Origin of the sequence: Acinetobacter sp. 226, assembly GCF_048147925.1 — a bacterium.
Taxonomy (GTDB): Bacteria; Pseudomonadota; Gammaproteobacteria; order Pseudomonadales; family Moraxellaceae; genus Acinetobacter; species Acinetobacter pecorum.
This window is the reverse complement of the sequence record NZ_JAYWYX010000002.1, coordinates 1-57,671: the sequence shown is the minus strand read 5'-3', so window position 1 is coordinate 57,671 and position 57,671 is coordinate 1. Positions and strand designations below refer to the sequence as shown.

The window sequence follows — 57,671 nt, the reverse complement described above, 5'->3', positions numbered from 1 at the left end:
CAGAAAATTCAAAGCATCAATTATTTAAGATAGGCCACAGCTTCACTGGCTTTTTTCCAGCGTTTATATTCAAACATATTCTGATCCGCCTGTGCGAGTGCTGCAAATAGACCCTGACTTGGATGACGCATTGCCAGACCAATTGCTGCGCCAATATTTGCTTCTGCAAAAGCAGCAATTAAACGGTCGAGCAACGTTTCAGCACCCGTTTTATCATTTTCCACACTGAGAATCACAAATTCATCTCCACCCAAACGGGCGACAATGTCATTGATGCGAACATTATCTCGTAATACTTGAGCTGCATTCTGAATCAGCCTGTCACCTTCTTCATGACCCAAACTATCATTCACTTTTTTCAGATCATTCAGGTCAATAAACAATACAGCGGCGGGATGACCATACTGCTTGCAGCGCTCTTCCTCTGCTCGCAGAAATTTGTCCCAGGCACGGCGATTATACAATCCAGTCAATTCATCTTTACTGGCTTCTTCCTGGAGTAATTCACGTTGTCGCACCTGCTCAATCTGGCGTAACTCTGCCTGCAAAATCGAACTGAGCAATTGCCCTAACAACTCGACCAGTTGCATATCTTGAACAATAGCTTCTGATTTGATTTCAGGATCAATCGCACAGAGTGTTCCGAACAGACTGCCATCTTCTTTAACGAGTGGCTGGCCAATATAAGATTTTATACAGACCTGCTGATTAATCGGCGCTGTGGCATATAAAGGAATTTCTTCTGAACGGGGTGCAATTCTAGGCGCTTTACCTGCCACCATATGAAAGCAGAAGGAGTCTGCCCACTGAAAAACTTGCCTAGGTTGTACGCCATAGCCATGGTCTTCCGTTTGCAGGACGATCCAGTCCAGACCTTCTACCCGGGTGATCATCCATAAATCAAAGCCAAAATGCTTATGCAGAAACTGCAATACCGCCTGTCCCGCATCCTGAAAACTTTTAAAATTGATATTTTCCATCCGAAGCAATCTCTGCTGCAAACTTATAAAAGCTGTATGATTTAAACCGAAGCTATTAAATGATTTTCAAGTTTCAATAGAATATTTGAGTTTTAAATAAAGCTATAAATAAATACAGATATTCAAAGCATCTCGTTTCTATTAAGTTCTCATTTAAAAAGTCACATTAAAAGGAAAGAGGCCCAAACCTCTTCCTTTTTTTAGCTGAAATCTATGCCTCTGTCGGATTAGTCAATTCCGTCATCGGCCAACGTGGTGTCGTGGTCACGGCCAAACCATCTTGCTGACCTGCTTTTAAACGCTGATAGCCCGCAAAAGCAATCATGGCACCATTGTCTGTACAGAGTGCAGGTTCAGCATAATAAACAGATGCACGGATCTTGGCTAAATCTGCTTCTAAACGCTCACGTAAACGCTTATTGGCACTGACACCACCGGCAATCACCAGACGTTTAAGCCCCGTTTGCTTCAGTGCTTTCAACGACTTTTTTACCAAAGTATCAACAATTGCTTCCTGGAAACTGGCTGCAATGTCAGCATCGCGGTTTTCATCACCCAGTTTCTTCATTTGTACAGAAACAGCCGTTTTTAAACCGCTAAATGAAAATTCCAGACCTTGATGCAGCATTGGTCGCGGGAATGCAAATGCATTCGGATCGCCCTGCTCCGCCAGTTTGGAAATATTCGGACCGCCCGGATATGGCACCCCCATCATCTTCGCAACTTTATCAAAGGCTTCACCGGCAGCATCATCAATCGATTCACCCAGCAATTCATACTGCCCAATACCATACGCTGCCATAAGCTGTGAGTGACCGCCAGAAATCAGAAGTGCCACAAATGGAAATTCCGGCGGAGTTTCTGACAACAAAGGTGCCAGCATATGACCTTCCATATGATGCACACCAATCGCCGGTTTATTCAGTGCAAAGGCCAAAGTACGACCAAACAGTGCACCTGTCATTAGTGCACCCATCAGACCTGGACCACGCGTATAAGCCACCGCATCAATTTCTGATTTTTTCACGCCACTTTGTTCGAGCAGCTCATTAATCAGGGGGATTAATTTACGTACATGATCACGTGATGCCAGTTCCGGAACCACACCGCCATATTCTGCATGCAGTTTAATTTGACTATAAAGCACCTGTCCGCGTAACCCCAACTCGCTGTCATAAAGTGCAAGCCCTGTTTCATCACACGACGTTTCCAAGCCTAAAACGATCATTAAACTGCCTATAACCTGTATCAAATCTATTGCAGCAACTATTATAGGCTTGTGGTATGAGATGTAAATGAGTAAAATACTGACCTTCACTTGTGATCTGGGGCAATTCGGCCCTGATCTTATCCATAACTTAATGAGGATTCTTCATGCCACAAGTTAAATTGAAAGAAGGCGAACCAGTAGACGTAGCTATCCGTCGTTTCAAACGTTCATGCGAAAAAGCGGGCGTTCTAGCTGACGTACGTAAGCGCGAATTCTACGAAAAACCAACTCAAGAACGTAAGCGCAAAAAAGCTGCTGCTGTTAAACGCTACCAAAAGAAATTGGCGCGTGAATCAGTACGTACTACTCGCCTTTACTAAGATTAATTTGTGATTGACTGCTTGGAATAAATAATGACTACTTTAAAAAACCAGATTACTGACGTATTGAAAGCCACCATGCGTGCCAAGGATATGCCGAAGTTGACGGTCATTCGTAGTCTACAGGCAGCAATTAAGCAAATCGAAGTCGATGAGCGCAAAGAACTTGACGACGCTCAGGTTCTTGCGGTCATTGAAAAGCAAATTAAACAACGTAAAGAATCGATCAAAGCCTTTGAAGGTGCTGGTCGAGAAGATTTAGCTAGTAAGGAACAAGCCGAAGTTGAGGTTCTCTCTCAATTTCTACCAGAAGCTATGACTGAGGAAGAACTTGATTCCCTGATTGCGCAAACAATTGAAGCGCAACAAGCTACTAGCATGAAAGATATGGGTAAGGTGATGAATTCTCTGCGTCCGCTCATAGCCGGGCGCGCCGATCCTGCACAAATTTCTGCCAAAATTAAAGCAAAACTTGCTTAATTTCCCATTTTAAATTTAAATCTATTTTTGCGTTGAACTGCCCTTTTCCTGGACAGTTCTTAGCATGTTCTTATTTTTTATTGCAAATCACAATCTACATGATAACGCTTAAGTAGTTGCATCTCTTTAGATAACTTCACTTCTCTAATAACATCCTGCTTAGTCATATTTTGAAACTGACGATCCAGATAAGCTCGATTCTGGTCAGCGGCCTGATATAAACGATCAACATAGCGCCCTACAATCCCACAAAATTTTGCATTTTGCTCAGGGCTAAATCCTTGCTGCTGCGGATTCAAACTGCTTAAAAATTGCCGTGATTCTTTTTTATAATCGGCATTAATTTGTTCTACTGCTGCTACATATTCAACTGCACTTGCAGCAAAAACCCCATAATTCCAGCCCAGTAGACATACGCCTAATAATATTCTTTTCATATAATGCTTCAAACTGATACATACTATCTTCAAAAAAGATTGTAGCTTGATTCAAGAGACCCTTGCTATATCATTCCGATACAAAAATTTAAAATCCAGCTCATGGTTAAATTTTATATTGATGCTCCTGTTGCATCTGTTTCAGACGCTGACGAATGGTTGAGGACAAGGACTGATTATTCTTCACGCTACGCTGGGCATGCAATAATGATTTGATCGCGGTTTCTTCATATCCTGACCAGTACTCTACTTCTGCACGATAGCGGAGTACATTGGCAGCCTTGATCGCTGAATCTGGCTCTGCATTGGCAGCCACTTGCATCAGTCGCCAGCCATTGACATCGCGTGGATTGGCATTTAGAAATCGCTGCACTAAAGCTTTTGCCTGATCGGGTTGCCGGGCACGAATCAGAACTTCTGCATATTTATAATTAAGTGCGCGATTCTCCGGCATGATTCGTGCTGCTGAAGCCACACTTCTCAAAGCTTGATCAAGCTGATTCTGGGCTAAATAAATATCAGCCTGCAACAAAACCTGCAAAGGATGCATCTGGTTATGCTTTTTTGCCCGATCCAGCGAAATCTGTGCGGCTTGAAAATCACCCTGCTGTATTTGATAAGCTGTCAAGGCAAGCTGACCCGCAAAATTATTTCGCTGGTCCATCAACACCAGCTGCTCTGCATTCGTCTGACGGGACAATACCCTGCTATACCACTTGACAACCTCAAAGTCTTGATCATTGAGATTGCGTTTCACTGCGGGAAGCTGGTTGGCACGTAAACGTGCCTCGCTCATCCGTTCAGTGGTGAGTGGATGCGTGAACCAGAAATCTGGCAGAAAGCTTAACCGACTGCTAGAGCGATGCATAACCTCAAAGAAGTCTGCCATGCTATGTGGGTTATAGCCGGAACGGTACATATACTGCATCCCGATCCGGTCTGCTTCACGCTCCTGATTACGACTATAGGTGAGCTGTTTATCCAGAAGGGCTGCCTGCGACCCCATCATAACCGCCGCCCCCACATCACCATCTGCTTGAGAAGCCACCAAAGCACCCACCAAAATTCCCGCTAGCGCCAATAAACCTTGTCCCTTAAAGGCATCTTGGGAGCGACTGTAATGACGTTGTGTGACATGTGCAATTTCATGCGCCATCACCCCTGCCACTTCATCCATATTTCGGGCGGAATTTATCAGACCTGCATTCAGTGCAAAGAGCCCGCCCGGCACAGCAAAGGCATTAATTTGCGGATCATTGATTACCAGCAAACCGATAGGCTGTTGTAACTGGGTCTGACTCAGAATATGTGAGAATACTGATAAAAGTTGATCTTCCAGCCATGGATTTTGCAAGACAGGCATTTTCTTATGCACTTCACGATAAACTTTCTCACCGATCATTTTTTCTTTTTGCTGATCGAGCAAGCCCACGCCTGTGCCAATATCGGGTACAGAAAATTGTACATTTGCTTGATTAAAATCATGGGTAGAGCCATGCCCTGTCACCATACACAGACTTAAGCTACATGCCAGCATCAATCGTTTCAATGAAAAATCTCTAATCCTGCCAACCTAATTTGTTTTGAATATAGCATCGAACTATGCGCAGAGACGCAAGAAAATGTTATTTTTTAATATCGTTTAAACTACATTTAATGGCATTTTAAAATTCCGGATTGACTACATAACGAGGTACTCGCCCCTCCAAGGCATCAACCAAGTTCTGATAAGCCAGTTCTGCCATTTTTTTACGGGTGGCGGCGGTAGCCGAACCCACATGCGGTAAGGTAACGACATTATCCAAATGGAATAATTCTGATTCTTTTAGCGGTTCTTTCTGATAGACATCCAGACCTGCAGCAAAAATCTGCTTGGCTTTTAAAGCTTCAATTAATGCCTGTTCATCAACAACCGGGCCACGTGAAATATTAACCAATACTGTATGCGGTTGCATTTTTGCAAATTCCGCTGCTGCAATCAGCGCCTTGGAATCAGCATTCAAATCTACTGCAACGACCACAAAGTCAGCACGCTGTAACAGCTCATCGAGCTGGCAATATTGTGCATTGAAGCCTTGCGCAATTTCCGGTTTTTCCCTGCGATTATAGTAGAGCACATTCATATTAAAACCGTAAAAACCACGGCGTGCGATCGCAGCCCCAATATGGCCCAGACCAATAATTCCCAGGGTTTTTCCAAAAATATCCACACCAAATTGTGCTTCACCCACAGTACGCTGCCATTGCCCCTGCTTGGTCCATTGATCCAGATAAGCCACTTTGCGTGCCGCTGACATCAGTAAAGTAAAAGCAAGATCAGCTGTAGTTTCGGTCAGCACATGCGGTGTATGACTCAGATAGATTTTTCTTTCATTTAAATAATCCAGATCATAGTTGTCATAACCAACACTGACACTGGAGATAATTTTCAATCGGGTAGCACTGGCCAGATTATCGCAATTCAGCAAACGCCCTGCACCAATCATGCCATCGGTATCCCGAACCTGCTGCAAAAGCTGTTGATTCACATCACCCAGCTTCGGTTGTATATAGCTCACCTGATAATTTTGTTCGAGCTTAGTTTGAATATCAGCATCAATTTGACTAAATACAACCACTTTTTGTTTCATCTATTTTTATTCCACAGCAGAATTATTCCAGACTGGCAGACCTATTTTGCATAAACTGCCATAAACGTTTTTTTAAAATCGGCTGATCCAGCATCTCTTGCAGGGACGCTAACTGGATTGCTTTGATATTTGAAATATGCGCTACCGGTCCGAGGAAAATAATATGTTTCTCTGTCCTCATCCCATCCAGAAATCCTTGAATATAGGATTCCACACCACGTCCATCCTGGACATTAGCCCAAGGAAATGGCCAGTTCAGCTCATAAAAATCACCCGAAACTGCGCGCTGGATATTTGCCCATAAATTTAGGGTAGCTTCAGTCATTTCAGTTGCATCAATCACAACACTGCAATGTGCCAAACTTAAAGCCTGTAAACTGAATGGCGGAATTTGTACACTTTCACGAGGTTCCTGAACAGTTAAAACTTCAGGTAATGTAGGCGAGGTATCAATCTTAAACGTGTCGAGCGACTCTGGTTCAGGAATCGGTAACTCCACCAGCGCCTCGACCGGATGAGGCTGAGACAAGACAATCTCGGTGTGAAATTCAGGTTCAGCCTGATCACGCCAGATCGAGACCTGATGCGGCTGACATGCGCTGTCCCTAGGAATCCAGAGATCGATTCCTAATGTTGCCAGTATGTCACGCTGATGCCCAATCATCTTTTCATCATCACCAATTTCAGGCTGAACATTTTAGCCGTATTGTCCCCACTTTGCCGAACTTTTTCAGTTTTTCTTTTTATCCTGATAAATTCTCGTACAAAGTTTATCAGTACACTCAATATTGAATTTTCAATATACAATTAAACCATCACTGTAATAACAAATTCAGATTCGAACCGTGTGCTCATCTTGTTTTTTACATAATGGTTAAACTGTTTTTCTTTAACATTTGCTGAATAACTTCCCCACCTTCGAAACCTAGGCGCCAGTACAACAGTTCCATCACATCCAGCTCATCCTGAGTTACGATACGGTCGCTCCATAAGCAGGCTTCTGCAATGCCTAAAATACTGAGACGATCGCGTAATAAAAGCCCCGCAATATCATTCAGGATTTCAGCAAGATCAATCGGCTCATCTGAAATTTCATTGTATAAATCCAGTTCACGAGTGGTCAAGATCCGGTTTAGAATCCGTTCCCGCACCTCAAGTTGATTACCGCTATTAATCTGCTGCACATGTAGCAAGGCATCGATCAAACGAACGATTTGCGGCTTGACCTCATCGAGAGCAGTAGGAATATGTGCAGGGAGCAAATTTAACTCATATTTCACACATTCCAACAACAAGGCATCCAGCAGACCAATTTCACCATCTTCCTGAATAATCCGTGCCAGCTTCATCAGAAACTGGCGTGCAACAGTCGTCGGCATGCCACCAATATTCTTACAGGCTTGCTGGAAAATCGAAATATGTACCCGCCCATCCAGGTTAAGCAACGAATCTACAATGGCACGACTGACCTCAGCCTCAGTGGGAATAAATTCACGATATTGACGAATCATTAAAATTGCGACCATCACTTCCCGGGAACCTGTCGCCGTTTGTAATGCACGTTCAATGAGCTCCGGACGTGGCATCTTGAGCCGAAGTTCCGGATTCAATGGCTTGATTGCATCTTTAATCGCAAAACTGATCGGAGACAGCCGCAGCAATGGCAAAGGTTGGGGTGAACTCCAGCTCACTGTAGTTTCAGGTACCACCTCTTCCAGAGAGCGAAACAAACTGAATAAAGGCTGATTCTTCAGTTTTTTCAGGTTTTCAAGCTGTAAATCCTGAATCAGGGCAGGATTTAATTCATAAATGCGCTGATTGATATTGGGATGAATGTTGAGCCAGTTTTGCGGACTCAAAGAGTTGGCAAAACACATATGCGAAATCGATTCGGCATATTCACTATAAATCTGCGAACCGGAATGATGCACATGAATTCTGAGCAAAGTCTGGATATTGGCATCATTTTGTAGCAAGCGCCGGGTCTTCTGGTCATTCTTATAAGTCCGGCCACCAAGAGAAATATATTTAATAAAACGGGAAATCAACACACCCAGACTACCAATCAGCCAGATCACCGCCCCAACTGCCACATACAGGGTTTCAAACTTGCTTTCCCGTAGCGTACCGGTTCGATTAAAACCGGATTTAGCAATTTTACTGCCCCACTGACTAAAAGTGGTTAAACTGCTATACAGAATTTTCAGGCGGGTATTTTCCGCAGTTTCACCAGACAGGATTTTATTGAATTCGTGACTAAGCAACCCATACAGCTCAACTTTATCCAGTGTTTGTATTGCCCCCCAGGTCAGAATAATAGCCGTATCACGTGGACTAAAACCTGCTGTTAACGCATTGACACCCACTTCATCAGGTAATACATATACTGCGGGAATTTCAATCCGAAAAGTCTCTGCCAGTTGCTGGTTAATGTGTAGTGCAGCACTTTCTTCGGGAATACTGTCCATCGGACTCAACCGACGTGCACCCATCTGCTTCGCCAATGAATAACCGCCATTGCGAAAAATATAAAATTCATAGATGACCGAGGTCATCATGACACATAACAGTACAGCAATCAGATAAGGACTCAGCGTATGCCAGAAAATCGACTGGTTAGGATCAGCATAAAAAACAAATAGGCCAACAACGGTATTAATAATAAAAATAGTCAACAGAATTGCAATCAGGCAAAAACTTACAGGTAGTACTATATTTTTGTTTTTTATAAAATCGTATCCTACGTTTCGCAATGCAGAACCCTAAAATGATGATTTTCAATGGGTTCATCATAAAACAAAAAAGCGGGAAATTCCCGCTTTTTCATGATGATTTTAAATGTTTAAACTTCGCGTACGCCAGTCAAATCCACTGAGGCTGCATCAATATTGACATCAATATAATTGCTTTCTTTCATGGCACTGTCACTACGTTTTTGCTGCAGATCATCCAGATATTGCGCATCAATACCACCCGACACATAGATCCCGTCAAAGACTGAACAGTCAAAATCCTTAACATCCGGCACTTTGTTGGTTCTTACTGCATCTTTCAAATCTTCCAGATCCTGGAAAATCAGACGGTCAGCACCAATAATTTCTCGGATTTCTTCCACGCTACGTTCTGAGGCAATCAATTCTGATTTCGCCGGCATATCAATACCGTAAACGTTCGGATATTTAACCATTGGGGCTGCAGAAGCAAAGAATACTTTCTTCGCACCAGAATCACGAGCCATCTGGATAATTTCATTACAGGTTGTACCACGTACAATAGAATCATCTACCAACAGTACATTCTTACCTTTAAACTCAAGCTCAACCGGGTTTAGTTTCTGACGTACCGATTTTTTACGCAGCTGCTGCCCAGGCATAATGAAGGTACGACCGATGTAACGGTTTTTCATGAAACCTTCACGGAATTTCACCCCTAGCATATTGGCAAGTTCTAGCGCTGAAGTACGTGAAGTATCCGGAATCGGAATCACCACATCGATATCATGCTCGTCACCCCACTCACGCAGAATTTTTTGCGCCAGTTTTTCGCCCATTTTTAAACGTGCTTTATACACCGAGATACCATCAATAATGGCATCCGGGCGGGCAAAATAAACATATTCAAAGATACAAGGACGATATTCAGCATTTACGGCACATTGCTTGGTAAAGAAGTTACCTTCTAAATCAATAAATACCGCCTCACCCGGCAGAATATCACGCTCAACTTTAAAGCCCAGCGCAGTAATCGCAACAGATTCAGAAGCAATGATATATTCCATACCCTGTTCAGTTTCACGTGAACCGTAGATCAGTGGACGAATACCATTTGGATCACGAAAGCCCACCAGACCCTGACCGGTAATCATCGCCACCACGCCATAAGCGCCTTTACAACGCTCATGCACACGTGTCACCGCATGGAAAATATCTTCCGACGTCGGTACCAGTTTGCCGTGTTTCTGCAATTCATGCGCAAACACGTTTAACAGCACTTCTGAATCAGAATCCGTATTCATATGACGCAGGTCTGTTTTGAACAGGTCATCATGAATTTCTTCGGCATTGGTCAGGTTACCGTTATGTGCCAAGGTAATCCCGTACGGCGAGTTCACATAAAACGGCTGTGCTTCAGCACTGCTCGATGAACCGGCTGTTGGATAACGCACATGACCAATACCGTAATTTCCTTTCAAGGCACGCATATGACGGGTATGGAATACATCACGCACCATGCCATTGTCCTTGCGCAGGAATAAACGTCCTTCATCACATGTCACGATCCCAGCTGCATCTTGTCCACGATGTTGTAACATCGTTAATGCATCAAACAACATTTGGTTAACGGGTGATTTACCAGCTATACCAACTACTCCACACATAGCAACCTCGCAGACAAGCTAGGATTAATAAAAAGGATTATTTGTAGACTCATCTGCAGCTCCAGACTTGGACGATGTTTCAGATGATGAAGCTGAAGGTTTCGATGCCCCTTCAGACTTGATATGTTGTAGTGCGCCATTCGCGGCTTCTTTCGACATTTGAGTCGCCCAAGGCGCATAAGGCAATAAGGCTTGAATAAACTTGGACTGTTTCCAGTGCGGTGAGCTTTCTACCCAAGGGCCGATACCCTGCATGGTAATCAGGACAATCAGCAGACCTTTCAGGCTACCAAAGACACCACCTGCAAGACGGTTGAGGGGACCCAGCTTGAGACTCTTTAAAATACGGTTCAACAGTGCAGTAACGATCCAGGTCAGAACTACAATCAGCAGGACGATAAAAGCAAAGGCCGCAATCTTTTGTACGACTGGATCTGTACTCAGAGCAACCATAGACGGCGCAAGTAGTGTTGAATATTTTGCCGCAATAATCAGGGCAAAGATCCATCCCACTAAGTTCGCAAAGGCTTTAATAAATCCTTGACGCAAACCGTTGAGCCCTCCAATGAGCAAGATAATCAGTAGAAAGATATCAATGGCATTCATAGGATTTAAAGTGCGTCTACACAATCTTTTACAAGTTTAGGGCCAGTATAGATGAGGCCACTATAAATTTGTACAAGGCTGGCACCTGCGTGTTTCTTGGCAGCAGCATCTGCACCCGAAAGAATACCACCCACACCAATCAATGGGATTTGTCCTTTTAATACCGCAGCAAATGCAGCCAGACATGCGGTACTTTTCTCAAATACTGGCGCGCCAGACAAACCGCCCGCTTCCTCTGCATGCTCCAAACCCTCTACGCCTTCACGTGACAGCGTGGTATTGGTCACGATCAGGCCATCAATCTTGAACCGCAATAACTGCTTGGCAATAAAGGCAATATCGCTGTTATCCAGATCAGGCGCCACTTTGAGTACCAAAGGTACATAATGCTGGTATTCCTGAGCCAATTCAAGCTGACGGTTCTTCAATGTTTCCAGCAGTTCGGTGAGTGCGTCACCGCTTTGCAGGCTGCGCAGATTTTTGGTATTGGGAGAAGAAATGTTGACGGTAATATAAGAAGCATAATTATAGACTTTTTCTAAACAGATAAGGTAATCATCTACTGCTTTTTCTACCGGAGTGTCAGCATTTTTACCGATATTAATACCGAGAATGCCTTTAAATTTGGCCACTTTGACATTTTCGACCAGCTGATCTACACCATCATTGTTAAAGCCCATACGGTTAATAATGGCTTTGGCCTGTGGTAAACGAAACAGACGTGGATGAGGATTACCGGCTTGCGGTCGCGGGGTAATGGTACCAATTTCAATAAAACCAAAACCTTGGCTGGCAAGGGCATCAATATAGGCACCATTTTTGTCTAAACCTGCTGCAAGACCCACCGGATTGGGAAATTCGATTCCCATACAGGTCACAGGTTTCGCAGCAACATTTTGACGCATCAAGCCCATCTTATGGGATGATTTCAATAGTGATAATGTCAGCTCATGTGCACGCTCTGGTGCTAAAGAAAACAACAAAGGGCGGGCTAGAGAATACAACATATCCAGAAAAGTCTACTGCTTTTTAAGTCGGCATATTATAGGCATAGGCAGACAAAAAAACCATGCTTTGCAAATCTTTATTTTTACCGTTTACTGTATGGTCGCTGTTAATTTAATCTGTCCTGCTTCATTATTTAGTTCCATTTTCTCGATACTTAGCCCCATTTGTGCCAGTTGGGTCAGGAAGTTTGCCAGTACTGCATAATTTTCATGCATGACCGCCAATTGAATTTTTTCTTCTATTTGCTGGGAAGCCACAGACAGCCCTTGTTGCTGTGCGACCCGTTGCACTTTCTCCGCAGCCTCCAGTTGAATGTCTCCAGCCGGTTTCATGGTCACTGCATTACTTTGCATCCAGACAATAGTATCCTTCAGCTGATTCAAACGCTTCTGCTGGTTGTTAGCCGCCTGATGCATGTACCAGAGTGCAGAACTGACCGCAGCTACTATTACGAAAATAGTGGTAAATATCACCAAGATCCGTTCACGTGCCGACAGGCTGTCCAGATAATCACTCAGTCTTTCAAAAGACTGATCCATACGATGTTGTAGTGTTTCAATCGCTTTCATTATTGGATCCTCACCACTCCGATCGCGTCAGCTCCACCGGCCTGAATATTCCCCAGCTCCACCTTTAAGCCTTGCTGGCCCAATTGCTCGGTCAATGCATTCAACCTTTCTGATGAACTGGCCTTAAGCTCCATACTCAGCACAGAAGTATCATAATTTACCCGTTGTGCCACAATCTGATTTTGCATCAAGACCGGCCCTACCCGACTAATAAGCTGCAATGCATGCGTGTCTGCAATCTGACTTTGACGCAACTGCGCTTCAAACTGACTTTTGATATTCTGCTCAGTAACCGGATAATTTTGCCCAAACCAGTATTTAAACTGATCAATAGCCTGTGCAGCCGTCTGATTTGCCACTTTTTTATATTGATACCAGCGTACCGCATCATAACTAAACTGCAATACCAAAATACCCAGAAAAACCGCAGCGCAGGCTTTCCAGTAACCAGAAATAGTGCCATCGGATTTTGCTTTAGGTAACACATTAAAAGGATGCTGTTTCGGTTTCTTCAACACTGGAATGCTATATTGAAAAGACTCCAGTTGCTCCTGCGTAACCAGGGCTTCAAGACTGCGCAACTGCTCCTGATTCAGGTTGCTGACCTTATAGCGGATATCCTTAGGCTGATAATCCAGATAAAGGCTCAGATCATCCAGCGACTGACCCATATATTCTGATTCGCGCACCAGCAGACGCCCACCGATTTGCGCAATTACACGCTGATTGGTTTCAGGAGCCGGCAGCACTAAAAAATCCGGCAATAGCGCTGCCAGCTTGACTGGAATCAGGCTGAGAGAGTGCTGCAGAGTCTCCAGAGTAGAATTTGCAATGCCCATAATAGTAATTTGATCCGGCTGCTGAAAATGATGCAGCACTTTCATGGCATCTACCGGCAGCACCACATATTCTTCAAGCAAATATTTAATGCCATCATTGCCCATTTTCTTATATTGGCTCTTGGGCAAGGTCTGCTGCAAAATTTGTACATGACGGCTCGGAAAAAACACCACCGCGTCCTCACCATGATGAGCCTGTATATCCTGAATCAGCTGCTCAAGTGTGGCAGCAGCATTCCAGAATTCCCCAGTTGACCATTGCCAAACTCCATTGGCTTCTGGCATCCATAAATACAACATTGATTTTGTTCTGCCGTTCTAATTAATTTTTATAGGGTAGGAATAAAGCTTTTTATCTGTGTGGATAAACCAGGTGCAATCACTGCCTGATCATACATACGCGCCTCTGCCAAGGCATAGGGATGAAAAGATTCAGCCAGCAGGATGGACGACATATGGGCCACAACGTTCATATGGCATACCACTACAATCGACTCATACGGAAGTTGCGACAGCCATTCTACTGCAACTTTGGCATCATCATCGGGTTTAATTGTATTGCAGATCACTACCGGCACATCTTTAAAATACTGCTGCAAATGTGCCAGAGTTTCCTGGGCACGCAATAAAGGACTGACCACAAATACATCGGGCCTAATCTGCTCTTTTAAGAATTGTGCAGTTTGCTCAGCCTGCTGATGACCACGCTCCGTCAGCGGACGTTTAGTGTCATTACCATTTACTGGTGGGGCTGCCTCGCCATGTCTAACTAAAGTCAGTTGCATTTCATTTCCTTATATTCGTATGCCTGCATGATATACAGCGGATATGACATTTCGCAGACAGTCCTTGTGTTATAGATCAGACTTGATGGTGTGGCAAGACAAATTCGACATCACTGCGATGACCGTTTTTCATCAGAGACAAGGCAATATTGAGCGGCGGTGCACCTTCGAAAATCACATCATACAAGGCAGAAGTAATAGGCATGTACACACCCAGATCTTCAGAACGCGCCTTGACTTGTACAATGGTATTGATTCCTTCGGCAGTTTGGCCTAATTCAGTTGTTGCCTGCTCCAGAGTCTTGCCTTTGCCAAGTGCATAACCCACCTGATAATTACGGCTAAGCGGGCTGTTACACGTTGCAAATAAATCACCCACACCGGAAAGTCCAAGGAATGTCAGCGGATTGGCACCGAGCCTTACCGCAAAACGGCTCATTTCAGCCAAAGCACGGGTCAGGATCATACTCTTAGTATTTTCACCCACGTTGTACGCTGCTGCCATACCCATCGCTACTGCATAGATATTTTTTAATGCGCCGCCAAGTTCCACCCCATGCACATCATCACTGGCAAACACACGGAACAATGCACTATGCAGGGCTTGCTGTACTGCATAACGTACCAGTTCAGAATGACTGGCAATCACGGTTCCTGCCGGCTGACCTGCTACGATTTCTTTTGCCAGATTAGGTCCCGATAACACCCCATAAGGCACCTCCGGCAATTCCTCACGAATAATATCACTCATAAAGCTGAAGGTCAGTGCTTCAATCCCTTTGGTCAGGGAGATTACTGCCTGCGAGGTAATAAAAGGTTTAATTTGCTGCAGGACTTCCCGGAAAGAATGACTTGGAATCGCCACTAAAATAATATCGCGATTGCGTACTGCCTGTTCCAGATCTGAAACCGCCAGCAGATCTTTTTCCAACTGAAAATCTGGCAAATAGCGTTTATTGATATGGGTCGCATTAATATCCGCCGCGGCTGCTTCATCACGAATCCAGATCATGGTATTACAGCCGTTACGCACTGCAGTATTGGCCATTGCCGTACCAAAACTCCCCCCGCCCAATACCGTTACTCTTAAAGCTGTCTTATGATCAACTGCAACCGGTTCTACCAGTTCTGAAAAATTTAATTCTGACATCTTATGTTTTAATATCCTGTTATGCCGTACAAACTAGTTGTTCTGATTCCAGTAACTTACAAAATCACCGGTTTGAATCTCTGCACGCGGGGGAATGGCTTTTGCTGCAGTACCAATATAAATAATACCCGATACCAGATCATCTTTTGAAATTCCCAATGCCTGCTTAAACAGACCAGACTCGACTACAGCGCCGCTACGCCACATGGTTGAGAAACCCTGAACCTGAAGTGATAGCAGAAAATTCTGAATGGCTGCGCCCGAACTGAGAATTTGTTCAAAATAGGGAACTTTAGGATGATCCTGCAATCGGGTTAAAGCAAGTACTAACAAAGGAGCGCGAAACGGGTGATTCTTGACCCGCTCAATCTGCGCTGTTTCAGTTTCACCCAAATCGATGAGCGCCTGCGACAGCAATTCTCCAAAGGCTTCACGTTGATCATCAGGAATCACGACAAATGTGGTAGGCTTGAGTCGATGATGATCGGGTGCAGTTAATGCTGCCTGAAAGGCTTTTTCCAGCTGTTCTGCATTGGGTGCCGGTGCCAGCAGATGACCAATCGATTGCCGTTGGTGAATATTTTGATGAACGATATCAATCGCAGATTCTGTCATTACCCTGTAGATCTATACTTAAAAAACCATACTCAAGATTAGCATATTCAAAGAAAAATACGCTAGAAACTTCAAAGCAATTACACAAGCTTGAAACGTCTTCAAAAATGCAGCCACATTATTTCTCAATCGTTTACTGCTCAATATTTCACCTAAACCACATAGATATATACTAAAAATTGCCAAACCTATACAACAGCTACAAAATCTGAGCTGGTTGCTATGTTGAAATGATTAGCATCCTATTTACTCGAGATCTCATGATGAAAAAAACAATCACTTTCAGCGGATTGGCTATTTCCGCATTACTGCTTACTGCCTGTGCATCAAATCCGACTGCCTTGGCCGTTCAAAAGGAAAATAACCAGTATGAGGTGACTGGATTAGGTAAAAATCAACTGACCTCAAAAAACAATGCGATTACTGCGGCCAATAAAGCCTGTGGCTCCAGATCAACTCCAATTATTATAGATGAACAGACAGCTTATAATGGCGCCTTAAAAGGTGTGGTCGATGAGCAAACAGGACAAATGATTCAGGCAGCAGCCACCGTACTCGGGAATATCGCAGGCACCAACACCGGTTTAAACCAGAATGATGACTATCAAACCGTTCTCACATTCCGCTGTCAGGCCAAATAGACTTTCCTGTGAAGCATGTAATAAAAAACCGCTCTGAGAGCGGTTTTTTTATGGCTTGGATTAACAGTAACCTTCCAGACGGGTCAAAGGCAATTTTTGCCCAATGGCTTTTTCAATTTCCGGAAGATAGAACGCATCATCTTCAGACAAGAAACTGATACTTACACCTTGCGCACCGGCACGGCCTGTACGACCAATACGATGTACATAATCATCTGACTGTTCTGGCAAGGTAAAGTTCACCACATGAGATACATTATCTACATGAATACCACGTCCTGCCACATCCGTCGCAATCATAATATTATGCTGACCATTTTTAAATTGATCTAACATTTTCGTGCGTTTATCTTGCGCGATTTCACCAGACAACATCACCACCTTATAACCATCCCGTTTTAAATGATCATAAAGTTTACGTACCTGATCCCGACGGTTGGCGAAAATCATGACTTTCTCAATCGGTTCATCACGCAGAATTTCTTGCAATAGTTTATATTTATCTGATTTTGCCACCATATAAACCCGTTGCTCGACATCAGCATTGGTTTTCTTTTCTGGCTCAATTTCAACCGTGACCGGCTCAAACAGCCATTGCTGCGCAAGATTTAACACATCATAGCTAAATGTTGCAGAGAACATTAAAGTCTGACGCTGCTCTTTACGTGGCGAGAAACGTACAATCCGTTTAACCGATGGAATGAAACCCATATCCAGTAGACGGTCTGCTTCATCAATGACTAAAAATTCAATTTGATCAAGCCAGACTTCTTTTTGCTCAATAAAGTCGATCAAACGACCTGGAGTTGCGACCAAGATATCAACAGGCGCTTTATTCAGTTGATTTTTTTGCTTGTCAAAATCCACACCACCCAGCAAGGTCACTACATGTAAACCCGCATATTTCGCCAGGTGCTGTGCATCGCTTTCGATCTGCAATGCCAGTTCACGGGTCGGTGCCAGAATCAGGGCACGCGGCTCACCACGATAACGTTGTTCCTGAATCGGATTATTTAACAGATCGTTCATGATACTAATTAAAAAGGCCGCAGTTTTACCTGTACCTGTCTGTGCACGGCCAATTGCATCATGTCCTGCCAGCGTGAATTTTAAAACCTTCTGCTGGATAGGCGTCATGTGGGTAAAGCCTAAAGCATCAATCGCTTTTTTTAAATCGGGATGTAAATTTAAGGTTTCAAAACCAGATGACATAAAGCGGTGCTCTAATTGGGTAATCACTAAGATAGAAGTAGTATAAACAAAAAACGCCCCAAATTATATTGGAGCGTTTTCTTTTTAGCTTAATCCGAAGATTAGTCTAATGGTTGAACTTCTTCAGCTTGAAAGCCTTTTTGACCTTTAACAACACTGAATTCAACACGTTGGCCGTCACGAAGTGAACGGTGGCCGTCACCTTGGATAGCACGGAAATGAACAAATACGTCATCACCGCCGTTACGTTGAATAAAGCCGAAGCCTTTAGTATCGTTAAACCACTTAACTACACCTTGTTCGCGAGCAGCTGTCATAAGTTAATCCTCATTGAAACTAAAAAAAGGACCACCCGGTGTTGCAAACAGCAGAGCAAACAAGTTTGAAAATATTATTTTTAAGCTTGTAATCATTCTGTAAAACTATCAACAAAATCCCGGTTACATCCATTTATGTAATAGGGTGAAAAACAATCACTTTGTTTATTCAAAGTCCCAAATACGCAACGAGCTTAACATGGGTTTATCACAATTAATAGATTTTTTTTAGCATGTTCTGTTTGATTTAGTTATTTTTTTAATAAAAATTGTCAAAAGACTTTATAAATTCATTTACCTATTCATTGTATTTTAATTAGTTTGGTTCTGGCATCAAATTTGCTACTATTTATAGCCTTTTCTGTTGACGAAATAAAACCCTAATGTTTGAAGATTCAGCGCATTTCAACCTTATAGATGCCATGGGAAAACCGTGCCCGATGCCATTATTAATGTTAAAGCGGGCATTAAAGGCTGGAAAGCATACAATATTCCTGCTCAAATCATCTGATCCGCATAGTCTGATTGATATCAGCCGTTATTGCCAGTTGCATCAGCTCAAGCTTGAATTTAAAAAAATTTCCGATACAGAGTTTCACTACTTGATTGAATCTTAAAAATTTTCAATTAAACTGTTGGTCTCTGCTTCCGTATACTTATTTACATTTCTCTACCCAAATATCCATTATTTGAGGAGAGATTGGATTAAGATAAAACCTAGTTTAGGGTTATCCCCGCACTTCAAGGAGAACACATGAGTGACAGCCGCAATCAGTTGATGCCCCTGTCATTATCGGCGCCAGGTGTCAACCTCGGTGCTTATATCAGCACTGTCAATCAGATTCCGATTTTAACAGCCGAACAAGAAAAAGAGTTGGCTGAACGCTATTACTATGACCAAGATTTAGACGCAGCGAAAATGCTGGTCATGTCGCACTTGCGTTTTGTGGTGCATATCGCACGTAGTTACGCAGGTTACGGTTTGCCACAAGGCGACCTGATCCAGGAAGGTAACCTGGGTCTAATGAAAGCTGTGAAACGTTTTGACCCGAATATGGGCGTACGTCTAGTATCATTTGCCGTGCACTGGATCAAGGCAGAAATTCATGAATACGTGATCCGTAACTGGCGTATTGTAAAAATCGCCACTACTAAAGCACAGCGCAAACTGTTTTTTAATCTGCGTAGCCTGAAAAAATCATCGAAAAAGTTGACGCTCGAAGAAGCCCAGTCAATTGCGAATGACTTAAATGTTACTCCAGAACAAGTACTGGAAATGGAAGGCCGTCTGACAGCATATGATGCTGCTTTTGATGCATCAAGTGATGACGACGATGAAGGTTCTACCCATGTAGCACCAGCGTTGTATCTTGAAGACAACCGCTATGATCCGGCTCGTCTGATTGAAAATGAAGACTATGAAGAACAAAGTACTTCTGCCCTGCACGAAGCCATGGACCAGCTGGATGACCGTTCACGGAATATTCTGCAACGCCGTTGGTTAGACGACGAGAAATCGACCCTGCATGAGCTTGCAGCCGAATATAATGTTTCTGCGGAACGTATTCGTCAGCTGGAAAAAAATGCCATGGAAAAAATTAAAGTAGCAATGTCATCCAATTAACACCAAATTCTGTTACTGATTTATTTTTAAAAAGCCTTCCTTCAGGAAGGCTTTTTTATGTCCGCATTTTGAATTTATGCTAAGGTTAAGTGCAAACTTTATCAGGAAGATCAATTCAAATGTGGATTGCGATTTCAGCACTCAATCTGGCCCTGGCAGTCATGCTCGGTGCTTTTGGTGCACATGGTTTAAAAGCACGTGCAACTGAGGTACAGCTCGGCTGGTGGCAAACGGCAACAGATTATTTTTTCTATCATGCCTTAGGACTACTGATTCTTTCTCTGCTCGCGAAAGTCATTCCTGCACTACCGATTCAGTGGAGCTTCGGACTGATTCAGGTTGGTATTTTACTGTTTTCTGGCTCACTGTATATCATGGCCTTAGGATTACCCCGCGGTTTAGGGGTGATTACACCTATTGGCGGTGCTTTAATGATTGCCGGATGGTTAATTCTGGCCTGGAATGCTTTAAAATACGCCAGATAAATCTGAACAACACTTAATCATGGAGGGTTGCTAGAATGGTGATTTACATCAATGGCGAACAACAGGAAACTCACTGCAAGAATCTGCTGGAACTGATTCAGAGTATGGCGCTTGAGGGTAAGCGTTTTGCAGTTGAAATCAACGAAATGATTATTCCTAAAAGCAGATTGGGCGATACGCCGATTTGCGATACAGACAAAATCGAAATTATTCACGCAGTCGGTGGCGGCTAATACTCGGGACAATTATGCAAGATTTATTACAGATTGGTTCACGCCAATTCCAGTCACGCCTTTTGGTAGGCACAGGCAAATACAAAGATTTAAATGAAACCCAGCAGGCCATTGAAACCAGTGGTGCCGAGATTGTCACTGTTGCTATTCGCCGGGTCAATATTGGCCAAGATCCTGACCAGCCGAATCTGCTATCAGTGATTCCTCCGGAAAAATATACCATTTTGCCGAATACTGCAGGTTGCTTCGATGCCAATAGTGCCGTCCGCACCTGCATGCTGGCGCGTGAGCTGCTCGATGGTCACAATCTGGTCAAACTGGAAGTATTGGGTGACGAAAAAACGCTTTACCCAAACGTGACCGAAACACTAAAAGCTGCTCGTACCTTGATTGATGATGGCTTTGAGATCATGGTCTATACCTCGGATGATCCGATCGTGGCGCAAGAACTGGAAAGCATGGGCTGTGTCGCGATTATGCCATTGGGTAGCCTGATCGGTTCAGGTCTTGGTATTTTAAATCCACACACCCTGTCAATCATCAAGGAAAATGCCAAAGTGCCGGTTCTGGTCGATGCCGGTGTCGGTACAGCAAGTGATGCCGCGATTGCGATGGAACTGGGTTGTGATGGTGTACTCATGAATACAGCGATTGCAGCTGCACAAAATCCGGTATTGATGGCATCTGCGATGAAAAAAGCCGTTGAAGCAGGCCGAGAAGCTTTTCTTGCAGGCCGTATGCCGCGTAAGCGTATGGCCAATGCCAGCTCGCCAGAAACCGGTTATTTCTTTAAATAAATTTTCATAAACAAAAATAAAGGACTCGATTGAGTCCTTTATTTTTTTCCAGTAATTAAGGAATCAGACCTTCATCACGCATGGCAATCTGTACAGACTGGCGTTCAGCCACTTTATTACGGATATGAATAATATTTTTATATGGACTCAGATCATGCTCAATCTGGTTCGACCAGTTGGTCAAGACAAACAGATAAGCATCCGCAGGACCAAAGTTATCATCGACCAGATAATCGTTGTCTGATTCACCAATGGTTTTATCGATATAACTCAATAGACGGTCAATTTCTGCATAGGCTTTTTTCTTTTCATCCTCAGATAACTTGTCACCAAAGAACACCGCATAGGCATCATGCAATTCCGAATTCAGATAACCTAACCATTCCAGCACTTTGGCACGTCCCATGCCCGATGGTGGAATCAGATCTTGTTTTGGATCGTGTTGAGCAAGAAACGGTAGAATTGCAACATTTTCTGTCAGGATCAGACCAGGGTTAATTTCTAACGCTGGTACATAACCTTTAGGATTAACTTCGTAATAATCCGTACCTTTTTCTGTTTTATGTGTTTTTAAATCAACACGTTCCAAATCAAAATCGACATTAATTTCATTTAAAATAATATGAGCTGCCAGTGAGCATGCCCCTGGCGAATAGTAAAGCTTCATTTCTGATCCTTGTTATACACTTCTCAATGTTTTAAATCGCTTCTAACAAACTTTCAAGTGATCAAACCTGTAAATTGCAAAAAAGCCTAACTGTCATTTCAGGACAGTTACTCATTCAATATTCAGGATATTCCGGGCTTTTGCAAGTCAATCTTGTGTAGATTTTTATCTCTATCTGTTTAACATACACAGGTTTTCAAAATATAGATGATATTCCGTGATTAGCCTGAAAAAAGAAGAATGGTTTTCCAATATCCGCACAGATGTACTGGCAGGTCTGGTGGTGGGACTTGCCCTGATTCCTGAATCAATCGCCTTCTCTGCCATTGCCGGTGTCGATCCGCAAGTCGGTTTATATGCCTCTTTCTGTATAGCGGTATCCATTGCTTTTTTTGGCGGCCGTCCTGCCATGATTTCCGCAGCTACAGGCGCAATGGCGCTTTTGATGATTACCTTGGTAAAAGAACATGGTCTGCAATATCTGCTGGCTGCCACAATTCTGACCGGCATCATTCAGGTCATTGCCGGTTATTTTAAAGTTGCTAAATTAATGCGTTTTGTATCGCAGGCGGTGGTATACGGATTTTTGAATGCCTTGGCGATCCTGATATTTGTGGCACAAATCCCGGAAATTAAGCAGATGGAGAGCACCGGTTATCTGTTTATTGCGATTGGTCTGGCAATTATTTATCTGTTTCCTTATCTCCCTAAAATTGGTAAAGCCATTCCCTCACCTTTGATCTGTATTATCGTCTTAAGTGGGCTGGCGCTGTTGTTGGGTGCAGATATGCGTACCGTGAGTGATCTGGGACAATTCCCGGATACCTTGCCGGTATTCCTGATTCCAGAAATTCCACTCAATCTAGAAACCTTGCAAATTATCCTGCCTTATTCCTTTACCTTGGCAACTGTTGGTTTGCTGGAAAGCATGATGACCACTACGGTCATTGATGAAGTGACCAGAACTGAAGGTGACCGTCATCAAGAATGTCGTGGTCAGGGTATGGCCAATATTGTCAGCGGCTTTATGGGTGGGATGGCCGGGTGTGCCATGATCGGCCAGTCAATTATCAATGTGTCTTCAGGGGCACGTACCCGTTTATCGACTCTGGTCGCTGGTGTGTTTCTGCTCTGTCTCGTGGTTTTTTTGAAAGACTGGCTGGCTTATATCCCAATGGCAGCACTGGTTGCGATCATGATTATGGTGGCATTTACCACCTTTCAATGGGGAGCAATCAAGCAATTCAGCAAACATCCGCTAGAATTCAATACCGTGATGATTGCCGTGATTATTGTCGTGCTTGCCACTCATAATCTGGCGCTTGGTGTATTTGTCGGCGTATTGCTCTCTGCCCTGTTCTTTATTAATAAACTGGAAAGAACCGTACATGTCTATACGCATTTAAATGCAGCCAATTCACGTAGCTATGTTATTTCTGGACAAATTTTCTTTAGCAGTACAGAAAAATTCTATCAGTTCTTTGATTTTAAAGAAAAGCTTGAGCATGTGGAACTGGATCTGACCCATGCGCATGTCTGGGACGTGACTTCGGTCAATATGCTGAATAACGTGATTCAGAAGTTTAAAGCCCAAGGTATAGATGTAAGGGTAATCGGTTTAAATGAAGCCAGCAGTACACTGATTGACCGTTTTAGTAGCTGATGAACGATGATTAATAAAAGAGCCTCGATTGGCTCTTTTACTTTATCTGGAAGATCTTGCCGATTTTTATGGAGAAATACCGAGAAAAGTTTGACTTGCTCGGCTCAGGACTTAAAATACCGCATTCTGAATTTTTAGATTTGCCAAAGTTATGTCGAACGATCAATTAGACCAGCAAGTCGTGGAGCTGGAAAACTTAAGCGAGCACCGTGAAATCGTGACGTTTATGCGCCGCTCAATGCCGCTAAACACCTCCCAACGTACTGCGCTTGAACAATATGGTCACTTAATTTTGGAATATCCAGTCGGTGATTTGCGTCAGCACTTTGAACATCCTCAACGTCCTTTGACTGTAGAAATCGGTTTTGGTATGGGCCGTTCACTGGTATTGATGGCCAAAGCCAATCCTGAGCGAAACTTTGTCGGAATTGAAGTCCATGTACCGGGTATTGCCCAGTGCGTGTATGAAGCAGGTGTTGAAGGCTTGACTAATTTACGTGTGCTAGATGCTGATGCAATTCAGGTATTACGTGAAATGCCAGATAATAGTATTAATGCAGTTCAGTTATACTTCCCTGATCCATGGCAGAAAAAGCGTCATTTTAAACGCCGCTTTGTTTCACATGAGCGTATGCCACTGGTGGAGCAAAAGCTGGAGCTTGGCGGAACTTTCCATGCTGCAACGGACTGGGAGCCGTATGCTGAATGGATGATTGAAGTATTGGAAGAACGTCCACGACTGGAAAATCTGGCGGGCAAAGGCAACAGCTACCCTCGTCCGGAATGGCGTCCACAAACCAAGTTTGAACGTCGCGGCATTGAAGCCGGTCACAAGATTAATGATTTTATCTTCAAGAAAATTTCTTGATCCAAGATTCAAAAAAGCGCTGATTAATCAGCGCTTTTTTATGGGAAAAATTTGGCTTTGAACCCTGCTCCGCAGATAAATCATCAGATTCTTCATTCCTAATGACGCCTGAGTATCTGCTGGCTCAACAGCTGATAGACATTTTGCAAATCTTCTCGTTGCATATTGGCCAACATCTGCTGATGCATATTCAAGATATTCTGATCACCACGCATCGCTGGACCAGTCTGCATTTGTTTAGGATCATTCTGAGTGGCTTTACTGGCGGTTTCCAGCATCAAGGGATACAGCAAACTGAAATCGACCTGTTGTACATCAACCACCTGCTTGGCCATGTCATAACAATAATTGGCAAAATTACAGGCAAATACCGCTGCAAGATGCAAACTGAGACGTTGACTAGAACTATAAGTATAAACACGATTGCTTAGGCTATTTGCTAGTTCTAATAATAAGATTTGGTCCTGTTCATTCACCGCTTCAATCAACAGTGGCGTCTGCTGCCAATCAATCTGGCGTTCCAGACTAAAGGTCTGTAAAGGATAGAATACGCCTGCACGCGCATGCACATTTTTCAGTAAATCGAGAGGGGTACTGCCAGAGGTATGTACGATGAGATTCTGCTGCAGATACGGATGAATCTGTTCAATGACGTTGGCAATCGACTGATCACTGACCGCGATAATGACCAGATCCACCTCATGATCCAGCTGTTCAGGCTCAGCGATTGCCTGAGCTTTAAATTGCTCAGCCAGTTGCTGTGCTTTTTCTAGGGTTCGACTGTAGATCTGTACGATCTCATGTTGTGCTGACAATACAAGGGCAAGATGATATGCCACTCGCCCTGCCCCAATCATACTGATCCGCATCTTGTGCTATTCCTGACTCATTGCGCACAGCATGCCAATAAATAAAGATTGAGGCAATTGGCCTTGATGTTTCGAATAGACTTTAGAGCTTTCGCAGGGTCAGAATCTGTTCACTTCGACCAAAAGGTCCATGAACATCATGCAGAATCCCGCTGGTTAAACCGATACCATCTTCACCATATTGCTGCACCACTTCCAGCCCCAGCCATTTACCCTGCGGCAGACGGTGCATATGAATCTGCAGGTCCAGATTCGGAAATCCCCAACCGGAATTCGGGTCCTGACGTGGCACGATGCCATTGGCCGTATCGACCATACCAAGTAAACGGCTAAAGTCTGTCGTCGGTTGGCCTTCTACCATGTCCAGCGAATTTCTCAGCCAGACAATGCCCTTGCCTGCACAATGGTCAGCATGCGCACGGGTTTCAATACTCTGGATATAACCGCCCGGCCAGCAACGCATACCCTCCCAAACCGGTAAATATTCTGGACTTTCAATCGGAAAGTCTTCCACTCCGGCAATGGCCTTGGTATCTGAAGTTAGCATTCTCCAGGCACGTGCCACGATACAGGTTTTACCATTGGCACACATTTCAGCTTCAACCAGTTCGATGGTTTTACCTGGACGGATCATACGCGTAGTAATTGAAAATTCACCAAAGGCAATCAGGCCAAAAATATCCAGCCCGACCCGACCAATACGCATGTCAGCACGTGGCTGAAACTGTTCCAGTTCGACGCATAGAATACCAGTGGCTGGTGCCATGTGCTGCTCATGCGGATTCCATGCACCTTGTGCATGAATATTAGAACGGTAATAAGCCGTAGTACTGCCATCTGCATGCTGTTCGCGCTGAATAAAACTGTAATATGCCGACATTGTTTTAATACTTCCCTGAATATTCACTTAAACTTTAGAGTTTACAAAAAGTTCTTTAATCTTTATTTTCTGAGCAAAAAGCCATGATAATTCATGATTTGACAATAAATTTTGCACTGTTTAAATCCGACTTTGGTTAAAAGTGCTGTAAAATTTTGCGCAGATAACAAGTGAAAATCCTGCTCCAAGCGTTCAATCATCTTGTTACTTTGCACCACGCTTAACCCTGTCTGTTGTGCCAGCTTCTGCATAATTTTGATGTCTTGCTGATCTTCGGGTTGCATCAGATCATAGGTCAATGCAAGACCATTGGTTTTAAGACACTGATGGATAGCCTGAAAAAATCCGTTTTTTTCGGAATTTGGAATGAAATGTGCCACCAGAATGGCCAACGCAGCATCAAACGTATCTGGCTGATTCAAATCTTGGATTGTGCTTTGGATAAGTTGTACCCTTTGTTGATCTATGGAATTCAGATTTTTACTAGCCTGTTCCAGCATGGCTGCTGATGGATCAATTGCAGTAAAGATCCAGTCTGGATAACGCTGCAATAAATAGGACAGTTCATAACCCGTCCCGCAACCCACTACCAAAATATGGGCGGTTTCCGGGAGTTCAATGCTGAGAATTGCTTCAATCTGCTGATGCACCAGTTCATAACCGGGAATCAGTTTACGGATGTGATCGTCATAACTGGCGACCACGACTTCACTGTGAAAGTTTTTTGCCATATTTTTACTCTAAATCTATGCACGAATCTAAAACTCAGGCGGGTCTTTAGATAGATTGAATATTTAAATCTTGTAGCTTGGTCTTATTTGCTGTTTTCTTGAAATTTGATCATAGGCCCGGCGACATGGATGTCGCCATTTTGCTTACTTTTGGCCCATCAAAAGTAAGAAAAGCCTGAACATTGATATCGAAACCGTTATACAAATGGAGGCAATGCATGCATTAAATACTGCTTTGCCCCACTTAAGAATCGCATCAATACAATTTAAGCAATCTCTTTCAAGTTCAGCTCTTCACGCATAAATTCACGCAATTTGAACTTCTGCGCCTTCCCTGAAGCCGTCATCGGGAATTCATGGAAGAAACGCACATAACGCGGCACTTTGTTATGCGAGATATGCTCGGCACAATACTCACGGATTACGTCTTCGGTACAAGGATCATTTTCATGCAGGATGATACAAGCACAAAGCTCTTCTCCATATTTATGGTCTGGTACCCCAATCACCTGTACATCTGAAACAGCCGGATGGGTATAAAGGAAATCTTCAATTTCTTTCGGGAACAGGTTTTCTCCACCACGAATGACGACATCCTTGATTCGCCCCTTGATTTTGACAAAGCCCTCATCATCCATTTCAGCAATATCACCGGTATGCATCCAGCGCGCTGTATCAATCACTTCCTGGGTTTTATCCTGATCTTCCCAGTAACCAAGCATTACGGAATAACCGCGTACACATAGCTCACCCAATTGGCCGCGTGGAACCACCTTGCCACTTTCATCCACAATTTTGACTTCCAGATGCGGATGTACCCGACCAACCGTACTGACACGTTGTTCAACACTGTCTTTAGTAGAACTTTGTGCACTTACTGGCGCAGTTTCGGTCATACCATAGCAGATGGTAATTTCAGACATATGCATACGTTCAATCACGCGCTGCATAATCTCCTGCGGGCATGGACTACCCGCCATAATCCCGGTACGCAGACTGGACAGATCAAATTCGTCAAACTGTTCATGCTCAAGAATGGCGATAAACATGGTCGGCACACCATAAGCCGCGGTACATTTTTCCTGCTGGATGGCTTTCAGGGTTTCCAGCGGATTAAACACGGCAGACGGATAAATCATGGCAGAACCGTGCGTAATACAGGCCAGATTACCCATCACCATGCCAAAACAATGAAATAAAGGAACTGAAATACAGACGCGGTCTTCTGGACCTAAATGAATCGCTTCACCGACAAAGTACCCATTATTTAAAATATTATTATGGGTCAGCATGGTGCCTTTCGGATTGCCCGTGGTGCCCGAGGTAAACTGGATATTAATGGTTTCATCGAACTGCAATTCACTGGAGATCTGTTGCAGTTGTTGCAGCTCTTGTTCGCCAGGCGAGCTCAGCAAATCCTGAAACCGGTGGATGCCGGTATGCTGCTGGTCATCAATTTTAATCACATGTTTTAAATGCGGCAGGCGCTCTGCATTAAGAAATTTATCTTCGGTTTCCTGCAATTCCGGTGCAATTTTAGTCAGAATTTCCTGATAGTCCGTCGTTTTAAACTGGGAAGCAATCACCAATCCCTTACACGATACCTTGTTCAGCACATATTCCAGTTCATTGCTTTTATAAGCGGGATTCAGGTTAACCAGAATAATACCTGCCTTGAAGGCTGCAAACTGGGTAATGGTCCATTCCACACAGTTCGGCGACCAGATCGCCAGACGGTCACCTTTTTGCATACCCAGTTTCAGCAGCTGACAGGCAAAGGCATTGACCTGTTCCTGTAGCTGCCGGTAACTGAGACGTATGTTCTGGTGCAGACTAACCACTGCATCACTTTGTGCATACTGCTCACAAGCCTGATCAAATTTTTCACCAATCGTCATGCCCAATAAAGGCTGGCTGCTGGTTCCATAGGCATAGCTTAACCGTACTTGTGTCATTGAATCGATCTCCTTGATTCTTTGTAATTCTGATTTTCAACTTTACTAATTGTTTTATGACCACGACGACCTTGTCTGTGTGCCTGTTTTTGTGTGCTTATGCTGCTGGATTTCCCTCCTGTCGACGTACTGCGTTAACACAAAAATCGGCAATCTGTTTGACAAAGTGATCCTTATATTTCTGATCAAACATCACATTGCGGGACGGATTCAAAGGTTCGATTACCACAAAGGTCATGGCGCCAACCACACCTAGTGCTGCGGTATTCAAATCTTCAAATTCGAATTCTCCATTGACCTTTCCTTCGGCCAGAATCTCCTTAATGCTCTGCTTGAGCAGCTGCTTACTGCGAAAACGCTCATGTTCCATTTCCGGATCAACCGGCTCGAACATCAGTGAATATGCCAATTGAGGGCTATTCATGGCACGCTTCACAAAAGTTGTAACAGATTTTTGCAATTTCAGTCTTGCCGATAAATCCGATTCAGCAATATGGACTAAAATTCCGACTTCATGCTGAATTGCCGCCGACAAAACCTCAATTAAAATCTGGCTTTTATTCTCGAAATACCGATAGACCAGCCCTGTAGATACGCCTGCGCGTTCTGCAATCGCCTGTATCGACGCCTCTTTAAAGCCCCCTTCAGTAATCAGTTCACGAGCAGATTGCAAAATCGACAGACGATTTTGTTCCATCCGTTCCTGCATCAATGATGATCTTTTATAACTCATAAAATTAATCTCAACAAGATAAAATGAATTGTAAATCATTTTGTGAATATAGATTCACTTTTTTATTTTTTCGTTGTATGTTAAACCTCAAGCACAACAAAAATGCTTTTTTGGACACAACAAATATAACCTCAGGATGGATGAAGAATGAATTTACAAAGCTTGGATTTCGGTTTAGATGAAACTCTGATTGCGCTTCGTGATTCAGTGGCCGCATTTTGCGCCAAGGAAATTGCCCCGATTGCCCAACAGGTCGACCGTGACAATGAGTTTCCGGCTCAACTCTGGAAAAAATTTGGCGAGATGGGCCTGCTCGGTTTAACGGTCAGTGAGGAATATGGCGGTTCAAATTTCGGTTATCTGGCCCATATCATTGCCATGCAGGAAATTTCCCGTGCTTCAGCATCCATTGGTTTGTCCTATGGCGCACATTCTAACCTATGTGTGAACCAAATTAAGCGAAATGGTACGGAAGAACAGAAACAGCGTTATCTGCCTAAACTGATTTCAGGTGAATATGTCGGTGCCTTGGCAATGTCTGAACCGAATGCAGGCTCGGATGTGGTGAGCATGAAGCTCAAAGCGGAAGACAAAGGCGATCACTACCTGCTGAATGGTTCAAAAATGTGGATCACCAATGGTGGCGATGCCGATGTCCTGGTGGTCTATGCAAAAACTGATTTGCAGGCCGGTGCCAAAGGCATGACTGCCTTTCTGGTAGAGAAAAATATGTCAGGTTTCAGCCACGGCACGCATTTGGACAAACTGGGTATGCGCGGTTCCAATACTTATCCTCTATTTTTTGACAATGTTGAAGTTCCGAAAGAAAACGTCATGGGCGGCGTCGGCAATGGCACCAAAGTCTTGATGAGCGGGCTGGATTACGAGCGTGCCGTATTGAGTGCTGGCCCGCTGGGGATTATGGATGCCTGCATGGACACCGTGATTCCGTATATTCATGACCGTAAACAGTTTGGTCAGGCACTGGGTGAATTCCAGTTAATGCAGGGCAAAATTGCCGACATGTATTCGACCTGGCTGGCATGTAAGGCACTGGTTTATGCGGTCGGCGCCGAATGTGACAAGGCCGAACATAGCCGTAGCCTGCGTAAAGATGCTGCCAGTGCCATTTTATATGCTGCTGAAAAAGCGACCTGGATGGCGGGTGAAACCATTCAGACTTTAGGTGGTAACGGTTATATCAACGAGTTTGCTGCAGGCCGTTTATGGCGCGATGCCAAACTGTATGAAATTGGCGCCGGTACTTCAGAAATCCGCCGCATGCTGATTGGCCGTGAACTTTTCAACGAAACAGCCTAAATCTTAACACTTAGAATAAAACAAGGATGTTCGTCATGAATCAGTTATCGAGCAAAATCAATATACGTAGTGAAGAGTTTAAAACCAACCAGACTGCCATGCTGCAACTGGTGGATGACCTAAAACAGAAAGTTGAAAAGATTGCCCTCGGTGGCGGCGAAACTGCCCGCCAAAAACATTTAGATCGCGGCAAGCTGTTACCACGTGAACGGATTAATCACCTGATTGATCCAGGAACCGCTTTTCTGGAAATTGGTCAGCTGGCTGCCTATCAGGTGTATCAGGATGATGTTCCTGCCGCAGGTGTGGTCGCTGGTGTTGGTCAGGTTAACGGTGTGACCTGCATGATCATCGCCAATGATGCTACGGTGAAAGGCGGTACTTATTATCCCTTAACAGTAAAAAAGCATTTACGTGCCCAGGAAATTGCCGAACAGAACCATCTGACCTGTATTTATCTGGTCGATTCTGGCGGTGCATACTTACCTTTACAGGATGAAGTATTTCCAGACCGCGATCACTTCGGCCGTATTTTCTACAATCAGGCACGTATGTCAAGCCAAGGCATTGCCCAGATTGCAGTGGTGATGGGTAGCTGTACTGCGGGCGGTGCGTATGTTCCTGCCATGTCCGATGAAACCATTATTGTGCGGAATCAGGGCACCATTTTCCTGGGCGGCCCTCCTCTGGTTAAGGCAGCTACTGGTGAGGTGGTTTCCAGTGAAGATCTTGGTGGTGGTGATGTGCATACCCGTTTGTCTGGCGTGGCTGATCATCTGGCAGAAAATGATGAACATGCGCTTGCGATTGCCCGCAATATCGTGGCGAATCTGAACAAAAAGCCAAACACGACCGCGGATGAAATCGAAGCGCCGCTGTTTGACAGTTCGGAATTGTACGGCATTGTGCCGAGTGACGCGCGCAAGCCTTTTGATATCCGTGAAGTGATAGCGCGTATTGTCGATGGCTCACGTTTTGACGAGTTCAAGGCACGTTTCGGCACTACCCTGGTGACCGGTTTTGCCAAGCTCTATGGCATGCCGGTCGGGATTATCGCCAATAACGGGATTCTGTTTTCCGAGTCTGCCCAAAAAGGCGCGCATTTTATTGAATTGTGTACCCAGCGCAATATCCCACTGATTTTCCTGCAAAATATTACCGGCTTTATGGTCGGTCGCCAGTATGAAAATGAAGGCATTGCCAAAAATGGTGCCAAACTGGTGATGGCCGTCGCCAATGCCAATGTTCCAAAACTGACCTTGGTGATTGGCGGTTCTTTTGGTGCCGGTAACTACGGCATGTGTGGCCGCGCCTATTCGCCACGCTTTATGTGGACCTGGCCAAACTCGCGTATTTCAGTGATGGGCGGTGAACAAGCATCCAGCGTTTTGTCGACCTTAAAACGTGACCAGATTGAACAGAAAGGTGGCAGCTGGTCAGCTGAAGAAGAAGACCAGTTTAAACAGCCGATTCGTGACCAGTACGAACGCCAAGGCCATCCTTACTATGCATCTTCGCGTTTATGGGATGACGGTGTGATTGATCCGGCGCAATCGCGTGAAGTTTTAGCCTTGAGTCTGGCTGCAGCCCTGAATGCACCCATCCAACCAACTAAATTCGGCGTGTTCCGCATGTAAGAGGTATCAAAAATGGATTATCAATTTTTACAGCTCGAACAGCAGAATCAGGTCGCAACCGTCTGGATTAATCGCGCCGAATTGCACAATGCCTTTAATACTCAAGTCATTGAAGAACTGCATGCCTGCTTTCAGTCCTTAAATAACCGTGATGATGTCCGTGTGGTGATTCTGGCGGGTCGTGGCAAAAGTTTCTCTGCAGGCGCTGACCTGAACTGGATGAAACAAGCCGGTCAGGCTTCTCGAGCAGATAACGAAGCGGATGCGCTCAAACTAGCAAAAATGCTGCAAAGTCTGGCAACCTTGAAACAGCCGACCATTGCCCGGGTACATGGTATTGCCTTTGGCGGCGGCATGGGACTGGCTTCGGCCTGTGATATTTGCATCGCTAGTACAGATGCCAAGTTTGCCACTTCAGAAGTACGTTTAGGTCTGGCTCCTTCAACAATTAGTCCTTATGTGATTCGTGCGATTGGTGCCCGTCAGGCTTCGCGTTATTTCCTGACCGCCGAGCGGATTTCTGCTGAACAGGCCAAAAGCATTGGTCTTGCGCATGAAGTCACTCCACCTGAACAGCTCGACAGCAAAATTGATGAAATTGTGGAAGCACTCTTACTTGGTGGTCCTGCTGCACAGAGCGCATCCAAACAGTTGATTCAACTGGTTGACCAACAGGTTTTGACCGAAGATTTACTGCTTAAAACAGCACAGCATATTGCCCATATTCGCCAGGGAGATGAGGCGAAAAATGGACTGAATGCATTTTTGAACAAACAAAGCCCGGCCTGGATCAAGACCACGGCATAACAACAAGAAGGATCCTATGATGTTTGAAAAGATTTTAATTGCCAACCGTGGTGAAATTGCCTGCCGTGTGATTCGTACAGCGAAGAAATTAGGTATCGCCACCGTTGCCGTCTATTCTGATGCCGATGCGCAGGCACAGCATGTCAAACTGGCCGATGAAGCGATCTATATTGGTGAATCGCCAGCTGCACAAAGTTATTTACAGATTGATCGCATTATTCAGGCAGCCAAAAGCACGGGTGCCCAGGCGATTCATCCGGGTTATGGTTTCCTGTCTGAAAATGACCAGTTTGCCGAAGCATGCCAAGCCAATAATATCACTTTTATTGGTCCACCGGTAGCAGCCATTCTGGCAATGGGCCTGAAAGCGACCTCTAAAGCCTTGATGGAAAAAGCCGGTGTACCTTTAACCCCTGGTTATCACGGCACCAATCAGGATGCTGACTTCCTGAAAAAGCAGGCAGACAATATTGGCTATCCGGTGCTGATCAAGGCCAGTGCCGGCGGTGGCGGTAAAGGCATGCGTCTGGTGGAACGCAGCGAAGATTTTCTTAGCTCGCTTGCTTCATGTAAGAGTGAAGCACGTTCAAGTTTTGGCAATGAAGACGTTCTGATTGAACGCTATGTGATTCAGCCACGTCATATTGAAGTGCAGGTGTTTGGTGATACCCACGGCAATTATGTACATCTGTTCGAACGTGATTGCTCGGTACAGCGCCGTCACCAGAAAGTGCTGGAAGAAGCACCAGCTCCAAAAATGCCGGAAGACAAACTGGAGGCGATGCGTCAGGCGGCGATTGATGCTGCGCGTGCAGTGAACTATGTCGGTGCCGGTACAGTCGAGTTTATCGTGGAGCAAGACGGCACAGCTTACTTCATGGAAATGAACACCCGTCTTCAGGTTGAACATCCAGTGACGGAAATGATTACCGGACAGGATCTGGTGGAATGGCAACTGCGCGTGGCCTTTGGTGAACCTTTACCGAAACAGCAGCATGAATTGCAGATTCATGGACATGCACTCGAAGCTCGTGTCTATGCCGAAGAACCGGAAAAAGGCTTTATTCCTGCGATTGGTCAGATCAGCTACCTGCATTATCCGGAGCAAAGTGACTGTGTCCGTGTCGATAGCGGTATTGTCGAAGGTGATGAAATCAGCACCTATTATGATCCGATGATTGCCAAACTGATTGTCTGGGGCAAAAACCGTGAAGCGGCCTTGACCCAAATGCATCACGCGCTGGGCCATTTCCATGTTGATGGCTTGGGCAATAATATCGCTTTTCTAGATCGCCTGGTGCTGTGTGATTCGTTTAAAAATGCACATTTAGATACTGGCCTGATTCAGCGTGAAGAAGAATTTCTGCTCAAACCTTCTGCAGATATCAGTGTTGAACTGGTAGTCAGTGCCGCACTGATTGAACTCCTGGCACGTCAAGCACAGAATCCCGTTCCAAGCAATCCGGTGTGGCAGCAGCAAGCATTCTGGCGTCTGAATCAGCAAAATAGCCATACAGTGCAATTACAACGTAATGGTTTTACCCTAAAAGCTCAGTTCAGCACCCAAGATCAAGGATTTGTCGCCAGCTATAACGGTCAGCAGATTGAGATTCAAGGTCAGCTCGTCGATGCCCATACTTTAGCGTTGCAACTGGCGGGTAAACAGCAAAAACTGGCTTTTAGCCAGACTGAGCAAGGCATTACCCTGTTCCAGAATGGTCAAAGCTATAAGTTCAATTACCTGAAGTCTGATTTTAATAATCAGGATGAACAAGGCACGGAAAATAATCTGATCGCGCCAATGCCAGGTGTCATTACCCAGGTGCTCGTGGCAGCCAATGACAAAGTCAAAAAAGATGATGTGCTGATGACGCTGGAAGCCATGAAGATCGAATATTCAATTCGTGCACCGCATGACGGCATCATCGCAAGTTCATATTTCCAGAAGGGTGATCAGGTTAAAGCTGGTGATGAACTGGTCGAATTCCAGCCACTGGCGGAGGAAGTGGCATGACGGATTTTGTCAAAATCGTAGAAGTCGGGCCACGCGATGGCCTGCAAAATGAAAAAACACCTTTGACATTGGATGACCGGAAAAACCTGATTGTAGACCTGATGAAAACCGGTCTACAGTCCATCGAAGTCGGCTCCTGCGTTTCAGCCAAATGGGTACCGCAAATGGCAGACAGTGATGTGCTCTTTGCCAGCCTACCCCAAGATCCGAATATTCAATTCAGTCTGCTGACCCCAAATCTGAAAGGTTTTGAATCGGCACTGGCTGTAGGTTGCAAGGAAGTGGCGGTATTTACCGCTGCTTCTGAAAGCTTTACCCGCAAAAACATCAATTGCTCGATTGATGAAAGCTTCGAGAAGTTTGCCGATGTCATGGCAGCCGCCAAAGCCAATGACATTAAGGTGCGCGGCTATGTCTCCTGCATGGTGGACTGCCCTTATGAAGGTGCCATTGATCCAAAGCAGGTGGTAAAAGTCACCCAGCGTTTGCTAGAGATGGGCTGCTACGAAGTGTCATTGGGTGAAACCATTGGTACAGCAACACCGGATCGGGTGAAAAATGTCTGGGAGGCTTGTCTGGCTGAACTTGATGCTAAAGTTTTGGCAGGCCATTTTCATAATACTTACGGCATGGCGATTGCGAATATCTACCAGTCGCTATTACAAGGCATTCGCGTATTTGATTCATCCATTGCAGGCTTAGGTGGCTGCCCTTATGCCAAAGGGGCTTCAGGCAATGTTTCAACTGAAGACCTGTATTACCTGCTCTCGAATATGGGCTTTGAAACCGGTATTCAGCTAGACGCCCTGATGCAGGCCAGCCGTAATATCAGTGAAGTCTTGCAGCGCAATAATCCATCCAATTATGCCAATGCCTATTGGCAAAAAGCCTGTGCTTGAAAATAAGCTTGCTTGAGCAAAATGATCTTAAGCAAACCATAAGGATATAAGCAGCAGATTGAAGTCTGCTACAACAATAATAGAGGTGACAAGATGTCAAATAAGGTTTATGACAGCGCTCAATCCGCCTTAAAGGATGTGGTGCAAGATGGTCATACCCTGGCCGTTGGTGGTTTTGGTTTATGCGGTATTCCAGAAGCTTTGATCGTAGCTTTAAAAGAAACAGGTGCTAAACAACTCACCTGTATTTCCAACAATGCCGGCGTAGACGGCTTCGGTCTCGGACTTCTGCTGGAAACCAAACAGATTAAAAAAATGATTTCATCTTATGTCGGTGAAAATAAAGAGTTTGAACGTCAATATTTAAATGGCGAACTGGAAGTTGAACTGACCCCACAGGGTACACTGGCAGAAAAATTACGTGCTGGCGGTGCCGGTATTCCGGCTTTTTATACGGCGACGGGTGTCGGAACCGTGATCGCTGAAGGTAAGGATGTCCGTGAATTTAATGGCAAGTCTTACATTCTGGAAGAATCTTTAACTGCCGATGTGGCGCTAGTCAAAGCCTATAAGGCAGATAAAGCTGGCAACCTGATTTTCCGTAAAACCGCCCAAAACTTTAATCCGGTCTGTGCCATGGCGGGTAAAGTCACCATTGCTGAAGTTGAAGAAATTGTCGAAATTGGCGTGCTGGAGCCGGATGAAATCCATCTACCCGGCATTTATGTGAACCGGATTGTACTGAATACCCAACCGGAAAAACGCATTGAACAGATGACTTTAAAGGCGGAGGCTTGATCATGGCTTGGACACGTAATCAAATGGCGCAGCGCGCAGCACAAGAGCTTGAAGATGGTTTCTATGTCAATTTAGGGATTGGCCTGCCGACGCTAGTCGCGAATTATATTCCGGAAAATATCAATGTCTGGCTGCAGTCGGAAAATGGTTTGCTGGGGATTGGCGAATTTCCAACCGAGGAGACTATCGATGCCGACCTGATCAATGCCGGTAAACAGACGGTCACAGCGCGTAAAGGTGCTTCATTTTTCTCAAGTGCCGATTCCTTTGCCATGATCCGTGGCGGTCATGTCAATATTGCCATTCTGGGTGCAATGGAAGTGTCTGAAACTGGTGATCTGGCCAACTGGATGATTCCGGGCAAAAAGGTCAAAGGCATGGGTGGTGCCATGGATCTGGTCGCGGGTGTACAAAAGGTCGTGGTCTTGATGGAACACTGCGCCAAAGATGGTACACCGAAGATTGTACCGCAATGTAGCCTGCCCCTTACCGGCCAAGCTGTGGTGAACCGGATTATTACCGACCTCGGTGTACTGGATGTTACTCCTGATGGAATTCGACTGGTTGAACTGGCACCAGAGGTAAGTTTTGAAGAGATTCAAAAAGTCACTGGGGTAGCGCTACTACGTAACGCTGCCTGATCTAGCCAGCCCTTAAGAATAAAATTTCTTAAGGGCTTTTTTATATATAGCTGCTTCATTTCAAAATAATAATTGCAGAATAAATGGATTTTAATCATGCAAACTCAACAAAATATTTTGCAGCGCTTCGCCATGCGCGTCAGCGACTGGTCTGAAAAATGGTTTCCGGATTCTTATATTTTTGCCCTACTCGGTGTCATCATTGTGGCGATTGCCGCCATCGGAATTGGTGCACCGGCACAGGATGTCGCGATTTCCTTTGGAGACGGCTTCTGGAGCTTGATTCCCTTTACCTTGCAGATGTGCATGCTGATCGTGGTCGGTTATGTGGTTTCCGTATCCAAGCCTGTCCAGCTGCTGATCCAGAAAATGGCACGCTTGCCGCATTCCGGTCGTGGTGCGATTGTCCTGGTCGCCACGGTCAGCCTGTTAATTTCCCTGATTAACTGGGCCATGAGTACTGTACTGACTGCACTTCTAGTGATTGCACTGGCACAGCGTAAAGAGCTTAACATGGATTACCGCGCTGCTGCGGCTGCCGCGATTATCGGGATGGGTGCGACCTGGGCACTGGGCATCAGTTCTTCAGCTGCACAGTTACAGGCCAATAAAAGCAGTCTGCCTGAACCGATTTATAACCTGACGGGCGTGATTCCATTTACCGAGACTATTTTCCTGCCGCAATCCATGATCATGACGGCGGTACTGATTGTAGCTTCAATCGCAATTGCTTACTGGTCAGCACCTAAAGGCTCTGACATTAAAACCATTGAACACTTCCCGATTCAGATTGAAGAAGAAAAACCGGAAGTATCTGCCGAAAAAAGACCGGGGGATTGGCTGGAAAATTCACCCATTTTAAGCATTTTGATCGTGATTCTGGGCGCAGTCTGGATGTTTAACGAATTTTCCAAAAGTAATCCGATTCTGGCCATTTCCAGCTTAAATACCTATAACTTTATCTTTCTGATTTTGGGCGTGGCCTTGCACGGTACACCACGAAATTTCCTGAATGCAGTCTCCAAGGCTGTTCCGGCTATTTCAGGAGTACTGATCCAGTTTCCGTTGTATGGCAGTATTGCCTTTATGATGACCAATGCACTAAACCCGGCCGATCTGTCATTGTCACATTATATTGCCGAATTTTTCGTTTCCATTGCTTCTCAGGAAACCTTTGCCATCGTGATGGGACTTTATTCAGCAATTCTGGGCTTCTTTATTCCATCCGGTGGAGGCAAATGGATTATCGAAGCACCCTATGTGATGCAGGCAGCACATGACCTGAAAGTGCATCTGGGCTGGTCGGTGCAGATTTATAATGCGGCAGAAGCCTTGCCTAATCTGATTAACCCTTTCTTTATGCTGCCGATGCTCGGTATCCTGAAATTAAAAGCCAAAGATGTGATTGGATTTACGGTTACCCAGCTGATTTTCCATCTGCCTTTGGTACTGCTCCTGCTCTGGTTCCTGGGACGAACCATGACCTATAGCCCGCCAGTATTTTCTTAATTTAAGATAATAAAAAAGGACAAAAATTCGTCCTTTTTTATTTAGGCCGTTCTCTTAATTTGCTGTCTTCTCCACCACACCTTCATCATCTACTTCACGTACCACTCCCGTTTCAGTATTGACGACTTCAAAGGTCACGCGACGGTTCTGGAACTGCCCGGCAGGTGTGGCATTAGGTTCAACTGGCTGATCCGCTCCCATGCCAACTGCCTGTAACTGTGCAGGATCGACGCCTTGTTGAACGAGGTAGTCGGTCACCGCTTGGGCACGTTGCACAGACAGCGCCTTATTCTCTGCTTCGCTGCCTTGAGCATCAGCATGTCCTTTAACTTTCAGGATAACTTGTGGCGCACGTTGCAATAATGCAGCAGCCTGATCCAGCACCAATTTATTGACCTCTGGAACTTCGGTAGAGGCGGTATCAAAATTGATAATCTGTAAATTGAGTGCAGTCGCTACATCCAATGCTTTAACATCGTCCTCCTTAATGCTAGCCAGCGCCTGTTCTGCTTCACTGTTGGCACTACTGATTATCTCACTGTTATTTAGAGGCTGTTGAGTCACTACCGTAACATTTTTTGCCAGACTACGAATTTGTGCTGCCAGACGCTCAGCTTCAGCATTGGTTGCTGCACGCACCAAAACCTGATTGCCCACCCAGTCCAGTGATACATTTGGCATTCCCTGGATTGCTCTCAAAACAGTTGGAATAGTATCCTGATCGGTGAATTCTGAATGATAGGCATCACTACTCAACGTACCGCAACCAATATTATAATTAAAAATCTGTTTAATCTCGTTTTGCAGAATTTCCATATATTGCGGATTATTCAACCCTATCTGGCAACTTATAATTTCACCATTGCTACCCGTACTCAATTGCAAAGAAGCAGGTTGGGCGGCTACAGCTTCACTGGCAACCTGCCCGTCCTGACCGGCTTGTGGATCATCATCATGCATACAGCTACGAATAAAAAATAGGGTTAAAGCCGCCAGAATCAGAAAAATGATAACGGGCCATAAAAAGCTTGTTTTTCTCTCTTCCTGAACCACAATAATGGGTTCCGCTTCAAGCACAGGTTCTTGATTTAAACTGTGTCCGGCCAATGGGGAAACACCAAGCGCTGCCAGAATGGGTCCAGCCCAAACAGGCAAGGCGCGCTGAATCGAATCGGCATGAGTTTCAAGCAAATGGCTAATGGCTTCCTGACTTGAAGCCCCTGCTTCAGTCTGTAAGAAATTCATGGTCGGTACAATTGACCGATTCAGGGTCTGTTCTATTTCTTCTTGTGGTGCACTCTGATCAAGTTGATCCAGAAACTGCTGCTTTAATGCCGGATTTGCATTGAATAATTCATGAATCTTTGGATTGAGTTGCTGACCAAGAATCTCGATCCAGGCGGGACGAGCACGTAATATACTTAAAAATACGGGATAGAACTGCGCCAAAGCTTGATCTTTGGCAAATAAATGCTCTGTTTCACCTTGAAGCACAATGGCCGTAACATCACTTTTTAAGCGTTCCATAAAGTCTATATTCATAATCGTCACCATTCTTTTGATTTTTCTAATGTTTAATATTTAAGCAGTGTAACGAGCCCTATTTTTTGAAAATGTAAATAATTGTATGAATATCATAAAGTTTCACTATTTTTGTTAGTGTGGCACTTTGCCAATACAATTTAAAAAATAAAAAAAAGCCAGCCGAAGCTGACTTTTATAAAGTTTGTCTTACTTAAGCAACATAAGTTTGAATCACTTTACCCAGTACTTTTTGATTGATTAACGGTGTATTCTTACCTTGTGACACGATGCTTTCTTTATCCTGGGTCCATTCCAGTTCCGGATCTAGTAGCACCCAACCTGATTCATTTACCCAGCGATCTGCCATTTGTGCAACACGAGCCGGAGCCAAGGTTACTTTTTCTACCCATTCCAGTGGAGTTAACAACCCCTCACGAATCAGTTGCAGACCAAAAGGCACATAGGTATCAAAAGCAGTGAATCCTGGTTGCGTTTCCGCAAATGGCGCCATTTTCGCAGAACTGCTCAGCGGTTCATGATGAGTGCAGATGGCATCAATCACACCGGATTTTACTCCCTGACGCAGCAATTCTTTATCCTGTTCTGAACGAAGCGGCGGACGCACATGTGCAAGAGAGTTAAAACCGTCAATCAAATGATCGGTCAGATGCAGCTGGTGCATCGCTACATCACAGGTCACCGGCAAACCTTTTTCCTTTGCAATACGGATCAATTCGACAGATGCACCACAAGACAACAGACCGAAGTGTGCACGTACATGGGTGGCTTCAATCATGAGCAAGTATTTGGCGATTGCCACGGTTTCAGCCAGTGCCGGAATCATCGGCAAGCCCTGACGTGAAGCAATAAAACCTTCATGTACGCAGCCATCTTTGGCAATTTGTGGTTCTTCTGCATAGAACACCACTGTCAGGTCTAAACCTGCGGCATATTCAAGTGTACGCAAGACTACATCATCATTGGCAAACGGCGCGCTGGCATTGGAAACGGCAGTACAACCGCCTTTTTTCAGACCCGCCATATTTGCCGGCTGTTGACCATTTAGGCCTTGGGTTTGCGCACCAATCACTTGAAGATAGATACCACCATCCAGCATGGCTTTTTCAACCAGGCCGTGAATCAGCGCACCATTGTCTTGAACAATCGGTTTTGAATCTGGTGGGGTAAATACGTGCAAAATACCATTTTCACGAGCCGCTTTCCCTTCAGACTTAAGCGTACCGTGTTGCTGTTGACCCGGTTCACGTAAACGTGCACACAGGTCAACCATGGTAGGCATCAGCCATTTACCTTGACCATCAAGGGTCTCGGCAACGTCTGAGGATGCCTCTACACGCTTACCATTTTCGAGATAAACCGTTTCGATCGAATCTGTTTTTGCAATTGGGTCGAGAACACGGACATTTTCAATTTTTACAATAGACATGACTTATTCCTTATACCGCAATCGCTTCAATCAAACCCTGTTCCTGTAACTGACCCTGCATCGCCAGTGCCAGTACTGCCATACGCACTGCAATACCATTGGTCACCTGATGCAGAATCACCGACTGTGAGCCATCTGCAATGCTGGAATCAATTTCTACCCCACGGTTCATTGGTCCCGGATGCATCACGATACAATCAGGCTTGGCCATCGCGAGACGTTCTTTGTTCAGACCATACATTTTGTAAAACTCGGCTTGCGAGGCAAGTGCTGGAGAATCAATCCGCTCGTTTTGAATACGTAGCGTAATAATCACGTCGCAGTCTTGAATGCCCTCTTCCATCTTGTTAAACAGACGAACACCATCGCCATATTCTTCAAAGCCTAATGGCAACAAAGTATTGGGTGCAATCACCCGGATATCTTGACAGCCCAAAGTTTGCAAGGCTGCCACATCTGAACGTGCCACACGCGAATGCTTGATATCGCCAATAATAGCGATCGACATTTCTTCGAATTTTTTATTGGTTTCACGGCGAATGGTCAGCATGTCCAGCATGGCTTGCGTTGGATGCGCATGACGGCCATCACCGGCGTTAATAATGGCGACGTCTGGGCAGACATCTTTGGCAATAAAATGTGCCGCTCCAGAAGATGAATGACGTACCACGAAAATATCGGCTGCCATGGCTTCCAGATTCCATAAAGTGTCACGCAGGGTTTCACCTTTAGACGTACTCGAGCGGGCAATATCGATATTGAGAACATTGGCAGAAAGGCGCTTGGCAGCGGCTTCAAAGGTGGTTCGGGTACGGGTAGAATTTTCGAAGAACAGGTTCATCACCGTTTTGCCTTCCAGCAAATTATTGGTGATCAGCTGATTTTGGTCATTAAAAAAGGACTGTGCAGTGTCCAATATTTTTGTCAGGGTTTCTTTAGAAAGACCTTCGATGGTCAAGAAGTGTTTTAGATTACCTTCTTTATTGAGTTGAATCTGGCTCGGTGTATGCAATGCCGCCAAGTGCATGAGAGATTCCTTATGCGTTAAGTCAACATATTATACAGAGATTGGCGAATTTTTATAGTTGGGCACGTTGCTACTTGTACAAAAAGCATCTGAACAATAAAAACAGAAAATCAGATTCATCTTTATTTTTTCAACAAGATAATTTAACCCGATTTACATCCTGCTGATTTTAAATATTAAAAAATGGGTGCTTCAGTCTGGAGCATTCACACCCTCTCCTGTCTAGCGTAATGCACCAATATAACGATGTGACACTTGTGCACGATAGATATCATCTTCATCCGGTTCGACCGAGATCAGCTCATTCTGCTGGCTTAGGTTCGCGGATTCTACTTCAGAACCTTGTCCTGTTTCCGAAATCTCCAGTACCATTTTCAGGCGCTGGATCAGATGACTCAACTCTGGGTCCTGGGTCTGCTCTGCCAGCTGAATCACATGCCAGGCATAGTCCAGATTCTCTGCCAAATAAAGTGCATCAATTACCCGACCGGAAACCCGGCGTAAACGCGCATAAATTAAAGTGGCCACTGAAAAAGCGTCATGGTTGCGTAACTGATTCTCTAACATCTTCACCCTCATTATAAAATTGAAAAATCAGGCAGCCATCGCTCCCCATCGATTGACTGCCTGATTTGCAGTAGATAGAGCAAAATACGTACCAGTTTCTCAATTTATAATACAAATACGCTTTTTCTCTAAAGCAGCTCAGGCCTTTAAGAGAATTTAAAAAGCTTTCAATATAAAAATACGGTAAACTTAGCGCAGTTTTTATTTATCTTTTTTGGTCTCTCTATTATATGAATACCTCTCCACGTTTAAGCAATTATTGGGTCACCTGTGCCGATGGGCTGGAAACCTTATTAGAAGAAGAAATTCAAGGCTTAGGTGTTCAGAATATTGAGCGTTTCCCGGGCCGTCTAACCTTTAAAGGCACCCTGGAAAATGCTTATCGTATCTGCATGTGGTCACGTCTGGCTTCACGTGTCTTGATGCCGATCCACACGCATGAAATTGAATTTTCTCATGATGCGCGTGATGTTGCAGAAGAACTCTATGAAGGAGCTCTCAGCTTTGACTGGTCGCTGATTTTTGCACCACAAAGTACCTTTGCGATTCGTTTGCATGTCGAGCGTGATATCAAGGTCAATACCCAGTTTGCAACTTTACGTGCCAAAGATGGTGTCGTGGATTCCTTTATGGAAGCGGTAGGCAAACGTCCAAGCATTGATACCAAACAGCCTGAAATCACCATGTATATTCTGGCAGGCAAGAAAGAACATACTTACTGCCTGGACCTGTCTGGCGACTCTTTGCATAAACGCGGTTACCGCCGGTTCATGACTGACGCCCCGATCAAGGAAAACCTGGCCGCTGCGATTCTGCAAAAAGGTGGTTTAAAAGCGTTAAATCCGGATATCGTGGTTGATCCAATGTGTGGTTCAGGAACGTTCATTATTGAATCACTGATGATCTTGACCGACCGTGCGCCTGGTCTGGTCCGTCGTTTCGGTTTTAATGGCTGGAATGGTCATGACCATGAACTCTGGATGAGCATCAAGGCAGAAGCTGCTGAGCGTCATCAAGCGGCAATGGAAAATCCATTACCACAATTCTATGCCTTCGATGCGGACTGGGAAGCGGTTAAAGCCACCAGACAAAATATTATCGCGGCGGGTTTTGAATCCGCACTCGACAATATCATGATTGAAGAACGGACTTTAAATGACTGGCCTGATTTTCATGCAGAAGGCAAGAAAGTATTCTTCGTGACCAACCCGCCTTATGGTGAACGTCTCGGTGATAAAGCCCAAAACCGTTCTTTATACCTTGGTTTATCAGCTTTACTGCAAAAGAATTTCCCGAATCAAAAAGCGGCTGTGATTGCCTCCCAAGTGGAACAGGCCGACGTGCTGGCATTCAATGATCCGCAAATCCTGCGTTTGATGAATGGTAAATTGCCGATTTATATCCGTTTCGGTACGGTTAAACCGGCCGCGGTGGTACGTCCATTCCTAGAAAGCTGGCAGCCTCAGCAGTTTGAGCCGATTGAAGGTGCGATGGAGTTTGCCAACCGTCTGACCAAAAACATACAAGCTCTAAAAAAATGGGCAGTTAAGGAACAGATCCATTGTTTACGTCTCTATGATGCAGATTTACCTGATTTTAACGTCGCAGTAGATTTGTATGGCGAGCGTTTGCATGTACAAGAATATGCGCCACCTAAAACCATTGATCCGGAAAAAGCCAAGAAACGTTTCAACCTGGCCTTACAGGCAATTCGCGCCGTGACGGGTTTGGGCCGTGATGCGATCTTTATCAAGACCCGTGCGCGTCAGGAAGGCAAAAACCAGTACACCAAACAAAGTACAGCATCCAAGCGTTTTATCGTACAGGAAGGCAAGGCCAAGATTTTGGTCAACCTGACCGATTATCTGGATACCGGTCTATTCCTGGATCACCGTCAAATGCGTTTACGTATTGCACGTGAAGCAAAAGGCAAACACTTCCTGAACTTATACAGCTATACCTCAACGGCAAGTTTACATGCTGCTTTGGGCGGTGCTGCGAGCACCACCAGCGTCGATCTGTCGAATACTTATTTAAACTGGTCAAAAGAAAACTTTGTCCTGAACGGTTTAACTGTGGATCATGCGGATGAACAGCACCAGTTCTTTGCCTCTGACTGTTTCGAATGGCTGAAAGAAGGCCATGAGCAATATGACCTGATCTTTATTGATCCGCCAACGTTTTCGAACTCGAAGAAATTCTACGGTACCTTTGATGTCCAGCGTGACCATTTATCCCTGCTGAAACGTGCCATGAACCGTTTAACCAGCGATGGTACCCTGTATTTCTCAAATAACTATCGTGGTTTTGAGATGGATGAAGAAATTCTGGCGTTCTTTGATGTTGAAGAAATTACCCAGGAAACCATTGGTCCTGACTTTAAGCGGAATCAAAAAATTCACCGTGCCTGGAAAATCCGTCATCCGCAAGTTTAACGCCTTATAGACTTGCGACTAATATCCAGTCACAAATAAAAAACCCAGTTCAATTGAACTGGGTTTTTTCATGGAACATATAATAAACTGGATTGAAACTTAGCTGAGTTTCATTTTTTCAAAAACCAGCTCACCATGTTCCGCTCTCACCAGAATCGTATCGCCCGGCTGGAATTCTCCCGCAAGAATTTTCTGAGCCAGTCCATTTTCAATACGTTGCTGAATCGCGCGTTTTAGCGGACGTGCACCATACAGCGGATCAAACCCGACCTCAATCAATTGCTCAAAGGCAGTATCATCTACCGACAGGCGCATATCCCGTTCGGCCAGGCGTTGACGTAAACGGTCCAGCTGAATATCGGCAATACCGCGAATCTGGTCTTTTTCCAGTGCGTGGAATACGACAATTTCATCAATACGGTTAATAAATTCTGGACGGAAATGTTCAGATACCGCATTCATCACCACTGTCCTAACTTCATCGCGTGTTGCGCCTTCACCTAACTCGCGAACGTCCTGAGATCCCAGATTCGAAGTCATGACAATCACGGTATTTTTAAAATCTACTACACGGCCTTGGGAATCAGTTAAACGACCATCATCCAGCACTTGCAGCAAGATGTTAAATACATCCGGATGTGCTTTTTCGACTTCATCGAACAAGAGCACGCTATACGGTTTACGGCGCACAGCTTCAGTCAGTACCCCGCCTTCTTCATAGCCCACATAACCCGGAGGTGCACCAACCAGACGGCTTACCGAGTGTTTTTCCATAAACTCGGACATGTCGATCCGGATCATTGCATCGTCACTGTCAAACAGGAAGTTTGCCAAGGCTTTGGTTAGTTCTGTTTTACCTACACCGGTCGGTCCAAGGAACAGGAATGACCCGCTTGGGCGATTAGGATCAGACAAGCCTGCACGTGAACGGCGCACGGCATTGGATACGGCTACCACGGCTTCATCCTGACCCACCACACGTTTATGCAGGAATTCTTCCATATGCAGCAGTTTGTCACGCTCACCCTGCAGCATTTTCGCGACAGGAATACCGGTAGCCGCACTGACGACTTCCGCAATTTCATTCTCGGTCACCTTGTCACGCAACAGTTTTGGTGACTCGCTTTCCTCCGCTGCTTCAATGCGCTCTAGCTGCTTTTGCAATTCAGGAATCACGCCATACTGATAGCGTGCTGCCTCTGCCAGATCACCTTCACGCTGTGCTTTATCTAGGGCTATACGTGCCTGATCCAGTTTAACCTGGATATCCTTGTTGCCAGCCACCAAGGCTTTATCTGCACGCCAGATTTCTTCCAGATCCTGATACTCTTTCTCGACCGTTTCAATCTGTTGGGTCAGATGCTTAATCTCGCCTTTGGCACCGCTATCCTCATCTTTTTTCACTGCTTCAAGCTGCATTTTCAACTGAATCAGACGGCGCTCCAGTTTATCTAGCGCTTCAGGTTTGGAATCTAGCTCCATTTTAATACGGGATGCAGCTTCATCAATCAGGTCAATGGCTTTATCGGGCAACTGGCGATCGGTAATATAACGGTGTGACATTTTTGCCGCTGCAATAATCGCAGAATCCAGAATTTGTACACCATGATGCGTTGCATAACGGTCTTTCAGGCCACGTAGAATCGCAATCGTGTCTTCGACACTCGGTTCATCTACCAGCACTTTTTGGAAACGACGCTCAAGCGCAGCATCTTTTTCAATATACTGACGGTATTCATCCAGAGTTGTCGCCCCCACACAGCGCAATTCGCCACGCGCCAATGCAGGTTTCAGCATATTGCCGGCATCCATCGCACCATCACTTTTACCTGCACCTACCAGCGTATGCAATTCATCGATAAACAGGATGATTTCACCTTCGTGTTTGGCAATATCTTTGAGTACAGCTTTTAAGCGTTCCTCAAACTCGCCGCGGTATTTGGCACCGGCCAGCAAAGAGCCGAGGTCTAATGACAAAACACGCTTGCCTTTGAGTCCTTCAGGTACTTCACCATTGATAATACGCTGTGCCAGACCTTCGACAATTGCTGTTTTACCCACGCCCGGCTCACCAATCAGTACCGGGTTATTTTTAGTACGGCGTGACAAGACCTGAATGGTACGACGGATTTCATCATCACGTCCAATCACAGGGTCAAGCTTGCCTGCCAAAGCACGTTCAGTTAAATCGATGGTGTACTTATTTAGTGAATCACGCTGATCTTCATGATTATTGCTCATGACTTTTTCATCACCTCGAAATTGATTGATAATCTGACGTAAAGTCTCTGCCTTTACTCCAGCACTGCTTAATAAATTTTTGGTATTTCCTGTTTCTGCAAGTGCCAGTAGCACCCAGTCTGTTGAAAGGAATTCATCTCCGGCTTTTTGGGCATAACTGTCTGCCAGATGTAAAACTTTTGCCGCTTCAGGGCTGAGATTAATATCTGCAGATGGATTACTCAGTGTGGCTGCATTACTTAGCGCTGTTTCCAGTTTGGTTTGCAATTCCCGCAGGTTTGCTCCGGCCTGTTGCAACAAGCTGACATTGGAAGTTTCATCCATCAAGGTCGCCAAGATATGAATTCCATCAATAGAAGCATGATCCCGGCTCATTGCCAACGATTGGGCATCTGAAAGGGTCTGCTGCAGGCGATTGGTAAATTTTTCAAAACGCATTCTTGTTATTCCTCAGCACAAATATTCTATTTGAAAAATATATGGGGGCATGCGAGAAAAAATTCAATTCTTTTATATATATTTTTCAAAAACTTAAATTATATTATTGGACATATATCAGTAATAATATTGGTATAGTTCTAGTTAATTTCAAGCGTAATAATTTAAATTATTTTATTTAAATTCTAGTTCAAGCTTAAATTAAAAAATACCCTCACAAGGAGGGTATTTTATTTACGGTGCAGGGTTCGGCTGCTGACGGTGAATATCTTCAATACCTTTGAGGACTTCTTCTGACAGATCAACTTCAAATGCCTGAATATTTTCTTTCAGCTGCTCCAGATTAGTGGCACCAATAATGGTACTGGTTACAAAGAACTGCTGCTTGATAAAGGCCAAAGCCAGTTGGGTAAGACTTAAGCCATGCTGTTCTGCCAGCTCGGCATATTGCTCGGTTGCCCATTCACTTTGCGGATTGCTATAGCGGCTAAAACGTGAGAACAAGGTAACGCGCGCATTGGCAGGACGAGCACCATGCCGGAATTTACCAGTCAAATAACCAAATGCCAAAGGCGAATACGCCAATAAACCTACGTTTTCATATCGGGCAATTTCTGACATGCCAATTTCATAAGTACGGTTCAGCAGGTTATATGGGTTTTGTACACTGACGAATTTGGACAACCCTAATTTTTCTGCAAGGTGCAGAAACTTCATTGTACCCCACGGGGTTTCATTGGACAGACCAATATAACGGATGCGGCCTTTTTTAATTTCATCCTGCAAGGCGGTTAGGGTTTCTTCGAGATCGGTCACGGCACGGTCTTCTGCCGCTTCAGCATTGCCATAACCCAGTTTGCCAAAGAAATTGGTTGGGCGTTGTGGCCAGTGTAACTGATACAGGTCAATATAATCCGTTTGCAGACGTGACAATGACTGGTCAATGGCTGCTGAAATTTCATCGGCAACGAAACGGGTTTGACCATCACGGATATGACTACCACCTTGCGATGGTCCGGCAATTTTTGAAGCTAAAAAAAGTTTGTCACGGCCACCGCGGGCAGCGATCCAGTGACCAATAATACGCTCGGTTGCACCCTGCGTTTCAGGTTTTGGCGGCACCGGATACATTTCCGCGGTATCCCAGAAATACAGTCCCTGATCCAGCGCATAATCCAGTTGCTGAAAAGCCTGTTCTTGCGTGTTCTGCTCACCAAAGGTCATGGTGCCCAAACAAATTTCTGGCAAAAGAATGCCAGTATCCGCCAATGGTTTGAATTGCATAAAACCTTCCTGTGAATTTTATTCAGTGAATTGAGATTAAGTCGGCTATAGCCTATCGGAATTATAAGGGGGACTTAAATCATCTTTTCTGAGAAGCTTGTTCTAAATTTTTATGTATTGGGTAAAGGAACTCTAATAAAAAAGCAAATCCTGAGATTTGCTTTTTAACATCTGGATTATTCGTCTATGGCACCATCGGCTACTGCTTCGGACGTTTCTTCTAGAGAAACATCAAAGATCAGGATAGCTTTACCATCCGTTTCGATCATGCCCTGTTCTTCTAGCGTTTTTAGTACGCGACCCACCATTTCACGGGAACAGCCAACAATACGGCCAATTTCCTGACGGGTAATACGAATCTGACGGCCATTTGGCAAGATCATTGCTTCCGGCTGTGAAGAAAGGTCAATCAGGCAACGTGCAATTCGGCCTGAAACGTCAATAAATGCCAGATCAGTCACTTTACGAGTAGTATTTTTCAAGCGACGTACCAGCTGAGCAAATACCGCATAGCTCAGATCAGGATATTGCTTGCTGATTTCGTGAAAGTTTTCATAGGTAATTTCAGCAATTTCACACACATCACGGGTACGAACTTCCGCAGTGCGTTGTGGATTTACCTCGAATAAGCCCATTTCCCCAAAAAAGTCACCCGCATTTAAATATGCTACGACAATTTCACGATCATCATCTTCACGAAGAATGATAGATACAGACCCCTTCAGAATTAAATACAAAGATTTAGATTCTGATCCTGCATCAATGATCGTAGTACGTTTTGGATACCGATTAATATATGCACGTTTTAAAAGTGCTTTCACGGATTCTGGTAATTGCCCCGGAGAAAGCGCATCAGTGCTTAATTGTGAAAAGTTTGAAGTCATGCTAACAGTTCCGATTATGGATAATTTATAGATCGCACAAGACCTAATGTGAACTTGTCACACAGTGGGATTGAAATTCCGTATCAACCCAATTTATGTTAGTGTACAGTTACTTGACAAATTTATAGCTTTTTTTAGGTAGTTGCAATGCAAACAAGCGTTCATTGGTTAGAGAATGTTGCTTTTGAAGCAAAAACTCAAAGTGGTCATAGCCTTATCATGGATGGTTCAGCTGAATACGGTGGTGAAAACCGTGGTCCCCGTCCTATGGAACTGCTTTTAACGGGTCTGGGCGGTTGTGCATCTTTTGATATTGTTACCATTTTAAAGAAGGCTCGTCAGGCTATTACCGATGTACGCTGCGAATTAAAAGCTGAACGTGCAGATACAATTCCGGCAGTTTTCACGAAAATTCACCTGCATTTTGTGGTTACCGGCAAGGCGATTAAAGACAAACAGGTGGCAAAAGCGGTAGAACTTTCTGCTGAAAAGTATTGCTCTGCCAGCAAAATGCTGTCTGATGGCGGTGTAGAAATCACCCATGACTACGAAATTATCGAAGCTGAATAAAGTTTAAACTTTGTAAAAAAAGCGGCCTTGAAGAGCTGCTTTTTTTATATCGAAAAAATGTCAATCAGAACTTCTCTCTTTGTTCTTTGTCTCATACCTATTAAACTGAAAAATCATTACCATCCTTCTAAATTAAATCTAAAAACTGCATGCCTTTACCTGAATTAGAAATGAAAGTGGTTTTAAAAACTTCAAAATATGTAGAAAATTCATTTAAAGCATAAATATATTTAAACGCCTTAAAATTCTGTTCACATCCAGATTCAGGATCTGAAATGTAATTGGCCAGTGACTAAAAAATGGGTTCAGGAGCAAAAAATTAAGGTAATAACATCCTTTTTAATAGTGATATTTTATTGCCCTTCTCCCGACATCAAAGTTTTATTTATCAACTTCCCTATCATTAACTCATTTTTAATTTGGATTTCCTGTTATGTTGAGATTGCTTTAAAAATCATTAAACAATAACATTACTGATAATTATTATCATTTACATTAACTAAAATGTCTTATACCGTTCCTTCATCATTTCAGCTATCTTTACTCAGTTTTTCGATTTTAATTACACAGCAAAGTTTTGCCGATGATACTCAGCAATTACCGACGATTACCGTTACAGCTGAATCAGAACAGAGTGAGCTTACCTCTGAACAGAGCAAAGCCTATATCATCCAAAATTCGTCAACCGCCTCCAAACTGAATATTCCACTCAAGGAAACGCCGCAAACAGTCAATGTTGTCACCCGCCAGCAGCTGGATGACTTTGCCTTGGCTAATACACGGGATGTACTGCGCAATACCCCTGGCATTATCGTCAGTAATCAGGAAACGGAACGGACCTCCTACCTTGCCCGAGGTTTCGAGATTTCAAATGTCTTGGTCGATGGCGTTGGCATTCCACTCGAAGGCTATAATTATAATAATGACAATCCAGACAGTTTTTTGTTTGACCGTATAGAGGTGGTCAAAGGCGCGAATGCCTTAAATAATGGAATTGGTGATCCCGGCGCAACTATTAACATGATTCGCAAACGCCCGACATTCGATCTTCAAGCAGCCTTTAATGCCAGTTATGGTTCATGGAATACGCAGCGCTATGAAGCAGATGTATCTTCTCCTTTCACCCAGGATGGAAAAGTCAGAGGCCGTGTATTTGGGTATCAACAGACTGGCGACAGTTATCTGGATCGATATGAACTGGAAAAGAACGGCATAGGGGCTGTTCTGGAAGCAGATGTAACTGACACGACCCTATTGACTGCTGGGTATACCGAAACCAATCATAAGCCAAATGGTGTCAATTGGGGTTCTAATCCGCTGATCAATACCGAAGGTGAGCAGCTCAGTTATTCACGAAGCTATAATTACAGTCCAGACTGGACGTATTGGAATAATAATATTAAAAGTTACTTTGCTGAGCTTGAACAAAAACTGGCAGGCGACTGGACAGCCAAACTGACTTATGATGAAAAACGCACAAAACGCGATTCAAAACTCTTGTTTCTGTCTGGAAAACCCGGCGCAAATGGCACTTCAGGCATCACCCTATATCCCGGTATGTATATTGATGACAATAAAGAGCAACAAGCCAGCCTGAGTTTTAGCGGCACCTATCCGCTTTGGGGACAACGCCATGAAGCCTCTTTGGGCTATGTCTGGGCTAAGAATAGTCTAGATGAATTGGGTTATGCTGGCAGCTTTGCCAATCCGCTGACCACAGATTTAGCCAGCTTTACACCAGAAGAACCAATCTGGGATATGTCGAAAACCAGTGGTGAAATGCATATACGGCAGAAGAACCAAAGTCTTTATGCTGCAACCCGACTGCATCTGAATGATGATCTTAAACTTCTTTTAGGTGCCAATTATGTTCAGGCTGAGAGCAATGGTAGCAGTTATGGGACCGACACCATTTATGATGAAGATAAAGTTTTACCCTATGCCGGTCTAACCTATAACTTTAATCCTGAATATACAGGTTATCTGAGTTATACCTCCATTTTCCGTCCGCAAACCACCAAAGCAATGGATGGCAGCATTAACAAACCGATCGAAGGTGAAAGCTATGAAGTCGGAGTGAAAAGTTCCTGGCTAGATGACAAGCTTACCGCCACCATGGCTGTGTTCAGAACAGAGCAAAGTAATTATCCACTTCGTGATTCTGATGGTATTCCGACTTTACGCAAGACTCAGGTCAGTGACCTGCGTTCCCAAGGCTATGAGTTCGGCTTGGCGGGACAACTGAGCGACCATTTAAACTTAAGCTTTGGTTATACCCAATTTAACCTGAAAGATCTAATCAATGGCGGCGATGCGCGTACTTTCAATCCCACCCAATCTTTTAATCTTTTGACCACCTATCAGGTGCCGCAAATTCCAAAACTGAAACTGGGCCTTGGGGTGCAATGGCAGGACCGGACCTATCTGGAGGTGCCTGAAGCAACCGCCAATGGAGTGATTACCCAAAACACTGGAATCATTGAGCAGGATGCCTATGCACTCGTGAACTTAATGGCCATCTATGAGCTGAATGAACATATGACCTTGCAAGCCAATGGTAATAACCTGACCAATGAAAAATATCTGTTCAATTTCCCGAATCAGCAAGGTTTTTATGGTGCACCAGCGAATTACAGCGTTGCTGTGAAATTTAAATATTAATTTTTAAACTGAGCCTTGACGACATGTTCAGGGCTAAATCATCGATAGATACACAAAAACAGGTAAAACAAATGAAAAAAATGATCGCTTTGACCATTGGACTGTCTATGACACTTTCAACTCAGGCGCATATGCTTTGGCTGGAACGTGGTACAGATATGCAGACTCATGCTTTCTTTGGTGAATATAGTGAACAGCTTAAAGAAACGCAGCAAGGTGCCCTGAAGTCTTTCAATCAGGCAAAGGCCGTTCAGTCTAGAAAGACCTTTAGTCCTCAAATGCAACAGGATCATTTGCTCTATGCGACCCAAGGCCAGACAGATGTCCAGCTCAGTCATGAATTGATCTATGGAGAATCATTGCTGAGCTATCATGCCAAATCCGGTAGACAAAACTTGAAAGCAGAGTCAGAACTGGATATTGTCCCGACCCAAATCAACAGCAATACATTTACGGTACTGTATCAGGGTAAACCTGCTGCTGATGTTGAAATCACAGTCTTTTCCCCGCAATTCTGGCTAAAGAAGTACACTACCAACAGCCAAGGCCAAATTACCATTGCTACGCCATTGAAAGGTCAATATGTCATTGAAGTCGGCAAAGAAGCAGACAAGGCAGGAAAGTTGAATCAGCAGGCCTATAAAAAACAGTATCTGGTAACGACTTTAAGTTTTGTTCATTAAATTTTTTAGACTTTCATCAGTATAGATTTATTCAAGGCCAAATATGATATCTGTAGTGCAGCCACTTGCCATTCTCTATCGCTTAGGCATAACCTTTGGTATTGGCTACTTGTGCAGTTATTTAATCGCACTCGATCTGGCTTACTTTTTACAAGCTTATTTGCCTAAAGCTGAGTCTGTCTATTTGGCCGCCTTTACTGCCCTGATTTTTTATGTTTGTTTTGTGATTGGAATCTTCTGTATCCAAAGTTTAAAAAAGCTTTCTATCTATAGCCTGATTCCTTTACTTATTTTATTTCTCTTCTCCCACTTCATAGGTTAAACCATGCATAAATCTGTCCGTCAATCCATGGCATGGTTACATTCATGGTTAGGTTTAAGTTTTGGCTGGTTACTCTTCGCCATTTTTTTAACAGGCACCGTTACCTATTACCGACATGAGATCAGTATATGGATGCAGCCTGAATTTGCCTCGATACAAGTCAGTCAGGAAACTGCCTTAAAATCTGCTTACAGCTATTTACAGCAGCATGCACCGGACGCCCAAAACTGGTATATCGGAGTCGCCAATCAAGACTCACCTGTCAACAAAGTCTACTGGCAAAAAGCAGATGGCGGCTATGAAGTTAAAACCTTGGATGCCTCAACAGGCAAAGAATTAAACCTCTCAGCCACACAAGGGGGAGATTTTTTCTATAATTTTCATTTTCAGCTCTATGGTATGCCCTACACGATAGGTCGCCTCATTGTGACGATCGCTGCCTTTATCATGTTACTGACTCTGATTTCAGGAATTATTACCCATAAAAAAATCCTGACAGACTTTTTTACCTTAAGAGCATTTAAGGGGCAACGCTCCTATCTGGATTTTCATAATGTCAGTTCAGTGATTGCCCTGCCGTTCTTTTTGACCATGACATTTACCGGGCTGGCGATTTTCTTTTATATTGTGTTGCCTTCCGGCATGAAAAAACTGTATCCGGACAATCCCTTTCAGTATTTTGAAGAAATTCGCACAGTCAATATATTGGCCAACTCTACGGTTCCGGTGAAAACCGAGATGCTGCCAATTCAACATTTCATCACCACGGCGCAGCGACATTGGGGACAGACAGAATTTGACAATATCACGGTCAAGCAGCCCAATACCCAGCTGGCACGTATGACCTTAACTCAGCTCAAAGATCATTCCATTACCCGAAATCAGGCACAGCTCATCTTAAATGCTGCTACCGGAAAATTGCTTGAAAATACCCGAAATGAAAGTGCAATTGCCACACTAAATGCCAGCATGTATGGTTTACATATGGCACGTTTTGCTGAACCTGTTTTACGTTTAGGATTATTTTTCTCTGGCATATTAGGCTGCGCAATGATTGCATCCGGACTGCTGCTGTGGAGCCTGAAACGCCAGATACAGAAAAAATCAGCGCGGTTTCATCTCGGACACTATTTAGTGAACCGTTTGAATATCACCATAATTATTGGCTTGCCGCTTGCCATGCTGGGCTATCTCTTTGCGAATCGTTTTATCAGTATTCCTGCAGGTGCACCAAATTATGAGATTTATAGCTTTTTCAGTATCTGGCTTGGCAGTTTTATCCTGGCATGTTTAATACCACAGCAATATTTATGGAAAATTCAGCTTAAACTTCTGATTTGTGCTGCCTTTATACTTCCCCTTATTGATATTTATTATTTAGTCTCCCAGCAATATATTGATTCTTTTGCGACTTATTGGCCGTTTCTGCGTATTGATCTGATGTTGTGGGCCTTAGCACTTCTTGCCCTATTTTTACATCAGAAAACTACGCCCATTCAGCAAAAGGCGATGCATAAAATTCAGACCAAACTAAAATCTGCACAGCAGGAGTCTTCCACATGATATGGATCGCAATTATGGGGCTTTTATGGCTAAGCTGTTTTTTCTTTCATGCGGTGAGTGAAAAGCAGATAGTAAAAACCCAAAAATCTCGATATTCTTTTTTAACGAACTTCCCTACCCATACTAAATTCGCTGCTAGTAGTTTTTTACTCATCTCGATGTTTTTATTACGTACCCAGTTTAGCTCCAGTATTAGCTTTGTGGCTTTATGGGTATTGCTAAGCCCTGTACTTTTTATCTTTATTTTAAAAATAAACAATTTGATAGGAAGATTATAGAATCCAGATCTTAGCTATACACTAGCAAAAACAATATTTATTGATCATCAAGGATGAATCTATTATCCTTCTACAAATTAAATTATAAAAATATCTTAAGATTATAAAAGACTTAAATCAGATCAAGTTTTGTAGGCCTTTAAAATAATAAAGGCTTAACTTTAAATGTAAATTACGCAATCTTAGTAAAAATATGGGTAGATAAAAACTATACCCATACTTAATTTTAAAAATGTAGTCATTATTTTCATGAATTCACTTAACATAATATCTAATGATCAATAATTATATGTAAGCCCAAAATAGAAATGTCCGGTTTCTCCAAAGTAAAAATGTCCGCTTTTAGAATATGCACTTTTGCAATTTCCTTAGCGGACGGT

The 57,671-nt window shown here is 44.2% G+C and carries 55 protein-coding genes; 25 read left to right on the top strand and 30 right to left on the bottom strand.

What is annotated here, in order from left to right; all coding sequences use genetic code 11:
• Nucleotides 1–20: 20 nt before the first annotated feature.
• Both VXP95_RS01020 and tsaD read right to left on the bottom strand, forming a co-directional pair.
• On the bottom strand, nt 21–980 hold the full coding sequence (locus tag VXP95_RS01020; RefSeq protein ID WP_416681857.1) for a diguanylate cyclase: 960 nt from the start codon (nt 978–980) through the stop codon (nt 21–23).
• A 211-nt stretch (nt 981–1,191) separates the two neighbouring features.
• Nucleotides 1,192–2,208, bottom strand: coding sequence for a tRNA (adenosine(37)-N6)-threonylcarbamoyltransferase complex transferase subunit TsaD (tsaD, locus tag VXP95_RS01015; protein ID WP_416711216.1), 1,017 nt, complete (start codon nt 2,206–2,208; stop codon nt 1,192–1,194).
• A gap of 146 nt (nt 2,209–2,354) precedes the next feature.
• Here tsaD and rpsU point away from each other — a divergent pair, with 146 nt between their 5' ends.
• Together rpsU and VXP95_RS01005 are read left to right on the top strand one after the other, a co-directional pair.
• Nucleotides 2,355–2,570, top strand: coding sequence for a 30S ribosomal protein S21 (gene rpsU / locus VXP95_RS01010; RefSeq protein ID WP_001136722.1), 216 nt, complete (start codon nt 2,355–2,357; stop codon nt 2,568–2,570).
• Between the two features lie 33 nt (nt 2,571–2,603).
• Nucleotides 2,604–3,050: a GatB/YqeY domain-containing protein gene (locus VXP95_RS01005; RefSeq protein ID WP_416711214.1), complete on the top strand. Its 447-nt coding sequence runs from the start codon at nt 2,604–2,606 to the stop codon at nt 3,048–3,050.
• A 77-nt stretch (nt 3,051–3,127) separates the two neighbouring features.
• Here VXP95_RS01005 and VXP95_RS01000 read toward each other — a convergent pair whose 3' ends face one another.
• The 13 genes from VXP95_RS01000 to VXP95_RS00940 form a co-directional block, all read right to left on the bottom strand.
• On the bottom strand, nt 3,128–3,487 hold the full coding sequence (locus VXP95_RS01000) for a hypothetical protein (protein ID WP_416711212.1): 360 nt from the start codon (nt 3,485–3,487) through the stop codon (nt 3,128–3,130).
• Nucleotides 3,488–3,593: 106 nt separating this feature from the next.
• Complete coding sequence (locus VXP95_RS00995) at nt 3,594–5,036, bottom strand: M48 family metalloprotease (protein WP_416711211.1); 1,443 nt, start codon at nt 5,034–5,036, stop codon at nt 3,594–3,596.
• Between the two features lie 115 nt (nt 5,037–5,151).
• Nucleotides 5,152–6,117: a 2-hydroxyacid dehydrogenase gene (locus tag VXP95_RS00990; protein ID WP_416711210.1), complete on the bottom strand. Its 966-nt coding sequence runs from the start codon at nt 6,115–6,117 to the stop codon at nt 5,152–5,154.
• 22 nt (nt 6,118–6,139) lie between these two features.
• Nucleotides 6,140–6,781 carry a hypothetical protein gene (locus tag VXP95_RS00985; protein ID WP_416711209.1) on the bottom strand — a complete coding sequence of 214 codons (642 nt, stop codon included), beginning with the start codon at nt 6,779–6,781 and terminating at the stop codon, nt 6,140–6,142.
• Between the two features lie 199 nt (nt 6,782–6,980).
• A complete protein-coding gene (locus tag VXP95_RS00980) occupies nt 6,981–8,870 on the bottom strand; it encodes a M48 family metalloprotease (RefSeq protein ID WP_191730688.1) in 1,890 nt (629 codons plus the stop codon).
• Between the two features lie 89 nt (nt 8,871–8,959).
• On the bottom strand, nt 8,960–10,495 hold the full coding sequence (gene purF / locus VXP95_RS00975) for an amidophosphoribosyltransferase (RefSeq protein ID WP_064095859.1): 1,536 nt from the start codon (nt 10,493–10,495) through the stop codon (nt 8,960–8,962).
• 24 nt (nt 10,496–10,519) lie between these two features.
• Nucleotides 10,520–11,101: a CvpA family protein gene (locus VXP95_RS00970; protein WP_064095858.1), complete on the bottom strand. Its 582-nt coding sequence runs from the start codon at nt 11,099–11,101 to the stop codon at nt 10,520–10,522.
• Nucleotides 11,102–11,106: 5 nt separating this feature from the next.
• Nucleotides 11,107–12,108, bottom strand: a complete 1,002-nt coding sequence (locus tag VXP95_RS00965) for a quinone-dependent dihydroorotate dehydrogenase (protein WP_064101777.1) — start codon at nt 12,106–12,108, stop codon at nt 11,107–11,109.
• 90 nt (nt 12,109–12,198) lie between these two features.
• A complete protein-coding gene (gene gspM, locus VXP95_RS00960; RefSeq protein ID WP_064101776.1) occupies nt 12,199–12,678 on the bottom strand; it encodes a type II secretion system protein GspM in 480 nt (159 codons plus the stop codon).
• Nucleotides 12,678–13,817 carry a type II secretion system protein GspL gene (gene gspL / locus VXP95_RS00955; protein WP_416711207.1) on the bottom strand — a complete coding sequence of 380 codons (1,140 nt, stop codon included), beginning with the start codon at nt 13,815–13,817 and terminating at the stop codon, nt 12,678–12,680. The genes gspM and gspL overlap by 1 nt, the downstream gene beginning before the upstream one ends.
• Nucleotides 13,818–13,846: 29 nt before the next feature.
• A complete protein-coding gene (gene sixA, locus VXP95_RS00950; protein WP_064095854.1) occupies nt 13,847–14,302 on the bottom strand; it encodes a phosphohistidine phosphatase SixA in 456 nt (151 codons plus the stop codon).
• A 76-nt stretch (nt 14,303–14,378) separates the two neighbouring features.
• Nucleotides 14,379–15,452, bottom strand: a complete 1,074-nt coding sequence (locus VXP95_RS00945; protein ID WP_416681846.1) for an NAD(P)H-dependent glycerol-3-phosphate dehydrogenase — start codon at nt 15,450–15,452, stop codon at nt 14,379–14,381.
• Nucleotides 15,453–15,485: 33 nt separating this feature from the next.
• The gene (locus VXP95_RS00940) at nt 15,486–16,067 is read right to left on the bottom strand and encodes a nitroreductase family protein (RefSeq protein ID WP_416681844.1); all 582 of its coding nucleotides are present in this window, start codon (nt 16,065–16,067) and stop codon (nt 15,486–15,488) included.
• Nucleotides 16,068–16,327: 260 nt separating this feature from the next.
• Here VXP95_RS00940 and VXP95_RS00935 point away from each other — a divergent pair, with 260 nt between their 5' ends.
• On the top strand, nt 16,328–16,708 hold the full coding sequence (locus VXP95_RS00935) for a hypothetical protein (protein ID WP_081406353.1): 381 nt from the start codon (nt 16,328–16,330) through the stop codon (nt 16,706–16,708).
• A gap of 60 nt (nt 16,709–16,768) precedes the next feature.
• Here VXP95_RS00935 and rhlB read toward each other — a convergent pair whose 3' ends face one another.
• Nucleotides 16,769–17,920 carry an ATP-dependent RNA helicase RhlB gene (rhlB, locus tag VXP95_RS00930; protein ID WP_064095851.1) on the bottom strand — a complete coding sequence of 384 codons (1,152 nt, stop codon included), beginning with the start codon at nt 17,918–17,920 and terminating at the stop codon, nt 16,769–16,771.
• A 101-nt stretch (nt 17,921–18,021) separates the two neighbouring features.
• Nucleotides 18,022–18,237 carry a cold-shock protein gene (locus VXP95_RS00925; RefSeq protein WP_004280099.1) on the bottom strand — a complete coding sequence of 72 codons (216 nt, stop codon included), beginning with the start codon at nt 18,235–18,237 and terminating at the stop codon, nt 18,022–18,024.
• 383 nt (nt 18,238–18,620) lie between these two features.
• On the opposite strand from VXP95_RS00925, the gene VXP95_RS00920 reads away from it, so the two are divergent.
• From VXP95_RS00920 to VXP95_RS00900, 5 genes are all read left to right on the top strand, one after another.
• Entirely contained in the window at nt 18,621–18,854 is a 234-nt protein-coding gene (locus VXP95_RS00920; RefSeq protein WP_416711206.1) for a sulfurtransferase TusA family protein, read from the top strand.
• Between the two features lie 137 nt (nt 18,855–18,991).
• Nucleotides 18,992–19,861 carry an RNA polymerase sigma factor RpoH gene (gene rpoH / locus VXP95_RS00915; protein ID WP_064095849.1) on the top strand — a complete coding sequence of 290 codons (870 nt, stop codon included), beginning with the start codon at nt 18,992–18,994 and terminating at the stop codon, nt 19,859–19,861.
• Between the two features lie 119 nt (nt 19,862–19,980).
• Nucleotides 19,981–20,346 carry a DUF423 domain-containing protein gene (locus VXP95_RS00910; protein WP_064095848.1) on the top strand — a complete coding sequence of 122 codons (366 nt, stop codon included), beginning with the start codon at nt 19,981–19,983 and terminating at the stop codon, nt 20,344–20,346.
• Nucleotides 20,347–20,381: 35 nt separating this feature from the next.
• Nucleotides 20,382–20,579 carry a sulfur carrier protein ThiS gene (gene thiS, locus VXP95_RS00905; RefSeq protein ID WP_064095847.1) on the top strand — a complete coding sequence of 66 codons (198 nt, stop codon included), beginning with the start codon at nt 20,382–20,384 and terminating at the stop codon, nt 20,577–20,579.
• Between the two features lie 14 nt (nt 20,580–20,593).
• The gene (locus VXP95_RS00900) at nt 20,594–21,376 is read left to right on the top strand and encodes a thiazole synthase (protein WP_004646601.1); all 783 of its coding nucleotides are present in this window, start codon (nt 20,594–20,596) and stop codon (nt 21,374–21,376) included.
• A gap of 55 nt (nt 21,377–21,431) precedes the next feature.
• Here the strand turns inward: VXP95_RS00900 and VXP95_RS00895 are convergent, their stop codons facing one another.
• The gene (locus VXP95_RS00895; RefSeq protein WP_416705275.1) at nt 21,432–22,043 is read right to left on the bottom strand and encodes a glutathione binding-like protein; all 612 of its coding nucleotides are present in this window, start codon (nt 22,041–22,043) and stop codon (nt 21,432–21,434) included.
• A 217-nt stretch (nt 22,044–22,260) separates the two neighbouring features.
• On the opposite strand from VXP95_RS00895, the gene VXP95_RS00890 reads away from it, so the two are divergent.
• Both VXP95_RS00890 and trmB read left to right on the top strand, forming a co-directional pair.
• Nucleotides 22,261–23,706: a SulP family inorganic anion transporter gene (locus VXP95_RS00890; RefSeq protein WP_416681837.1), complete on the top strand. Its 1,446-nt coding sequence runs from the start codon at nt 22,261–22,263 to the stop codon at nt 23,704–23,706.
• 151 nt (nt 23,707–23,857) lie between these two features.
• Complete coding sequence (trmB, locus tag VXP95_RS00885) at nt 23,858–24,574, top strand: tRNA (guanosine(46)-N7)-methyltransferase TrmB (RefSeq protein WP_064095843.1); 717 nt, start codon at nt 23,858–23,860, stop codon at nt 24,572–24,574.
• A 98-nt stretch (nt 24,575–24,672) separates the two neighbouring features.
• Here the strand turns inward: trmB and VXP95_RS00880 are convergent, their stop codons facing one another.
• The 5 genes from VXP95_RS00880 to VXP95_RS00860 all read right to left on the bottom strand — a co-directional run bounded on the left by VXP95_RS00880 (nt 24,673) and on the right by VXP95_RS00860 (nt 29,742).
• Complete coding sequence (locus tag VXP95_RS00880) at nt 24,673–25,443, bottom strand: Rossmann-like and DUF2520 domain-containing protein (protein ID WP_416711204.1); 771 nt, start codon at nt 25,441–25,443, stop codon at nt 24,673–24,675.
• Between the two features lie 82 nt (nt 25,444–25,525).
• The gene (locus tag VXP95_RS00875) at nt 25,526–26,323 is read right to left on the bottom strand and encodes a thioesterase family protein (protein ID WP_416711203.1); all 798 of its coding nucleotides are present in this window, start codon (nt 26,321–26,323) and stop codon (nt 25,526–25,528) included.
• A 62-nt stretch (nt 26,324–26,385) separates the two neighbouring features.
• Nucleotides 26,386–27,054: a class I SAM-dependent methyltransferase gene (locus VXP95_RS00870; RefSeq protein WP_416681834.1), complete on the bottom strand. Its 669-nt coding sequence runs from the start codon at nt 27,052–27,054 to the stop codon at nt 26,386–26,388.
• 266 nt (nt 27,055–27,320) lie between these two features.
• Nucleotides 27,321–29,009, bottom strand: coding sequence for an AMP-binding protein (locus tag VXP95_RS00865; RefSeq protein WP_416711202.1), 1,689 nt, complete (start codon nt 29,007–29,009; stop codon nt 27,321–27,323).
• Nucleotides 29,010–29,106: 97 nt separating this feature from the next.
• On the bottom strand, nt 29,107–29,742 hold the full coding sequence (locus VXP95_RS00860) for a TetR/AcrR family transcriptional regulator (RefSeq protein ID WP_064095839.1): 636 nt from the start codon (nt 29,740–29,742) through the stop codon (nt 29,107–29,109).
• 147 nt (nt 29,743–29,889) lie between these two features.
• On the opposite strand from VXP95_RS00860, the gene VXP95_RS00855 reads away from it, so the two are divergent.
• The 8 genes from VXP95_RS00855 (at nt 29,890) to VXP95_RS00820 (ending at nt 39,367) form a co-directional block, all read left to right on the top strand.
• On the top strand, nt 29,890–31,062 hold the full coding sequence (locus VXP95_RS00855) for an isovaleryl-CoA dehydrogenase (protein WP_064101772.1): 1,173 nt from the start codon (nt 29,890–29,892) through the stop codon (nt 31,060–31,062).
• Nucleotides 31,063–31,097: 35 nt separating this feature from the next.
• Entirely contained in the window at nt 31,098–32,699 is a 1,602-nt protein-coding gene (locus VXP95_RS00850) for a carboxyl transferase domain-containing protein (RefSeq protein ID WP_416711201.1), read from the top strand.
• Between the two features lie 12 nt (nt 32,700–32,711).
• The gene (locus VXP95_RS00845; protein WP_416711199.1) at nt 32,712–33,506 is read left to right on the top strand and encodes an enoyl-CoA hydratase/isomerase family protein; all 795 of its coding nucleotides are present in this window, start codon (nt 32,712–32,714) and stop codon (nt 33,504–33,506) included.
• A gap of 19 nt (nt 33,507–33,525) precedes the next feature.
• Nucleotides 33,526–35,520, top strand: coding sequence for an acetyl/propionyl/methylcrotonyl-CoA carboxylase subunit alpha (locus tag VXP95_RS00840; protein WP_416711198.1), 1,995 nt, complete (start codon nt 33,526–33,528; stop codon nt 35,518–35,520).
• Nucleotides 35,517–36,419, top strand: coding sequence for a hydroxymethylglutaryl-CoA lyase (locus tag VXP95_RS00835; protein WP_005104501.1), 903 nt, complete (start codon nt 35,517–35,519; stop codon nt 36,417–36,419). The genes VXP95_RS00840 and VXP95_RS00835 overlap by 4 nt, the downstream gene beginning before the upstream one ends.
• Before the next feature lie 93 nt (nt 36,420–36,512).
• The gene (locus tag VXP95_RS00830) at nt 36,513–37,217 is read left to right on the top strand and encodes a CoA transferase subunit A (protein ID WP_064095834.1); all 705 of its coding nucleotides are present in this window, start codon (nt 36,513–36,515) and stop codon (nt 37,215–37,217) included.
• A 2-nt stretch (nt 37,218–37,219) separates the two neighbouring features.
• A complete protein-coding gene (locus VXP95_RS00825) occupies nt 37,220–37,858 on the top strand; it encodes a CoA transferase subunit B (protein WP_064095833.1) in 639 nt (212 codons plus the stop codon).
• 96 nt (nt 37,859–37,954) lie between these two features.
• Entirely contained in the window at nt 37,955–39,367 is a 1,413-nt protein-coding gene (locus VXP95_RS00820; RefSeq protein ID WP_416711197.1) for a short-chain fatty acid transporter, read from the top strand.
• Nucleotides 39,368–39,421: 54 nt separating this feature from the next.
• Here VXP95_RS00820 and VXP95_RS00815 read toward each other — a convergent pair whose 3' ends face one another.
• From VXP95_RS00815 to VXP95_RS00800, 4 genes are all read right to left on the bottom strand, one after another.
• Entirely contained in the window at nt 39,422–40,921 is a 1,500-nt protein-coding gene (locus tag VXP95_RS00815) for an OmpA family protein (RefSeq protein ID WP_144724393.1), read from the bottom strand.
• A 181-nt stretch (nt 40,922–41,102) separates the two neighbouring features.
• A complete protein-coding gene (locus VXP95_RS00810; RefSeq protein ID WP_416705269.1) occupies nt 41,103–42,338 on the bottom strand; it encodes an aspartate carbamoyltransferase in 1,236 nt (411 codons plus the stop codon).
• 10 nt (nt 42,339–42,348) lie between these two features.
• The gene (locus VXP95_RS00805; protein ID WP_064101764.1) at nt 42,349–43,365 is read right to left on the bottom strand and encodes an aspartate carbamoyltransferase catalytic subunit; all 1,017 of its coding nucleotides are present in this window, start codon (nt 43,363–43,365) and stop codon (nt 42,349–42,351) included.
• A 222-nt stretch (nt 43,366–43,587) separates the two neighbouring features.
• Nucleotides 43,588–43,932 (bottom strand): hypothetical protein, encoded by a 345-nt coding sequence (locus VXP95_RS00800; protein WP_416711196.1) that lies wholly within the window; start codon nt 43,930–43,932, stop codon nt 43,588–43,590.
• A gap of 230 nt (nt 43,933–44,162) precedes the next feature.
• Between VXP95_RS00800 and rlmKL the strand changes: the two genes are divergently transcribed.
• Nucleotides 44,163–46,367 carry a bifunctional 23S rRNA (guanine(2069)-N(7))-methyltransferase RlmK/23S rRNA (guanine(2445)-N(2))-methyltransferase RlmL gene (gene rlmKL / locus VXP95_RS00795; RefSeq protein WP_416711195.1) on the top strand — a complete coding sequence of 735 codons (2,205 nt, stop codon included), beginning with the start codon at nt 44,163–44,165 and terminating at the stop codon, nt 46,365–46,367.
• A gap of 99 nt (nt 46,368–46,466) precedes the next feature.
• On the opposite strand, the gene clpB is transcribed toward rlmKL, so the two are convergent.
• The 3 genes from clpB to crp all read right to left on the bottom strand — a co-directional run bounded on the left by clpB (nt 46,467) and on the right by crp (nt 51,214).
• Nucleotides 46,467–49,046 carry an ATP-dependent chaperone ClpB gene (clpB, locus tag VXP95_RS00790; RefSeq protein ID WP_064095827.1) on the bottom strand — a complete coding sequence of 860 codons (2,580 nt, stop codon included), beginning with the start codon at nt 49,044–49,046 and terminating at the stop codon, nt 46,467–46,469.
• A 234-nt stretch (nt 49,047–49,280) separates the two neighbouring features.
• Nucleotides 49,281–50,330: an NADP(H)-dependent aldo-keto reductase gene (locus tag VXP95_RS00785; protein WP_064101761.1), complete on the bottom strand. Its 1,050-nt coding sequence runs from the start codon at nt 50,328–50,330 to the stop codon at nt 49,281–49,283.
• A 176-nt stretch (nt 50,331–50,506) separates the two neighbouring features.
• Entirely contained in the window at nt 50,507–51,214 is a 708-nt protein-coding gene (crp, locus tag VXP95_RS00780; protein WP_064095825.1) for a cAMP-activated global transcriptional regulator CRP, read from the bottom strand.
• 147 nt (nt 51,215–51,361) lie between these two features.
• Here crp and VXP95_RS00775 point away from each other — a divergent pair, with 147 nt between their 5' ends.
• The 6 genes from VXP95_RS00775 to VXP95_RS00750 all read left to right on the top strand — a co-directional run bounded on the left by VXP95_RS00775 (nt 51,362) and on the right by VXP95_RS00750 (nt 57,291).
• Nucleotides 51,362–51,784 (top strand): OsmC family protein, encoded by a 423-nt coding sequence (locus tag VXP95_RS00775; RefSeq protein WP_416711193.1) that lies wholly within the window; start codon nt 51,362–51,364, stop codon nt 51,782–51,784.
• A 504-nt stretch (nt 51,785–52,288) separates the two neighbouring features.
• Nucleotides 52,289–54,445: a TonB-dependent siderophore receptor gene (locus tag VXP95_RS00770; RefSeq protein ID WP_416711192.1), complete on the top strand. Its 2,157-nt coding sequence runs from the start codon at nt 52,289–52,291 to the stop codon at nt 54,443–54,445.
• Between the two features lie 71 nt (nt 54,446–54,516).
• On the top strand, nt 54,517–55,128 hold the full coding sequence (locus VXP95_RS00765) for a hypothetical protein (RefSeq protein WP_416711190.1): 612 nt from the start codon (nt 54,517–54,519) through the stop codon (nt 55,126–55,128).
• Nucleotides 55,129–55,171: 43 nt separating this feature from the next.
• A complete protein-coding gene (locus VXP95_RS00760; RefSeq protein ID WP_416711188.1) occupies nt 55,172–55,450 on the top strand; it encodes a hypothetical protein in 279 nt (92 codons plus the stop codon).
• 3 nt (nt 55,451–55,453) lie between these two features.
• Nucleotides 55,454–57,013 carry a PepSY-associated TM helix domain-containing protein gene (locus tag VXP95_RS00755; protein WP_416711186.1) on the top strand — a complete coding sequence of 520 codons (1,560 nt, stop codon included), beginning with the start codon at nt 55,454–55,456 and terminating at the stop codon, nt 57,011–57,013.
• Nucleotides 57,010–57,291 (top strand): hypothetical protein, encoded by a 282-nt coding sequence (locus VXP95_RS00750; RefSeq protein WP_416681810.1) that lies wholly within the window; start codon nt 57,010–57,012, stop codon nt 57,289–57,291. The genes VXP95_RS00755 and VXP95_RS00750 overlap by 4 nt, the downstream gene beginning before the upstream one ends.
• Nucleotides 57,292–57,671 lie beyond the last annotated feature (380 nt).

Bases quoted from the DNA above. Each gene is read 5' to 3' on its own strand.
- VXP95_RS01000 (WP_416711212.1), bottom strand. From the start codon at position 3,487: ATGAAAAGAATATTATTAGGCGTATGTCTACTGGGCTGGAATTATGGG.
- VXP95_RS01020 (WP_416681857.1), bottom strand. From the start codon at position 980: ATGGAAAATATCAATTTTAAAAGTTTTCAGGATGCGGGACAGGCGGTA.
- VXP95_RS00880 (WP_416711204.1), bottom strand. From the start codon at position 25,443: ATGCGGATCAGTATGATTGGGGCAGGGCGAGTGGCATATCATCTTGCC.
- VXP95_RS00895 (WP_416705275.1), bottom strand. From the start codon at position 22,043: ATGAAGCTTTACTATTCGCCAGGGGCATGCTCACTGGCAGCTCATATT.
- rhlB (WP_064095851.1), bottom strand. From the start codon at position 17,920: ATGTCATCTGGTTTTGAAACCTTAAATTTACATCCCGATTTAAAAAAA.
- rlmKL (WP_416711195.1), top strand. From the start codon at position 44,163: ATGAATACCTCTCCACGTTTAAGCAATTATTGGGTCACCTGTGCCGAT.
- VXP95_RS00830 (WP_064095834.1), top strand. From the start codon at position 36,513: ATGTCAAATAAGGTTTATGACAGCGCTCAATCCGCCTTAAAGGATGTG.
- VXP95_RS00840 (WP_416711198.1), top strand. From the start codon at position 33,526: ATGTTTGAAAAGATTTTAATTGCCAACCGTGGTGAAATTGCCTGCCGT.
- VXP95_RS00965 (WP_064101777.1), bottom strand. From the start codon at position 12,108: ATGTTGTATTCTCTAGCCCGCCCTTTGTTGTTTTCTTTAGCACCAGAG.
- VXP95_RS00920 (WP_416711206.1), top strand. From the start codon at position 18,621: ATGTTTGAAGATTCAGCGCATTTCAACCTTATAGATGCCATGGGAAAA.
- VXP95_RS00810 (WP_416705269.1), bottom strand. From the start codon at position 42,338: ATGTCTATTGTAAAAATTGAAAATGTCCGTGTTCTCGACCCAATTGCA.
- VXP95_RS00870 (WP_416681834.1), bottom strand. From the start codon at position 27,054: ATGGCAAAAAACTTTCACAGTGAAGTCGTGGTCGCCAGTTATGACGAT.
- VXP95_RS00785 (WP_064101761.1), bottom strand. From the start codon at position 50,330: ATGCAATTCAAACCATTGGCGGATACTGGCATTCTTTTGCCAGAAATT.
- VXP95_RS00755 (WP_416711186.1), top strand. From the start codon at position 55,454: ATGCATAAATCTGTCCGTCAATCCATGGCATGGTTACATTCATGGTTA.
- tsaD (WP_416711216.1), bottom strand. From the start codon at position 2,208: ATGATCGTTTTAGGCTTGGAAACGTCGTGTGATGAAACAGGGCTTGCA.
- VXP95_RS00985 (WP_416711209.1), bottom strand. From the start codon at position 6,781: ATGATTGGGCATCAGCGTGACATACTGGCAACATTAGGAATCGATCTC.
- VXP95_RS00845 (WP_416711199.1), top strand. From the start codon at position 32,712: ATGGATTATCAATTTTTACAGCTCGAACAGCAGAATCAGGTCGCAACC.
- VXP95_RS00775 (WP_416711193.1), top strand. From the start codon at position 51,362: ATGCAAACAAGCGTTCATTGGTTAGAGAATGTTGCTTTTGAAGCAAAA.
- trmB (WP_064095843.1), top strand. From the start codon at position 23,858: ATGTCGAACGATCAATTAGACCAGCAAGTCGTGGAGCTGGAAAACTTA.
- VXP95_RS00945 (WP_416681846.1), bottom strand. From the start codon at position 15,452: ATGTCAGAATTAAATTTTTCAGAACTGGTAGAACCGGTTGCAGTTGAT.
- VXP95_RS00850 (WP_416711201.1), top strand. From the start codon at position 31,098: ATGAATCAGTTATCGAGCAAAATCAATATACGTAGTGAAGAGTTTAAA.
- thiS (WP_064095847.1), top strand. From the start codon at position 20,382: ATGGTGATTTACATCAATGGCGAACAACAGGAAACTCACTGCAAGAAT.
- VXP95_RS00770 (WP_416711192.1), top strand. From the start codon at position 52,289: ATGTCTTATACCGTTCCTTCATCATTTCAGCTATCTTTACTCAGTTTT.
- purF (WP_064095859.1), bottom strand. From the start codon at position 10,495: ATGTGTGGAGTAGTTGGTATAGCTGGTAAATCACCCGTTAACCAAATG.
- VXP95_RS00970 (WP_064095858.1), bottom strand. From the start codon at position 11,101: ATGAATGCCATTGATATCTTTCTACTGATTATCTTGCTCATTGGAGGG.
- VXP95_RS00855 (WP_064101772.1), top strand. From the start codon at position 29,890: ATGAATTTACAAAGCTTGGATTTCGGTTTAGATGAAACTCTGATTGCG.
- VXP95_RS00860 (WP_064095839.1), bottom strand. From the start codon at position 29,742: ATGAGTTATAAAAGATCATCATTGATGCAGGAACGGATGGAACAAAAT.
- clpB (WP_064095827.1), bottom strand. From the start codon at position 49,046: ATGCGTTTTGAAAAATTTACCAATCGCCTGCAGCAGACCCTTTCAGAT.
- rpoH (WP_064095849.1), top strand. From the start codon at position 18,992: ATGAGTGACAGCCGCAATCAGTTGATGCCCCTGTCATTATCGGCGCCA.
- VXP95_RS00825 (WP_064095833.1), top strand. From the start codon at position 37,220: ATGGCTTGGACACGTAATCAAATGGCGCAGCGCGCAGCACAAGAGCTT.
- VXP95_RS00940 (WP_416681844.1), bottom strand. From the start codon at position 16,067: ATGACAGAATCTGCGATTGATATCGTTCATCAAAATATTCACCAACGG.
- VXP95_RS00820 (WP_416711197.1), top strand. From the start codon at position 37,955: ATGCAAACTCAACAAAATATTTTGCAGCGCTTCGCCATGCGCGTCAGC.
- VXP95_RS00925 (WP_004280099.1), bottom strand. From the start codon at position 18,237: ATGACAGCTGCTCGCGAACAAGGTGTAGTTAAGTGGTTTAACGATACT.
- VXP95_RS00815 (WP_144724393.1), bottom strand. From the start codon at position 40,921: ATGGTGACGATTATGAATATAGACTTTATGGAACGCTTAAAAAGTGAT.
- VXP95_RS00910 (WP_064095848.1), top strand. From the start codon at position 19,981: ATGTGGATTGCGATTTCAGCACTCAATCTGGCCCTGGCAGTCATGCTC.
- VXP95_RS00750 (WP_416681810.1), top strand. From the start codon at position 57,010: ATGATATGGATCGCAATTATGGGGCTTTTATGGCTAAGCTGTTTTTTC.
- VXP95_RS00760 (WP_416711188.1), top strand. From the start codon at position 55,172: ATGATATCTGTAGTGCAGCCACTTGCCATTCTCTATCGCTTAGGCATA.
- VXP95_RS00865 (WP_416711202.1), bottom strand. From the start codon at position 29,009: ATGACACAAGTACGGTTAAGCTATGCCTATGGAACCAGCAGCCAGCCT.
- VXP95_RS00935 (WP_081406353.1), top strand. From the start codon at position 16,328: ATGATGAAAAAAACAATCACTTTCAGCGGATTGGCTATTTCCGCATTA.
- sixA (WP_064095854.1), bottom strand. From the start codon at position 14,302: ATGCAACTGACTTTAGTTAGACATGGCGAGGCAGCCCCACCAGTAAAT.
- VXP95_RS00875 (WP_416711203.1), bottom strand. From the start codon at position 26,323: ATGTCGGCATATTACAGTTTTATTCAGCGCGAACAGCATGCAGATGGC.
- VXP95_RS00990 (WP_416711210.1), bottom strand. From the start codon at position 6,117: ATGAAACAAAAAGTGGTTGTATTTAGTCAAATTGATGCTGATATTCAA.
- VXP95_RS01005 (WP_416711214.1), top strand. From the start codon at position 2,604: ATGACTACTTTAAAAAACCAGATTACTGACGTATTGAAAGCCACCATG.
- gspL (WP_416711207.1), bottom strand. From the start codon at position 13,817: ATGTTGTATTTATGGATGCCAGAAGCCAATGGAGTTTGGCAATGGTCA.
- VXP95_RS00800 (WP_416711196.1), bottom strand. From the start codon at position 43,932: ATGTTAGAGAATCAGTTACGCAACCATGACGCTTTTTCAGTGGCCACT.
- VXP95_RS00900 (WP_004646601.1), top strand. From the start codon at position 20,594: ATGCAAGATTTATTACAGATTGGTTCACGCCAATTCCAGTCACGCCTT.
- VXP95_RS00835 (WP_005104501.1), top strand. From the start codon at position 35,517: ATGACGGATTTTGTCAAAATCGTAGAAGTCGGGCCACGCGATGGCCTG.
- gspM (WP_064101776.1), bottom strand. From the start codon at position 12,678: ATGAAAGCGATTGAAACACTACAACATCGTATGGATCAGTCTTTTGAA.
- VXP95_RS00765 (WP_416711190.1), top strand. From the start codon at position 54,517: ATGAAAAAAATGATCGCTTTGACCATTGGACTGTCTATGACACTTTCA.
- VXP95_RS00805 (WP_064101764.1), bottom strand. From the start codon at position 43,365: ATGCACTTGGCGGCATTGCATACACCGAGCCAGATTCAACTCAATAAA.
- crp (WP_064095825.1), bottom strand. From the start codon at position 51,214: ATGACTTCAAACTTTTCACAATTAAGCACTGATGCGCTTTCTCCGGGG.
- rpsU (WP_001136722.1), top strand. From the start codon at position 2,355: ATGCCACAAGTTAAATTGAAAGAAGGCGAACCAGTAGACGTAGCTATC.